At 71.0% G+C, this 56,614-nt stretch carries 48 protein-coding genes and 10 pseudogenes (1 of these 58 cut by a window edge); 25 read left to right on the top strand and 33 right to left on the bottom strand.

Features of this window, described 5'->3' with window-relative positions:
- From OIE51_RS00270 to OIE51_RS00260, 3 genes are all read right to left on the bottom strand, one after another.
- Positions 1 to 316: the 5' portion of a cupin domain-containing protein gene (locus OIE51_RS00270; protein ID WP_326594575.1), read on the bottom strand. It extends 179 nt beyond the left edge of the window; 316 of the gene's 495 nt are visible here — the first part of the coding sequence; its start codon is at positions 314 to 316; the stop codon falls past the left edge of the window.
- A gap of 77 nt (positions 317 to 393) precedes the next feature.
- The gene (locus OIE51_RS00265) at positions 394 to 1,206 is read right to left on the bottom strand and encodes an MFS transporter (RefSeq protein ID WP_326594573.1); all 813 of its coding nucleotides are present in this window, start codon (positions 1,204 to 1,206) and stop codon (positions 394 to 396) included.
- Between the two features lie 146 nt (positions 1,207 to 1,352).
- Positions 1,353 to 1,823, bottom strand: a complete 471-nt coding sequence (locus OIE51_RS00260) for a carboxymuconolactone decarboxylase family protein (RefSeq protein ID WP_326594570.1) — start codon at positions 1,821 to 1,823, stop codon at positions 1,353 to 1,355.
- A gap of 151 nt (positions 1,824 to 1,974) precedes the next feature.
- On the opposite strand from OIE51_RS00260, the pseudogene OIE51_RS00255 reads away from it, so the two are divergent.
- Positions 1,975 to 2,808 (top strand): annotated as a pseudogene (locus OIE51_RS00255) (DUF427 domain-containing protein).
- On the opposite strand, the pseudogene OIE51_RS00250 reads toward OIE51_RS00255, so the two are convergent.
- A pseudogene (locus tag OIE51_RS00250) lies at positions 2,773 to 2,898 on the bottom strand (IS630 family transposase); the annotation flags it as partial. The pseudogenes OIE51_RS00255 and OIE51_RS00250 overlap by 36 nt on opposite strands.
- 251 nt (positions 2,899 to 3,149) lie before the next feature.
- A complete protein-coding gene (locus OIE51_RS00245) occupies positions 3,150 to 4,076 on the bottom strand; it encodes an SDR family oxidoreductase (protein WP_326594568.1) in 927 nt (308 codons plus the stop codon).
- Between the two features lie 129 nt (positions 4,077 to 4,205).
- Here OIE51_RS00245 and OIE51_RS00240 point away from each other — a divergent pair, with 129 nt between their 5' ends.
- Positions 4,206 to 4,772 (top strand): TetR family transcriptional regulator, encoded by a 567-nt coding sequence (locus tag OIE51_RS00240; RefSeq protein WP_326594566.1) that lies wholly within the window; start codon positions 4,206 to 4,208, stop codon positions 4,770 to 4,772.
- Positions 4,773 to 4,875: 103 nt separating this feature from the next.
- Here the strand turns inward: OIE51_RS00240 and OIE51_RS00235 are convergent, their stop codons facing one another.
- The 5 genes from OIE51_RS00235 to OIE51_RS00215 form a co-directional block, all read right to left on the bottom strand.
- Positions 4,876 to 6,093: an NADP-dependent isocitrate dehydrogenase gene (locus OIE51_RS00235; protein WP_326594563.1), complete on the bottom strand. Its 1,218-nt coding sequence runs from the start codon at positions 6,091 to 6,093 to the stop codon at positions 4,876 to 4,878.
- Positions 6,094 to 6,227: 134 nt separating this feature from the next.
- Complete coding sequence (locus OIE51_RS00230) at positions 6,228 to 7,496, bottom strand: citrate/2-methylcitrate synthase (RefSeq protein WP_326594562.1); 1,269 nt, start codon at positions 7,494 to 7,496, stop codon at positions 6,228 to 6,230.
- Between the two features lie 74 nt (positions 7,497 to 7,570).
- Positions 7,571 to 8,695, bottom strand: coding sequence for an ABC transporter substrate-binding protein (locus OIE51_RS00225; RefSeq protein ID WP_326594560.1), 1,125 nt, complete (start codon positions 8,693 to 8,695; stop codon positions 7,571 to 7,573).
- On the bottom strand, positions 8,692 to 10,419 hold the full coding sequence (locus OIE51_RS00220) for an ABC transporter permease (RefSeq protein WP_326594559.1): 1,728 nt from the start codon (positions 10,417 to 10,419) through the stop codon (positions 8,692 to 8,694). The genes OIE51_RS00225 and OIE51_RS00220 overlap by 4 nt, the downstream gene beginning before the upstream one ends.
- On the bottom strand, positions 10,416 to 11,555 hold the full coding sequence (locus OIE51_RS00215; RefSeq protein WP_326594557.1) for an ABC transporter ATP-binding protein: 1,140 nt from the start codon (positions 11,553 to 11,555) through the stop codon (positions 10,416 to 10,418). Before OIE51_RS00215 ends, OIE51_RS00220 begins: the two co-directional genes overlap by 4 nt.
- A gap of 234 nt (positions 11,556 to 11,789) precedes the next feature.
- On the opposite strand from OIE51_RS00215, the gene OIE51_RS00210 reads away from it, so the two are divergent.
- Positions 11,790 to 12,839 (top strand): Ldh family oxidoreductase, encoded by a 1,050-nt coding sequence (locus OIE51_RS00210; protein ID WP_326594556.1) that lies wholly within the window; start codon positions 11,790 to 11,792, stop codon positions 12,837 to 12,839.
- A gap of 29 nt (positions 12,840 to 12,868) precedes the next feature.
- On the opposite strand, the pseudogene OIE51_RS00205 reads toward OIE51_RS00210, so the two are convergent.
- The 3 genes and pseudogenes from OIE51_RS00205 to OIE51_RS00195 form a co-directional block, all read right to left on the bottom strand.
- Positions 12,869 to 15,453 (bottom strand): annotated as a pseudogene (locus OIE51_RS00205) (SpoIIE family protein phosphatase).
- A gap of 585 nt (positions 15,454 to 16,038) precedes the next feature.
- Entirely contained in the window at positions 16,039 to 16,248 is a 210-nt protein-coding gene (locus OIE51_RS00200; RefSeq protein WP_326594554.1) for a hypothetical protein, read from the bottom strand.
- 72 nt (positions 16,249 to 16,320) lie between these two features.
- A complete protein-coding gene (locus OIE51_RS00195; protein WP_326594552.1) occupies positions 16,321 to 16,710 on the bottom strand; it encodes an ArsR/SmtB family transcription factor in 390 nt (129 codons plus the stop codon).
- A gap of 132 nt (positions 16,711 to 16,842) precedes the next feature.
- On the opposite strand from OIE51_RS00195, the gene OIE51_RS00190 reads away from it, so the two are divergent.
- Complete coding sequence (locus OIE51_RS00190) at positions 16,843 to 17,250, top strand: (2Fe-2S) ferredoxin domain-containing protein (RefSeq protein WP_326594550.1); 408 nt, start codon at positions 16,843 to 16,845, stop codon at positions 17,248 to 17,250.
- Positions 17,251 to 17,466: 216 nt separating this feature from the next.
- Here OIE51_RS00190 and OIE51_RS00185 read toward each other — a convergent pair whose 3' ends face one another.
- Together OIE51_RS00185 and OIE51_RS00180 are read right to left on the bottom strand one after the other, a co-directional pair.
- Positions 17,467 to 17,700 carry a hypothetical protein gene (locus OIE51_RS00185; protein ID WP_326594548.1) on the bottom strand — a complete coding sequence of 78 codons (234 nt, stop codon included), beginning with the start codon at positions 17,698 to 17,700 and terminating at the stop codon, positions 17,467 to 17,469.
- A 286-nt stretch (positions 17,701 to 17,986) separates the two neighbouring features.
- Entirely contained in the window at positions 17,987 to 18,151 is a 165-nt protein-coding gene (locus OIE51_RS00180; RefSeq protein WP_326594547.1) for a hypothetical protein, read from the bottom strand.
- Between the two features lie 230 nt (positions 18,152 to 18,381).
- Between OIE51_RS00180 and OIE51_RS00175 the strand changes: the two genes are divergently transcribed.
- The 4 genes from OIE51_RS00175 to OIE51_RS00160 all read left to right on the top strand — a co-directional run bounded on the left by OIE51_RS00175 (position 18,382) and on the right by OIE51_RS00160 (position 21,668).
- Positions 18,382 to 19,005, top strand: a complete 624-nt coding sequence (locus tag OIE51_RS00175) for a hypothetical protein (RefSeq protein WP_326594545.1) — start codon at positions 18,382 to 18,384, stop codon at positions 19,003 to 19,005.
- 183 nt (positions 19,006 to 19,188) lie between these two features.
- Positions 19,189 to 20,391, top strand: a complete 1,203-nt coding sequence (locus OIE51_RS00170) for an IS110 family transposase (RefSeq protein WP_326594512.1) — start codon at positions 19,189 to 19,191, stop codon at positions 20,389 to 20,391.
- A gap of 87 nt (positions 20,392 to 20,478) precedes the next feature.
- On the top strand, positions 20,479 to 21,117 hold the full coding sequence (locus OIE51_RS00165) for a hypothetical protein (RefSeq protein WP_326594544.1): 639 nt from the start codon (positions 20,479 to 20,481) through the stop codon (positions 21,115 to 21,117).
- Positions 21,118 to 21,230: 113 nt separating this feature from the next.
- A complete protein-coding gene (locus OIE51_RS00160; RefSeq protein WP_326594543.1) occupies positions 21,231 to 21,668 on the top strand; it encodes a hypothetical protein in 438 nt (145 codons plus the stop codon).
- Positions 21,669 to 22,007: 339 nt separating this feature from the next.
- Here OIE51_RS00160 and OIE51_RS00155 read toward each other — a convergent pair whose 3' ends face one another.
- The 3 genes and pseudogenes from OIE51_RS00155 to OIE51_RS26755 all read right to left on the bottom strand — a co-directional run.
- Positions 22,008 to 22,472: an NUDIX hydrolase gene (locus OIE51_RS00155; protein WP_326594542.1), complete on the bottom strand. Its 465-nt coding sequence runs from the start codon at positions 22,470 to 22,472 to the stop codon at positions 22,008 to 22,010.
- Positions 22,473 to 22,596: 124 nt separating this feature from the next.
- The gene (locus OIE51_RS26760; protein ID WP_442812027.1) at positions 22,597 to 22,785 is read right to left on the bottom strand and encodes a DUF6545 domain-containing protein; all 189 of its coding nucleotides are present in this window, start codon (positions 22,783 to 22,785) and stop codon (positions 22,597 to 22,599) included.
- A 17-nt stretch (positions 22,786 to 22,802) separates the two neighbouring features.
- Positions 22,803 to 23,336, bottom strand: a pseudogene (locus OIE51_RS26755) (MAB_1171c family putative transporter); the annotation flags it as partial.
- A 560-nt stretch (positions 23,337 to 23,896) separates the two neighbouring features.
- Between OIE51_RS26755 and OIE51_RS00150 the strand changes: the two are divergent.
- The 6 genes and pseudogenes from OIE51_RS00150 (at position 23,897) to OIE51_RS00125 (ending at position 29,774) form a co-directional block, all read left to right on the top strand.
- On the top strand, positions 23,897 to 24,115 hold the full coding sequence (locus OIE51_RS00150; protein WP_326594540.1) for a hypothetical protein: 219 nt from the start codon (positions 23,897 to 23,899) through the stop codon (positions 24,113 to 24,115).
- Between the two features lie 536 nt (positions 24,116 to 24,651).
- A pseudogene (locus OIE51_RS00145) lies at positions 24,652 to 24,831 on the top strand (M55 family metallopeptidase); the annotation flags it as partial.
- A 417-nt stretch (positions 24,832 to 25,248) separates the two neighbouring features.
- Entirely contained in the window at positions 25,249 to 26,847 is a 1,599-nt protein-coding gene (gene istA / locus OIE51_RS00140) for an IS21 family transposase (protein WP_326594539.1), read from the top strand.
- Positions 26,844 to 27,617, top strand: coding sequence for an IS21-like element helper ATPase IstB (gene istB, locus OIE51_RS00135; RefSeq protein WP_326594538.1), 774 nt, complete (start codon positions 26,844 to 26,846; stop codon positions 27,615 to 27,617). The genes istA and istB overlap by 4 nt, the downstream gene beginning before the upstream one ends.
- A 71-nt stretch (positions 27,618 to 27,688) precedes the next feature.
- Positions 27,689 to 28,381, top strand: a pseudogene (locus OIE51_RS00130) (IS5 family transposase); the annotation flags it as partial.
- Positions 28,382 to 28,637: 256 nt separating this feature from the next.
- A complete protein-coding gene (locus OIE51_RS00125) occupies positions 28,638 to 29,774 on the top strand; it encodes a class I SAM-dependent methyltransferase (protein WP_326594537.1) in 1,137 nt (378 codons plus the stop codon).
- A 365-nt stretch (positions 29,775 to 30,139) separates the two neighbouring features.
- On the opposite strand, the gene OIE51_RS00120 is transcribed toward OIE51_RS00125, so the two are convergent.
- The 5 genes from OIE51_RS00120 to OIE51_RS00100 all read right to left on the bottom strand — a co-directional run bounded on the left by OIE51_RS00120 (position 30,140) and on the right by OIE51_RS00100 (position 34,270).
- Positions 30,140 to 31,126: a hypothetical protein gene (locus OIE51_RS00120; protein WP_326594535.1), complete on the bottom strand. Its 987-nt coding sequence runs from the start codon at positions 31,124 to 31,126 to the stop codon at positions 30,140 to 30,142.
- Between the two features lie 100 nt (positions 31,127 to 31,226).
- A complete protein-coding gene (locus OIE51_RS00115) occupies positions 31,227 to 31,709 on the bottom strand; it encodes a hypothetical protein (RefSeq protein ID WP_326594534.1) in 483 nt (160 codons plus the stop codon).
- A 1,025-nt stretch (positions 31,710 to 32,734) separates the two neighbouring features.
- Complete coding sequence (locus OIE51_RS00110) at positions 32,735 to 33,331, bottom strand: hypothetical protein (RefSeq protein WP_326594532.1); 597 nt, start codon at positions 33,329 to 33,331, stop codon at positions 32,735 to 32,737.
- Positions 33,332 to 33,340: 9 nt separating this feature from the next.
- Positions 33,341 to 33,622 carry a hypothetical protein gene (locus OIE51_RS00105; protein WP_326594531.1) on the bottom strand — a complete coding sequence of 94 codons (282 nt, stop codon included), beginning with the start codon at positions 33,620 to 33,622 and terminating at the stop codon, positions 33,341 to 33,343.
- Positions 33,623 to 33,688: 66 nt separating this feature from the next.
- Positions 33,689 to 34,270: a hypothetical protein gene (locus OIE51_RS00100; RefSeq protein ID WP_326594530.1), complete on the bottom strand. Its 582-nt coding sequence runs from the start codon at positions 34,268 to 34,270 to the stop codon at positions 33,689 to 33,691.
- 291 nt (positions 34,271 to 34,561) lie between these two features.
- Between OIE51_RS00100 and OIE51_RS00095 the strand changes: the two genes are divergently transcribed.
- Positions 34,562 to 35,173, top strand: a complete 612-nt coding sequence (locus OIE51_RS00095; RefSeq protein WP_326594528.1) for a hypothetical protein — start codon at positions 34,562 to 34,564, stop codon at positions 35,171 to 35,173.
- 35 nt (positions 35,174 to 35,208) lie between these two features.
- Here OIE51_RS00095 and OIE51_RS00090 read toward each other — a convergent pair whose 3' ends face one another.
- Complete coding sequence (locus tag OIE51_RS00090) at positions 35,209 to 35,631, bottom strand: hypothetical protein (protein WP_326594526.1); 423 nt, start codon at positions 35,629 to 35,631, stop codon at positions 35,209 to 35,211.
- 210 nt (positions 35,632 to 35,841) lie between these two features.
- Between OIE51_RS00090 and OIE51_RS00085 the strand changes: the two genes are divergently transcribed.
- Genes OIE51_RS00085 through tpg form a run of 3 tightly spaced genes read left to right on the top strand, consistent with a single transcriptional unit; the run spans position 35,842 to position 38,874 of the window.
- Positions 35,842 to 36,162 (top strand): helix-turn-helix domain-containing protein, encoded by a 321-nt coding sequence (locus tag OIE51_RS00085; RefSeq protein ID WP_326594524.1) that lies wholly within the window; start codon positions 35,842 to 35,844, stop codon positions 36,160 to 36,162.
- Complete coding sequence (gene tap / locus OIE51_RS00080) at positions 36,155 to 38,314, top strand: telomere-associated protein Tap (protein WP_326594522.1); 2,160 nt, start codon at positions 36,155 to 36,157, stop codon at positions 38,312 to 38,314. Before OIE51_RS00085 ends, tap begins: the two co-directional genes overlap by 8 nt.
- A 2-nt stretch (positions 38,315 to 38,316) precedes the next feature.
- Entirely contained in the window at positions 38,317 to 38,874 is a 558-nt protein-coding gene (tpg, locus tag OIE51_RS00075; protein WP_326594520.1) for a telomere-protecting terminal protein Tpg, read from the top strand.
- 299 nt (positions 38,875 to 39,173) lie between these two features.
- On the opposite strand, the gene OIE51_RS00070 is transcribed toward tpg, so the two are convergent.
- A complete protein-coding gene (locus OIE51_RS00070; protein WP_326594518.1) occupies positions 39,174 to 39,365 on the bottom strand; it encodes a hypothetical protein in 192 nt (63 codons plus the stop codon).
- 164 nt (positions 39,366 to 39,529) lie between these two features.
- On the opposite strand from OIE51_RS00070, the gene OIE51_RS00065 reads away from it, so the two are divergent.
- From OIE51_RS00065 to OIE51_RS00050, 4 genes and pseudogenes are all read left to right on the top strand, one after another.
- A complete protein-coding gene (locus tag OIE51_RS00065) occupies positions 39,530 to 40,087 on the top strand; it encodes a hypothetical protein (protein ID WP_326594517.1) in 558 nt (185 codons plus the stop codon).
- 122 nt (positions 40,088 to 40,209) lie between these two features.
- Positions 40,210 to 40,380: pseudogene (locus OIE51_RS00060) on the top strand (transposase); the annotation flags it as partial.
- Positions 40,381 to 40,732: 352 nt separating this feature from the next.
- Positions 40,733 to 41,182 (top strand): helix-turn-helix domain-containing protein, encoded by a 450-nt coding sequence (locus tag OIE51_RS00055; RefSeq protein ID WP_326594515.1) that lies wholly within the window; start codon positions 40,733 to 40,735, stop codon positions 41,180 to 41,182.
- A 377-nt stretch (positions 41,183 to 41,559) separates the two neighbouring features.
- A complete protein-coding gene (locus OIE51_RS00050) occupies positions 41,560 to 42,480 on the top strand; it encodes an aminoglycoside phosphotransferase family protein (protein ID WP_326594514.1) in 921 nt (306 codons plus the stop codon).
- A gap of 554 nt (positions 42,481 to 43,034) precedes the next feature.
- Here the strand turns inward: OIE51_RS00050 and OIE51_RS26750 are convergent.
- Entirely contained in the window at positions 43,035 to 43,223 is a 189-nt protein-coding gene (locus OIE51_RS26750; RefSeq protein ID WP_442811832.1) for a pentapeptide repeat-containing protein, read from the bottom strand.
- Positions 43,224 to 43,421: 198 nt separating this feature from the next.
- On the opposite strand from OIE51_RS26750, the pseudogene OIE51_RS00045 reads away from it, so the two are divergent.
- A pseudogene (locus OIE51_RS00045) lies at positions 43,422 to 44,666 on the top strand (IS110 family transposase); the annotation flags it as partial.
- A pseudogene (locus OIE51_RS26745) lies at positions 44,633 to 44,848 on the top strand (hypothetical protein); the annotation flags it as partial. The pseudogenes OIE51_RS00045 and OIE51_RS26745, both read left to right, overlap by 34 nt.
- Here the strand turns inward: OIE51_RS26745 and OIE51_RS26740 are convergent.
- From OIE51_RS26740 to OIE51_RS00025, 4 genes and pseudogenes are all read right to left on the bottom strand, one after another.
- Positions 44,791 to 45,162 (bottom strand): annotated as a pseudogene (locus OIE51_RS26740) (pentapeptide repeat-containing protein); the annotation flags it as partial. The pseudogenes OIE51_RS26745 and OIE51_RS26740 sit on opposite strands and share 58 nt — an antisense overlap.
- A 349-nt stretch (positions 45,163 to 45,511) precedes the next feature.
- Positions 45,512 to 46,363: an IS5 family transposase gene (locus OIE51_RS00035; RefSeq protein WP_326594510.1), complete on the bottom strand. Its 852-nt coding sequence runs from the start codon at positions 46,361 to 46,363 to the stop codon at positions 45,512 to 45,514.
- 16 nt (positions 46,364 to 46,379) lie between these two features.
- Entirely contained in the window at positions 46,380 to 46,802 is a 423-nt protein-coding gene (locus OIE51_RS00030; protein WP_326594509.1) for a RacP protein, read from the bottom strand.
- Between the two features lie 2 nt (positions 46,803 to 46,804).
- Positions 46,805 to 47,728, bottom strand: coding sequence for a DUF6192 family protein (locus OIE51_RS00025; RefSeq protein WP_326594508.1), 924 nt, complete (start codon positions 47,726 to 47,728; stop codon positions 46,805 to 46,807).
- Positions 47,729 to 48,459: 731 nt separating this feature from the next.
- Between OIE51_RS00025 and mobF the strand changes: the two genes are divergently transcribed.
- Positions 48,460 to 50,418, top strand: a complete 1,959-nt coding sequence (gene mobF, locus OIE51_RS00020) for a MobF family relaxase (protein ID WP_326594506.1) — start codon at positions 48,460 to 48,462, stop codon at positions 50,416 to 50,418.
- 575 nt (positions 50,419 to 50,993) lie between these two features.
- On the opposite strand, the gene OIE51_RS00015 is transcribed toward mobF, so the two are convergent.
- The 3 genes from OIE51_RS00015 to OIE51_RS00005 form a co-directional block, all read right to left on the bottom strand.
- On the bottom strand, positions 50,994 to 51,746 hold the full coding sequence (locus tag OIE51_RS00015; RefSeq protein ID WP_326594504.1) for an IPT/TIG domain-containing protein: 753 nt from the start codon (positions 51,744 to 51,746) through the stop codon (positions 50,994 to 50,996).
- Between the two features lie 680 nt (positions 51,747 to 52,426).
- Positions 52,427 to 53,179, bottom strand: a complete 753-nt coding sequence (locus OIE51_RS00010) for a hypothetical protein (protein WP_326594503.1) — start codon at positions 53,177 to 53,179, stop codon at positions 52,427 to 52,429.
- A gap of 386 nt (positions 53,180 to 53,565) precedes the next feature.
- On the bottom strand, positions 53,566 to 56,028 hold the full coding sequence (locus OIE51_RS00005; RefSeq protein ID WP_326600443.1) for a DEAD/DEAH box helicase: 2,463 nt from the start codon (positions 56,026 to 56,028) through the stop codon (positions 53,566 to 53,568).
- Positions 56,029 to 56,614 lie beyond the last annotated feature (586 nt).

Here is a 56,614-nt window from a genome sequence, read left to right as displayed (position 1 = left end):
GCACGTGCAGGAAGTCCCCCTTGCGGGCGTCGACCCACTGCACGCCGTCGAAGACGCGCACGGTGCCGTCCAGGATGTAGAACGACTCTGAGATCCGCTTGTGGAAGTGCGTCTTGGGGCCGCCTGCCCGGGGACTCATCTCCACCCGGTACAGCCCGAACTCGCCCCGGGTGGTGGCGGTCGTCGCCAGATAGTGGGTGGCGTCCTTGCCCGTCCCCCTCTCACCGCGGTCGGGGGGTGTGGTGGCAGGCCGGAAGACGGCACTGACCTCACCGTCCTCGCCCCAGTACTTCTGCTCGGGATACGGATACGACATGACGGGTTCCTCTTCTCTGCGTCTTCTCTTCTCTGCGTCTTGTCTCTGCGTCAGGACTTCTCAAGCCCGGCCGGGGTTCAGTCGATGGTTCGGTGGTGGGTGAAGCGGGACACCAGCGGCGGCTCCGACGACCAGCCGTGGGCCCACCGTTGCGGCCCGTGCGGGGCCGCGGAGGTCTGCCGCAGCATGGCGAAGGCGAGCGCCGCGCCGACGGCCAGCAGACCCGCGCACAGCGGCATGGCCCTGCGGAACGACGTGTCGAAGGCGGCGTCCGACCGGTAGGTGTCCGGCCCCGTCCCGACCAGCAGCGGCAGCGCCGCCACCGCGACCAGCCCGGCCGTTCGCGCCGCGGCGTTGTTGATGCCGCTGGCCAGTCCGGCGTTCGAGGCGTCCACCGAGGACAGCAGGGTCACGGTCAGCGGAGCGACCAGGACGACCATGCCGGTGCCCATCACCAGCAGCGCGGGCAGGGCGTCGGCCGGGTAGGACGCGCCCGGCCCAACCCGCAGCGTCATCAGCATGCCCGCGCCGCACACCAGCGTGTCGGCGTTCGGGGCGAGGCCGCGCAGCAGGGACGCCACCGCGAACCACACGACGCCCACGACGAAGACCCGCCGCCGCCCGAGCCGGTCGCCCAGGGAACCGCCCAGCAGGATCAGCCCCGCCAGGGTCAGCATGTAGGCGTTGACCGTCGACTGGAGCACGTCGAGACCGGCGCCGAAGTCCCGGCCGATGTGCGGCAGCGCGACGTTGGTGACGGTGGAGGCGAGCAGGACGACACTCGACCCCAGCACCGTGGCCAGCAGGGTCCACCGGCCGCGCGCGGTGGCGATTCGGAGGAAGGCGACGGGAACGGGGGCGGCGCCGTCCCTGGTGTGAGCGCGCTTCATGGCGTGTCCTGGCTCGGGGCGAGCGGATACCGGGGCTGGGGGCCAAGGGCCGGGTGGCCGGGTCCGGGTGGTGGGGTCCGCCGCCCGGCCGATGGTCGGGAGGCCGGGTTACGGACCCGCGCGTCCGGCCAGGCCGAGCGGTCGGCTCAGCCGAACATGCCGGGCTTGTAGCCGCCGGCGGGCTGCTGGTTGATGACGTTGATGCGGTTGTAGGCGTTGATGACCGCGATCAGCGAGATCAGCGCCGCGAGCTGGTCCCCGTCGTAGTGCTTCGTGGCGTTCGCCCAGGCCTCGTCCGACACCCCGGCCGAGCCGTCCGCGATGCGCGTGCCCTGCTCGGTCAGTTCCAGGGCCGCGCGCTCGGCCTCGGTGAACACCGTCGCCTCGCGCCACACGCCCACCAGGTTCAGCCGCTGCTGCTCCTCGCCCGCGGCGGTGGCGTCCTTGGTGTGCATGTCGGTACAGAAGCCGCAGCCGTTGATCTGGCTGGCACGGATCTTCACCAGCTCCTGGGTGGCGACCGGAAGGGTCGAGTGCACCGCCGCCCCGGCCGAGTTCAAGTGCTTCATGACCTTGCCGGCGAGAGCGTTGCCGAAGTAGTTGATACGAGCTTCCACGGGGGGATCTCCTCAGGTGCGGAACAGTTACGGTCCACTGACCGGGCACCTGCCGGTTCTGTGACACCGAGGGTCACCGATCCGGTGAGGTGCCCGTGGGACATCGTGTGAAGATGTTGGCAACACCCTCAGTGAATGCAAGGTGATCACCCTGGCAACCGAAAGTGTTCTGCATCCCAGCCTCATCGTCCCGATCGGGCATGTCGAACCCGTCCCGCGCCGCATCCGGGGGACGGTCGCGGGCCGGGTTGTCTTCGACACCCGCCGCGCCCTGTACGTGTGGGAATGGCAGGCCTACCCTCAATTCAGCATCCCCGTGAGCGACTTGGTCGACGGCGTGCTCAGCGACGACGGACACATGGAGCAGCTCGGTGCCGGACCGGCGCACCGTCACACTCTTCAGGTCGGACAGGAGGTCCGCGAGGGGGCGGCGTGGGTCTGGGGCGAGGGAGCGCCGGGTCCGCTGCATGACACCGTGCGTTTCGAGTGGGGGGGCACTGGATTCCTGGCTCGAAGAGGACGAGCCGGTCTTCGTGCACCCCGCAGCCCCTACTCCCGTGTCGACGCCCTGCGTTCGAACAGCAGGGTCCGAGTCGAGCTGGACGGAGTTGTCCTCGCCGAGGCCGACAATTGCGTCAAGCTCTTCGAGACCGGCCTGCCGACCCGTTACTACCTCGACCCCGCGACCATCGACTGGACCCGGCTGCGGCACTCGGACACGGTTACACGCTGCCCGTACAAGGGCACGACGAGCGGGTACTGGTCCTTCGACAGTGACGCCGCCTCCCATGAGGACATCGCCTGGACCTACGACTTCCCGACCGTCCAGGCGCACCGCATCGCGGGGCTGACCGCGTTCTACAACGAGCACGTCGACCTGTACCTCGACGGCTTTCTGCTGCCGAAGCCCGCAGATTCCGGCCGGACTATGGGCCGACCTAGTGCCGCATCAGGCAACGTTCGCCCTGTCGACCACGGCTCGTAGCCGCTGATCGTCAGCGTGACGGTTTCGCCGGATGATGTAGCGGCGGATCATGCTGCCCTGCTCCTTGTGGCTGGCGTGGTCGGTGCCGTCTGGAACGCTGGCACATCGAGGAGGCGGCCGTCGACGCGCCGGAAGTCAACCTGGGCAGCTGACCACGCGGACCGGCACTCCCGCTCGCGTCGGGCCGGTGCCGACCGCCTGCGGCGCGTGCCCAGGAGACCCATCCTCAGCACGTCTTCGAGCCCTCGCCGTCAACCCCGTCGAACGCCCGCATGCCCGTGGTGTGCGGCTGCCCGCCCGCCGCCTCGCGCGCCGGGTCGCCGCCCCGAGGGCGGGGCCGGTCAGGCGGGTGGGGTGCGGAAGTAGTGGCCCTTGTCGAGGTCGTCGAGGAGTCCCGGCTGCACCGGCTCCCAGCCGATCTGTTCGCGGGTCAGCGCGCTGGAGGCCGGCTGGTCGATCGCGAGGACGCCGGCCAGCCAGCCGAAGTGCCCGCGCGCGTCCTCGTCGGGGACGGAGACCACCGGGAGGTGCAGGTGGCGGCCGATGACCTCGGCGATGGCGCGCAGGGGCACGCCCTCGTCCGCGACGCCGTGCAGCGTCGATCCCGCGGGGGCCTTCTCCAGCGCGAGGCGGAACAGGTGGGCGGAGTCGAGGCGATGAACGGCGGGCCAGCGGTTCGTCCCGTCGCCGATGTGGCCGGAGACGTTTGTGGCGCGGGCGGTCTGGACCAGGGTCGCGATGAAGCCGGCGTCCCCCTCGCCGTGGTTGGTCCGCGGGAGCCGCACCACGCTGGAGCGCACGCCCCGGGAGGCCAGGGAGAGCGCCAGCTCGGCGGTGACGGCCCGGGCGTCCGGGCCGCCGCCCTGTGCGGCCGGTACGGGGCTGTGCCCGTCGCGTTCGGTTGCCACGTGCCCGGGCAGCGCTGGGGTCCCGGAGGTGATGACGAACGGCCGGCCGGAGCCCGCGAGCGTCTCGCCGATCACCTCGACGGCGCGGCGGTCCGCGTCGGCGGCGCCCTGGAAGTCTCCCGTGAAGGCGATGTCGTGCTTGAACGCCAGGTGGATCACGCCCTCCGACGCGGCGGCGGAGCTCCGCAGCGTGTCGAGGTCGTCGAGAGTGCCGCGGACCGGCTCGGCCCCGGCGGCGGCGAGAGCGGCGGCGGAGGCGTCCGACCGGGCGAGTCCGGTGACCTGGTGACCTGCGTTGATGAGCTGCGGGACGACTGCGGAGCCGATCCAGCCGGAGGCGCCGGTGACGAAGACGCGCATGGGAAGTACCTCCACGTGAGCGGGCCGCGTCCCGGCGGGCCGGGGCGTGGCGACCAGACTGATGTCAGTTGATGACATCCACGATACCCCTAGCGATGACAGTTGCTGTCATCGCGTAGAGTCTGGGGCATGGGGCGATGGGAGCCGGACGCGCGGGGGCGGCTGGAGCAGGCGGCGCTGGATCTCTTCGGCGAGCGGGGGTTCGAGCAGACCACCGTGAAGGAGATCGCCGCGCGGGCGGGGCTCACGGAGCGGACGTTCTTCCGGCACTTCGCCGATAAGCGCGAGGTCCTCTTCCCCCAGGGCAATCCCCTGCGGGAGGTCCTCGTCACGGCCCTCGCCGCGAGCCCCGCGACCGCCGCGCCGTTCGAGGCGGTGTCCGCGGCCCTCCAGTCCGCCTCCGCCCTGGTGGGGGAACGCGGCGAAGCGGCCCGGAAGCGCCAGGCCGTCATCGCAGCCAGCCCCGAGCTGCGGGAACGCGAGCTGATCAAGCTCGCCTCCCTCGCCGCCGCGCTCGCCGACGCGCTGCGCCGGCGCGGTGTCGCGGACCCGGCCGCGAGCCTGGCGGCCGAGACGGGAGTGGCCGTGTTCCGGATCGCCTTCGGACGCTGGGCCACGGAGGGCGACGGGCGCGACCTGCCGCACCTCGTCCGGGACACGCTCGACGAGCTCAGGGCCATGATCGCCGGCGACTGACCGTCGGCGACTGACCGCTGACGCCTGACCACCGGCGCGGCCCGGCGGAGGCCGTCGCCACGCGGCGCTCGGCCTGGCCGCGGCATCGCCGCGCGGGAGGGCGTTACTCCGCGCGGGCGGATCGAAGGGTCTCGGCGACCGAGGCCAGGAACTCCCGGGTGCTCAGGTGCGGTGTGCCCTCGCCCGTGAGGCGGGCGAGGTCCTGGGTCATGCGGCCGGCCCGGACGGTGCGGAGCACGCAGTCCTCCAGCAGGGCGGCGAACCCGGTCAGCTGCGGCACGCCGTCGAGCGTGCCGCGGTGGGCCAGGGCCCGGGACCACGCGTGGACCAGGGCGATCGGATTGGTGGAGGTCGCCTCGCCGCGCTGGTGACGGCGGTAGTGCCGGGTGACGGTGCCGTGCGCGGCCTCGGTCAGCACGGTCCTGCCGTCGGGGGTCATCAGGACCGAGGTCATCAGCCCCGGGGAGCCGAAGCCCTGGGCGACGGCGTCGGACTGGACGTCGCCGTCGTAGTTCTTGCAGGCCCAGACGTAGCCTCCCGCCCCGCGCAGGGAGGAGGCGACCATGTCGTCGATCAGCCGGTGCTCGTAGGTCAGGCCCGCGGCCTCGAACCCGGCCCGGAACTCGGAGGCGAAGACCTCGGCGAACAGGTCCCGGAAGCGTCCGTCGTAGGTGCCCAGGATCGTGTCCTTGGTGGACAGGTACACCGGGTACCCGCGGCCGAGCGCGTAGGAGAACGAGGCGCGCGCGAAGTCCCGTATCGAGGCGTCGAGGTTGTACATGGCCATCGCGACGCCCGGCCCCGGCGAGCGGAAGACCACGTGCTCGGCCGGCTCCGTGCCGTCGTCGGGGGTGAAGGCCAGCGTGAGCGTGCCCGGTCCGGGCAACGGGATGTCGGTGGCCCGGTACTGGTCGCCGTAGGCGTGGCGGCCGATGACGATCGGTCTGGTCCACCCGGGGACCGGGCGGGGCACCTCGGGGATCACCACGGGCTCGCGGAAGAGCACGCCGCCCAGGTGGTTGCGGATCGTGCCGTTGGGCGAGCGCCACCTCCGCCTGAGGCCGAACTCCCGCACCCGCGCCTCGTCCGGGGTGATGGTGGCGCACTTGACGCCGACGCCGTGGCGCCGGACGGCCTCGGCGGCTGCGAGGGTGACCCGGTCCTCCGAGGCGTCCCGGGACCGGATGCCCAGGTCGTGGTAGTCGATGGGGACGTCGACGTTCGGCAGGATCAGCAGGTCTTTGACCCACCGCCAGATCACCCGGGTCATCTCGTCCCCGTCGATCTCGACGAGCGTGCCCGTGGTCCTGATTTTCGGCATGGCGGACTCCGGCTCCGGTGAAGGGTTGCTGAGGTGTGTCGAGGGTGGTGCCGGACCCCGGGGTGGGGGCCGGTGCGGGGTCGGGCGGGGTCTGGGCGGGGTCCGGGCCGGGGAGCGCCCCGGCGCGGGCCGGCTCAGCCGCGGGTGAGGGGGGAGCCCGCGCCGGGGGCCGCCTCGTACTCGTCGAGCGCGTGGGCGATCCAGCCGGCAGAGCGGGCGATGACGAAGACGGCCTCGCCCGCGCCGCGGGGCATCCGGTGCACGAAGCACATGGCGCCGAGGGCGAATTCGGCGTTCGGGGCCAGGTCGCGCCGGCTGCGCACGAGCTCGACCACCTCGTGGACGATGCGCTGCCGGTCCTCGTCCCCGCCGCTTCCGGCGAGCAGCGTCATCATCATCGCGGCGCGCGGGTCCGGGCCGGGGTAGCGGGGCTGGCCGAACCCGGACACGCGGTCGCCGCGCACCAGCCGGTCCGCCAGGACCCGGGGCACCGCGGCGACCGAGTCGATCTCCTCCAGCAGCGCCTGGACCGCGAGCGAGGAGCCCCCGCCCAGCAGCAGGCCGCTGGCCACGGTGGCCCCGGCCAGGACGACCGAGTAGGGGTCGGCCGCGCTGCCGGCCGCCATCCTGGCCGCCTTGGTGGAGGGGCCCCGGCCGTGCTCGGCGAGCAGGATCAGCGCGCCGGAGAGCAACGCGAGCTGCGCGGGGGACGGTTCGGCGTCGGACAGCTTCGACCACAGCCGCGCGGCCAGGCCGTCACCCCCGTGCTGCCCGTCCGGCGCCCCCGCCGCCCGGGTGGGCAGCGCCTCCACGAACGCCGGGGCGAGGGTGCGGGCGATGGAGACGACCGCCGGGCGCGAGAGGTCGTAGCGGAAGGGGTCGGCCGAACCGAGCAGCACGGCCGCCGCCTTGAGCCGGTCCAGGGGAAGGCCGGCGGCCGGCATCGTCTCCCGCAGCCGGCTCAGGAGGTCCAGCACCGGCCGCTCGGGCAACCGGAGCCGGCTGGGGCCCGCTTCCCCCGTCCACAGCAGCTCGGCCACGCCGCCGTAGGAGCCGGACGCCACCAGGCTGGTGGCGTCCCGGCCGCGGTAGAGCAGCCGGTGGCCGACGATCCCGCCGACCTCGCTGCCCGCCTCGGTGCCGGTGGCGGGCGCGGCCGGCCGGGGCGGACCGGCCGGCTCCCCGGCGTTCGAGGACCCGGCGACCGGACGCGCCCTGCGACGGCGGGCGAACACCTCGACCTCGGCCCGGGAGAGCCAGCTGCGCCGGTCCTCGGGCAGGCGCGTGCTGGCCAGCAGCCCCCGGCTGATGTAGGCGTAGACGGTCGCCGGCTTGACCCCGAGCACGCCGGCCGCCTCCGACACCGACATCACGTCGTCACGACGCTCCGCGGCGAGGGACATCGGGCCTCATCCTCCCTGTATCACTCAATGTTGATCCGACAAGGGTAAACGCCCCGTGCGGGGCCTCGGCCGCCCTACTCGTTGTAGCCGAACAGGTCGTTCCACACCGCCTGGTCGTCCGAGGCGGCCTCCCTGGCCTCCGCGGGGCGCGCGCGGAAGACCAGCGGCGAGTCCAGCTCCGGCAGGGTCACGCCCATGACGGTGGGCGGCGGCAGGTCCGAGCGCACCGCGTACTCGCCCAGGTCGGTCATCACCTCCTGACCGCGCCGGGACAGCGACCAGTTGAGGAACACGGAGGCCGCGGCCTCGTTGCGCGCCGACTCGGCCATGCCCGTGTAGAAGTCGTAGATCGCGAACCCCTCCTCCGGAACGACGAAGCGGATCGGCGCGTTGCTCGCCCGCGCGACGTTGGTGCCGCTGACCGCCACCGTGCCGACGCTGACCTCGCCCCGGGCGAGCCCGTCCAGCTCGGCCCCGATCGAGTCGAAGATGCGCACGTCGTTGCCCGCGTACGCCCGCAGGAACTCGTCGCCCAGCTCGTCGCGCTGGAACCGGGTGAGCGCGAGCGCGCTTCCTCCCGCTCCGACCTGGGCGATCCCGAGCCTGCCTCGCCAGCGGTCGGTGGTGAGGTCCCGCCAGGAGCGGGGCGCCTCGTCCTCGTCCACCAAAGCGGTGTTGTAGCCGAAGGTGTAGACGGGGTTGAACGTCCGGTAGTAGCGGCCGTCGTCGAACTCCACGTCGGGCAGCAGGTGGGTGGCCGTCGGGGGCCGGTAGGGCTGGAAGACGCCCTGCTCGTTCAGGTCCCCGACGAACCCGGGATCGGAGATGCGCACGACGTCCGCCTGGAGGCGGCCCGCGCCGTGCTCGGCGGAGATCCGCTCGAACATGCGGTTGGCGGTGAGCCTCACGAGGTCGACGCCGATGCCGGTGTCCTCGGTGAACTGCTCGATCACCGCCTCCTCGCTGTTGGCCGAGTAGGCGCTGTAGAGGGTGAACGACCCCTCGGAGCGGGCGGCCTCGTAGGTCTCCGCGTCGGCGATCGTCTCCCCGTCGATGACCAGGCCCGCGTCCCGCTCGATCCGGTCGGCCGGCCGGGTCAGCTGCGGCGGGGGCGGCGGCTCGGCGCACGCGCCGAGGAGCAGGGCCAGGGCCGTCAGGACCGCCGCCAGGGGAAGGGTGGTCAGAGCGCGGCGGTTCATGCGGCCTCCTTGGCGCCGAGCCGGCGGGTGACGGCGGCGAGCACGCCGATCACGGCGCAGTACAGCAGGCTGAGCAGGGCGGCGTCGTGGAGCGAGCCGTTGTCGTAGACGTCGAAGATGGCGATGGAGAGCACGCGGGTGTCCGTCGTGTACAGGAAGAGAACGGCCGTCAGCTCGCGCATGGCCAGCATGAGCAGGAGGAGGAAGGTCGAGGACAGCCCGACCCGCAGCAGTGGCACGGTGACCGTGGCGATGGCCCGTGCGCGCGCGGCGCCGAGCATGACGGCGCTGTCCTCCAGGTCCCGGTCCAGCTGCAGGATCGAGGAGGACACTCCCCGGAACCCCTGGGGCAGGAAGACCGCGACGCAGGCGATGATCAGGACCAGCAGCGTTCCGAACACCGGCAGCGGGATGGCCAGCCAGGTCCACAGCAGGCCCAGGCCCAGAACGATCGCCGGCACCGCCAGCGGCAGCATCGCCACGTACTCCAGCAGGCCGCGGCCCGGGGAGGCGGTGCGGTGCCGGGTGTAGGAGAGCGCGAAGCACAGCGCGGTACCGGCCACCGCCGCCCCGACGCCGACGATGACGCTGTTGCGCAGCACCGCGTGGAAGTCCTCGCTGCCGATGACGTCGAGGGCCGGCAGCACCGACAGGGCGCCCGGTTCGCCGAGCTGGCTCAGGTCCCCCAGGTAGGGCGAGGTCTGCAAGGCCGCGACCGTGAGGGCCGCGACGGGCAGGACCATGGACAGGAAGAAGTAGAGAACGGCCGCGGCCAGCGCCGGGAGCCGCCAGCGGCCCAGCGGGATGCGGCGGGCCCGGACTCCCTTGCCGGTGAGCGTGGTGAACCGCGTGCGCGCGACCATGCGGTGCTGGCCCGCGACGGCGAGCATCAGCAGCACGGTGAGGAACACGGCCACGGCCGCCGCCTCGCCGGACCGCGCGGGCGAGGCGTTCATCAGCCGGTAGATCAGCGTCGGCAGGGTGTCGATCTGCCCGGGTACGCCGATGACCTGCGCCACGGGGAAGTTCTCGACCGTCAGCGCGAAGATCAGCACGGCCGACCCCAGCACCGCGGGCGTGACCAGCGGGAAGGAGACCGTGCGCAGCATCGCGCCGGTGCCCGCGCCGTGCAGGTTGGCCGCGTCCTCCAGGTCGGGGTTCATCAGCGACAGCGCCGCGTGGACCAGCATGAAGGCGTACGGCGCGTAGTACAGGCCGAGGACGAACACGACCCCGCCGTAGCTGTAGATGTCGACCATCCGCGGCAGCCCCGCCTCGGAGAGGACGAGGTTGATCAGCCCCGACGCCGGGCTGCCCAGGACCGCCCAGGCGAGCGCGCCGACGAAGGCCGGCAGGAACAGGGGCAGGATGCCGAAGAAGTAGATCAGCCTCCGGCCGGGAACGTCGGTCCGCGCTGCCAGGAACGCCAGCCCGCACCCGAACAGCAGGGCCAGGGCGGTCGAACCCAGCCCGACGAGGGCCGAGTTGAGCATGGCGCCGCTCATGGTCGAGGTGAACAGCACGTCGAAGTTGTCCAGCGTCCACGCGCCGCCACCCCCGGACTCGGTGGTGAGGGCGGAGCGGAGGACGAAGCCCGCGGGGAGGACGACGAGGAGGACCAGCAGGGCGAGGAGCACCACCGTGGGCAGCCCGCGCCGGATGGACCGCCGGCGGGCGGGCGGCGCGGGGGCGGCGTCCCGGGCGGGCGAGTGGGTGGCGGTCACGCCGCCACCCCCGCCCCGAGCCCGGCCGCGGCGGCCACGGTCCCGCCGTGGGCGGGGGCGTCGTCGAGCAGGATCTGCGCGGCCTCGGCGGGACAGATGACGGTCACGGGATCTCCGGCGCGCAGGGCCGGCCCGGCGCGGCGGGTGGCCACGGCGTCGACGGTCGGGCCGGCGTCGAGGGCGACCCGGTAGCGGATCGAGGCGCCCTGGAAGCTGGAGACGACGATGTGCCCGGACCAGGAGTTCGGCCCGTGGGCCCCGTCCGCCCGGGGCACGACGGTCAGGTCCTCCGGCCGCACGCACACGCTGGTCGCGCCGGAGGGCGTTCCGGGGGAGGAGGCCAGCTCGACGGTCAGACCGGAGTCGGCGACGCGTGCGGCGCGCCCCTCGACGGTGCAGGCGAGGATGTTGCCGACGCCGAGGAAGCGGGCCAGCGAGGTCGTGGCGGGGCGGGCGTAGATCTCCTCGGGGCTGCCGAGCTGCCGGATCTTCCCGTCCTGCATGAGCGCGATCCGGTCGGCCAGGGCGAAGGCCTCGACCTGGTCGTGCGTCACGTACACGGTGGTGAGCCCGAGCTGGAGCTGCAGCTCGCGCAGCTCCAGCCGCAGCCGCTCGCGCAGGCGCGCGTCCAGGTTGGACAGCGGCTCGTCGAGTAGGAGCACGCTGGGCTGCATCACGAGGCTGCGGGCGAGCGCGACGCGCTGCATCTGGCCGCCGGAGAGCAGGCTGGCGCCGCGGTCGGCCATCTCGGGCAGCCCCACCAGGTCGAGCACCCGGCCCACGCGCTCCCGCAGCGGGCCGGCCCCGACCCGCTGCCGGCGCAGCGAGAACGCGACGTTCTCGAACACCGTCTTGTGCGGCCACACCGCGTAGGACTGGAAGACCATCCCGACGTTGCGCCGGTGCGGGGAGACGTTGATCCCGCCGGCGGCGCTGAAGACCGTGCGGTCCCCGATCGTGATCGACCCGGCGCTGGGCTCCTCCAGCCCGGCGACGCAGCGCATTGTGCTGGTCTTGCCGCAGCCCGAGGGCCCCAGCAGGACCAGCGACTCGCCGTCGGCGATGTCCAGGCTCAGCCCGCTGAAGACGGTGGTGTCCCCGTATCTCAGGCTCAGATTGTCTATGGATACCTGCATGACCCGCCCTTCCGTCATCAATACAATCATCATTGAAGGTTGATGAATGCTGGGGACCCTACGAACGGGTCCGGCCGCTGTCAAGCGTTTGTGCGGCTCATTTGTGCTGGATTGGGGGTGGAGTCGGCGCTCTCGTCGCGTTGACAGGGGTGATTTCTGCTTCTAGGTTTCCTCTTGCGTCAAGTCTAATGTTGATTATATTGATCGCCGATCCGAGCACCCCGAGGAGCCGCAGTGCCTCACACCCCGTCCCAGACCACCGTGCTGCCCGCCGACGAGTTGCACGCGCTCGCGGTGAGGGCCCTGCTCAACGCGGGGGCGCCGCTCGCCGACGCCGAGGCGATCGGCCGGGTGCTCGTCCAGGCGGACCTGTTCGGCATCCACACCCACGGCATCGTCCGCATCCCGCAGTACCTGGAGCGGGGCCGGCTCGGCGGCCTCGACCCCGCCGCCCGGGTGCACGTCGAGCAGGTCGCCCCGGCCCTGGCCCGGGTCGACGGGGCCAACGGCATCGGCCCGCTGGTCGGTGCCCGCGCCCTGGAGGCGGCGGCCGAAGGCGCCCGCCGGGCCGGGATCGGCGCCGCGTTCGCCCGGCACAGCAACCACTTCGGGCCGGTCATGCCCTACCTGTTCCAGGCGGCCGAGCAGGGCTTCGCCGCCATCATCGCCAGCAACGCCACCACCACCATCACGCCGTGGGGCGGCCGGGAGGCCCGGCTCGGCAACAACCCGCTCGGGATCGGCGTCCCCTCCCCGGGCGGGGACCCGGTCATGCTCGACATCGCCCTGAGCGTCGTCGCGCGCGCCAAGATCCGCCGGGCCGCCGCCGCCGGGGACGCGATACCCGACACCTGGGCGACCGACGCCGAGGGCCACCCGACCACCGATCCGGACGCGGCCCTCGCCGGCTTCCTGCAGCCGATCGGCGGGCACAAGGGATACGGGCTCTCGCTGATGATCGACCTGTTCACGGGCCTGCTCTCCGAGGCGGCCTACCTGACCCACGTGAGCTCGTGGAACGTCGCCCCCGAGCGCGCCCAGGACCTCGGCCACGTCTTCATCCTGGTCGACACCTCACGCCTGATGAACGCCCACGTGCTGGCCGCGCGGATGGCGGACTTCGCCGGCATCCTGCACGCGACCCCGCCCGCAGACCCCGCCCAGCCGGTCCGTCTCCCGGGCGAGAGCGAACTCGCCACCCACCGGCGCCAGTCCGCACACGGCGTCGAGGTCACCTCCGCGGACGTGGCCGCGCTGCGGGAGCTGGCCGCGAGCCCCGTGTGAGAACGCCCGGGCCGGGCCGTCCGATCGCGCTAGAGGGCGCACTCGGCCCAGATGGTCTTGCCCCGGGTGGTGTAGCGGGTGCCCCAGCGCTCCGTGAGCTGGGCGACGAGGAACAGGCCGCGCCCGCCTTCGTCCGTGACGGCCGCGTGGCGCAGGTGGGGAGAGGTGCTGCTCGCGTCGGACACCTCGCAGATGAGGGTGCGCTGGCGCAGGACGCGGGCCCGGATGGGGGGCCGGCTGTAGCGGATGGCGTTGGTGATCAGTTCGCTGAGGACCAGCTCGGCGGCGAACGCGGCCTCGCCCAGTCCCCACCCCGCGACGCGCTCGGTGATGGCCTCGCGCACGGGGGCGACGGCCGCGGGGTCGGGCGGGATGTCCCAGGTGGCGACGTCCCGTTCGTCCAGTCCCCGGGTGCGGGCGACGAGGAGGGCGATGTCGTCCCGGGAACCGGCGTCGCGGACCGCGCCGAGGACGCTCTCGCAGGCGTCCTCGGGGGTGGGGCCGGTGTGCGCGAGAGCGTCGCGCAGGCGCCGCGTGCCGGCCTCCAGGTCGTGTTCGCGGTTGTCGATGAGGCCGTTGGAGTACAGGACGAGGCGGCTGCCTTCGGGGACGTCGAGTTCGAGGACCGGGAAGGGGTGGCCGCCGATGCCCAGCGGCGGCGCCGGCTCGACCGGGAGGAAGGCGACCGTGCCGTCGGGGCGCAGGAGGGCGGGGGCGGGGTGGCCCGCGAGGGCCACGGTGCAGCTGCGGGCGACGGGGTCATAGACGGCGTAGAGGCAGGTGGCTCCGGCGATCTCCGCCTCCGTCCCGTCGGCCCGGTCCCCCTCGCGGTCCAGGCGCCCGACCAGGTCGTCGAGGTGGGTGAGGAGTTCGTCGGGAGCCAGGTCGAGGGCGGAGAAGTTGTGGACCGCGGTGCGCAGCCGGCTCATGGTGACGACGGCGCGCAGCCCGTGGCCGACGACATCGCCGACGACCAGGGCGACCCGGGCTCCGGAGAGCGGGATGACGTCGAACCAGTCCCCGCCCACCCCCGCGCGCGAGGGCAGGTACCGGTGGGTGGCCTCGACGGCGTTCTGCTGCGGCAGTCCGCGCGGGAGCAGGCTGCGTTGCAGGGAGACGGCCATGGTGTGGTCGCGGGTGTAGCGGCGGGCGTTGTCGATGGCGACCGCGGCGCGGCCCACGATCTCCTCGCTGATGGACAGGTCCTCCTCGTCGAAGGGCTCGGGGCGGTGCGAGCGGTAGAAGCTGGCCACGCCCAGGACGGTGCCGCGGGCCAGCACGGGCACGACGATCAGGGAGTGGATGCCCCTCGGCGAGGATCTTCTCGGTGCGGGCGGGCTCCTGGGCCCGCCACCCGGTCGTCCGGGCCAGCTCCGGGGCGAGGACGGACCGTCCGCCGATGAGGGCCCTGGCCTGCGGGGTGGCGGGGTGGAAGTGCACCAGCTCCCCCTCCGCGTAGAGGGAGACGGCCGTGCCGTCACCGCCCTGGCCACCCGGCGCAGGTCGGTCCCGCCCTCGGCCGGCTCCTTCCCCGCAGGACCGGGTCGCACAGGTCCACGGCGACGAAGTCGGCCAGGCGCGGGACGGTGACCCGCGCCAGCTCCTCGGCCGTGCGCGTCACGTCCAGCGTGGTGCCCACCCCGACGCCCGCGTCGTAGAGCAGTCGCAGGCGTTCGCGCGCCAGCCCGACCTCGTCGGCCAGCGCGCGCAACTCGGTGGTGTCCCGGAGGGTGACGACCGTGCCCAGGGTGCGGCCGTCGCGGCGGGTGGGCCGCTGGTTGACGGCGAGGAGGAATTCCCCCGAGGGGTGCACCTCGTCCACGGCCAGGCGGCCCGAGGCCAGCAGTTCCGCGATCGGCGTGCCCGGCCCCAGGTCCCCGACGGGACGGCCCTCGGCGTCGGGCGGCAGGCCGAGCAGGCGGCGCGCCTCGTCGTTCGTCAGCAGCAGGTGCCCGTCCGGGGCGACGATCAGCAGGCCCTCGCGGACCGAGTGCAGCACCGCCTCGTGATGCTCGTACAGCCGGGTGAGCTCGGCCGGCTCAAGTCCGTGCGTCTGCCGCCGCAGCCGCCTGCCGACGAGGGCCACGCAGCCGGTGCCCAGGGCGAGCCCGGCGGCGGCGCCGCCGAGCAGGACCGGCAGCTGACGCCGGACCGCGCCCGTCACGTCCTCGACCTCGACTCCCGAGGCGACCAGGCCGACCACCGTGCCGTCGGGGCCGGTGACGGGGACCACCGCGCGGATCGACCGGGCCGTGGGCCCGGTGTGCGTCTCGGTGAACGCCCGCCCCTCCGCGGCCGGGCCGATGGTGCCGGAGAAGCGCTGCCCGATCTTGTCCGGGTCCCGGTGGGTGAAGCGGATGCCCTCCGGGCTCATGACCACGATGAAGTCGACATCCGCACGGTGCCGGGCCGCCTCGGTCAGGGGCTGCAGCACCGCGCTCGGATCGGCGGACGCCAGCGCGTCCCTCACCCCGGGGGCGTGCGCGAAGGTCTCCGCGACGGCGAGCGAGCGCCGGCGCGCCTCCTGCCCGGCGTCGTGCCGCGCCTGAACGATCAGCGCCACGCCCGCCGCGGCCACGAGCAGTGCCACGATCCCCGCCATCAGGGTGAACATCTGGCCGGCCAGACTGCGCAGCCCGCGGGCCGCGCGCGAGGACCGTCCCGCGTCCTCCCCGAGCCGGTCGCGCCCCGCCCGCCTCACGAACGGGCCCGGCCGGCTCCGGGACCAACCAAAAATACGACCCATGAACGTATGGGGGCATATCGGGCGATATTGGTTTTGCCGGAGACGAGATGGCCGGACGGCCGGTGACAGCCGCGCACCTGGCGGTTACGGCGCGCGGGCCGCGCCGCAGCACGGACGGCCAGAAGGAGAGGAAGGAGGGATGACCGACCGCATCGCCATCGGCGTCACCGTGGACGCCCTTGGACTTCACCACGGAGCGAGGCCGAAACGGGCGCGCCCCGCACCCGCTGACGGTGTTGCTGGTCCATGGCCGGGGCGGCCGGTTCGGCGTGAGCCGGGGAACGTGACCCCGAGGCCGGTCGGTCACGCGACCAACGCATGACCAACAGCGGGCGGGAGAAGACGGAAAGCCCTGATGACGGGCAGGGAGCCCGACTCCGGAAAATGGCCCTCAGAGGGGCGTTTTCGCAGGTCAGAGGCCGAAAATCTGGTGTCCGAGGAGGGACATGACCGCTACGCCCGCGCTCTGAGCAGGCGGATACGGTTCGCCGTGGGGTGTTTGGTGATGCGGGACGGAAGGCGAGACCTCGGGCCGATGACGAGAGGGCCCGGGCAGGCGGCGCCGCGCGCGGCGGTGAGGGTGCTCTTGCCGGCGCCGGGGGCGCCGGCGATGCCGAGGACGGCGTGGCCGGGCCGGTCCATCGGGAGCGGGGCGCGTTCCATAGGGCGGACAGCTCTGTTTCGATGGGGAGTTCGGCGGCGGGGTTGTGCACTTTGGGTCTCGCGCGACTGCCCTCACTGCTGGGCCGGGGTTCGCGCGGCCTCGTGCGCGGGGGCGTCGTGCAGGCCGAGCCGCAGGTGCTCGACGTGGAAGAGGGCCTGATCGAGGAGTTCGGCGACGTGGTGGTCGTAGAGGGTGTACACGATCGAGCGGCCCCGTCGTTCACCGGCCACCAGGCCGAGGTTGCGCAGCAGGCGGAGCTGGTGGGAGCAGGCGGAGGGCTCCATGCCGACGGCCTCGGCGAGTTCTCCCACCGCGCAGGGGCCTTCCTGGAGACGGGCGAGGATCCGCAGCCGGGAAGGTGTGGCCAGGGCCTGAAGCGTCGCGGCGACGTCGGCGGCCCCCACCGCGTCCAGGCGTTCGCGGGGGGTGGCGGTGTACTGGTCGTCGGCTCCGTGACCCATGGCCCCATCCTATCGCTTACACATGAAGATCTGTTCAGATGTTCCTGTATGGTGGGTGCGCTGCCGTCTTCCAGCCGCGAAGGGTTGTGTGGTCATGTCTTCTGTCCTGGTCCAGCGTTCCGGGGCCGTCAAGTGAGCCGCCGGAGCCAGAAGGCCGCCTCCACCCGCAAGCCGGCCAGCCCCACCGTCGCCGTCTGCCGCGGCTGCTGCTGCGGTACCACCAGAATGGTCCCCCGCCTGGACCACGCCGCCCAACTCGTCGACCTGCGCACCGCACTGGCCGGTGTGGCGACGGTGCGCAGTACCGACTGCCTGGGCGTCTGTGAGCGCGCCAACGTCATCGTCATCCAGCCCTCCGCCGAGGGCCGCGAGGCCGGAGGCCGCCCGGTCTGGCTCGGGCAGGTCAACGATCCGGATGCCGTGGCCGACATCACCGCGTGGGTGAACGACGGCGGCCCCGGCCTGGCCGAGGCACCCGAGGTCCTCGACCTCTACGCCTTCGCCCCGTCCCGCCGCATCCGGCACGAACTCGAGGAGTGACCACCGGGCGGACTCGCGCTCCAGTGGCGCACCTCGTTGCGGACGAACGCCGACTTCTCCGCGCTGGTGCGCCACTCCACCGTGCCGGATCCCGAGCTCCGGGCAACGACGCGCGGTGCGCTTTTCCCTTGTCCGGTGGGGAAGCTGAGGATGCCCGAGGGCACCCCTCGCACGTCTCCCCGGGCCACGGCTGACTCGGCGCCGGCGTTCAGCCACTCACCGATCCCGGGCGCTGCGCTCGCCGGTGGCGACCGTGTAGCGGGTGGCGACCTGGTGGTCGTACGTGATGTGGGTAAGGAAGAAGTCCCGGACGTCCTCGGCGAGCAGCTCCGGCACCTCCATCGCGGCGAAGTGGCCACCGCGGTCGAATCCCGACCAGTGCCGGATGTCGTACAGCCGCTCGGCCGGCGGTCGCACCGACTGCGTGATGTCGTGTGCGAACACCGCCACGCCGAGTGGCACCCGGCACGGCTGTGGGTCCCCGCGGGGTGTCGTGGTGGAACCGGCCCGAGGAGACCGCGGTCGCGGTCAGCCAGTACAGCGAGATGTCGGTGAGCATCCGATCGTCGCTGACCGGCGTGGCGGGGTGGGTCCACTGCGCGAACCGCGGCGAGGGTCTGTCCAATGGGTGGCCCTGTCCCGTAATCGACTCTGCCCCGAACGCGCTCCGTTACCACCGATTACGGGACAGAGCCACTCGTTTTACAGTCCCGACCAACGCCCGGCCGTTCTTGTGTCAGTCCGGCCAGCGCTGGGTGAGCGCGGGTTCGCCCAGGACGTAGGTCTGTTTGACGGCGCGGTCGTCGCCGAGGGTGACGAGGGCGAACAGGCGTTCGTGGAAGTCGCGGGCCGCTTCGGTGCGGCGCTTGAGGAGTGGGGTGGCGGCCCAGGCGAGGACCACGAAGTCGGCCTATCCTGTGAATTTCTCGAATTCCCTTCCTCTGGTCGGAAATGTATCCTGCGGCTCATCGTTCGCTTCGGCGGTGCGTAATTGCGAAGGACTCGATCCGTGAATGGCCGCTATGGGATGGGCGATCGCCTGACCGTAGGATTTGCTCTGTCCTGGCCGGACTTGGATTGCGCTCAATGCTCGACTGGTATCCGGAGTATTGATATGGGGGGAGATTCACCATGCCCAGCCCCACCCTGTGGAATGTCGTGCTCGACGCGAGAGATGACAGCGGTATCGTCCTCGCCGCCGATTTCCCGGTGACCGGTCGAAACGAGGGCGGATTCACTGATCTCGCCCCCGGCCTGAATCTGGACTGCGCCCTGTGGCAGACGGTCGCCCCGCGCCGCACCCCCGAGACGGACGCACTCGACGCCACGTACCTGGACTCCTGGCTGAGGGAGATCGAGGCGAGCGGGCGGACCGTCCGAGCGGTGCTCGGCCACTGCGCCGGCTCCGTGTTCGCCGGAGCGCTTGCCGAGGAGATCGCCGCGCGGCAGCAAAGCGCTCCCCAGGTGGTCGTCTTCGACCCCGAGTTGGTCGATGTGCCCACCGTCCACCTTCAGTTCGGCCGGGTCGTTGGCAACATGACCACCGTACTGACGGCCGAGGAGACTGGCGAGCTGTCCGGCGCGGCGGAGCGCCTCGCGCGCACGCCTGGCGTCACGCCCGCCGCGTTCGCGGCCGGCCTCTACGCGGCCTTTCGGCCGGTCGGCACTCAACCCCCGTTATGTTCTTCGCGGTCCTGCAAGAGGACCGCTGGCCTCCGGGCCCGGCATGACTGTTCCCCTCTGTCGAACGCATGACCTGGGGGGTGGTGTCACCGGGCCCGTGGGGTGCCGTTGGAGACGCTGATGAGAGGTCCGACCACCGCCCGGCCTGGCGCAATGCCCGGCCGCTTGCGGGCGGCAGGTCTGCATAACGTGGATGCGCACGTACGGCGCCATCGCCCTGGCCAGCACCGCACGAGCCCTGTTCGGGAGGACGGGTTGTACGACATCGACGACGTGGGCGTCTTCCTCGGCCTGGACGTCGGCAAGAGCACCCATCACGGGCACGGGCTGACTCCGGCCGGCAAGAAGGTCTTCGACAAGCAGCTGCCCAACAGCGAGCCGAAGCTGCGGGCCGTGTTCGACAAGCTCGCGGCGAAGTTCGGAACCGTGCTGGTGATCGTCGACCAGCCCGCCTCCATCGGAGCCCTCCCGCTCACGGTCGCCCGCGACGCGGGCTGCAAGGTCGCCTACCTGCCGGGCCTGGCCATGCGAAGGATCGCCGACCTGTACCCGGGCGAGGCGAAGACCGACGCGAAGGACGCCGCGGTGATCGCGGACGCCGCCCGCACCATGCCGCACACCCTGCGCTCGCTGGAACTCACCGACGAGATCACCGCCGAGCTGACCGTGCTGGTCGGCTTCGACCAGGACCTCGCGGCCGAGGCCACCCGCACCTCCAACCGGATACGCGGCCTGCTCACCCAGTTCCACCCCTCGCTGGAACGCGTGCTCGGGCCGCGCCTGGACCACCAGGCCGTGACCTGGCTGCTGGAACGCTACGGTTCCCCGTCCGCGTTGCGAAAGGCCGGTCGGCGCAGGCTCGTTGAGGTGATCCGGCCCAAGGCCCCGCGCATGGCCCAGCGGCTGATCGACGAGGTCTTCGACGCGCTCGACGAACAGACCGTCGTCGTTCCCGGGACCGGCACTCTCGACGTCGTCATCCCGTCCCTGGCCCGCTCCCTGGCCGCCGTCCACGAACAGCGCCGCGCTCTGGAAGCCCAGATCAAAGCCCTGCTGGAGGAGCACCCTCTTTCCAAGGTCCTGACCTCGATGCCGGGGGTCGCGGTCAGGACCGCCGCCGTCCTGCTGGTCACCGTCGGCGACGGCACCAGCTTCCCCAGCGCCGCCCACCTCGCCTCCTACGCCGGACTCGCCCCCACGACCAAGTCGTCCGGGACCTCGATCCACGGCGAACACGCACCCAGAAGCGGAAACCGGCAACTCAAACGGGCCATGTTCCTCTCCGCGTTCGCCGCCCTCCACGATCCCGCCTCCCGCACCTACTACGACAAATGCCGGGACCGGGGGAAGACCCACACCCAAGCCCTCCTCCGCCTCGCCCGCCACCGCATCAGCGTCCTCTTCGCCATGCTCCGCGACGGCACCTTCTACGAACCCAGAACCCCACGCCTCCCTTGACGAAAAACATAGAGGCACCCCCGGCCCCAGGCAGCCACGGTACGAGCCACCAGCCCCGCAACCGCACGAGGAAGAAGACCCGAAGCGATGCCGAACGTCCCGGTGTTCACCTGCCCCACCGACGAATGGCTACCGCTGGACGTTCACGACCCCCACGGACCCCGCCAGACCGCCCAGAGCGTCGCCGACCGCGGCGGCCGCCGCGCGAAGCGTTACGCCAAAGACCTGCTGCCCGAACTCCTCGAACTCTGGGAATCCGCCCAGCCCCGCCGGATCGGCCCCTACGCCGTCCACGTACCGCACCAGCGGCCCAAGGGCCGCCTGGACGTGCCCACCGTCTACAGCGAATGGCACCGGGCACCGCATGGCGGTCCCACCATGGACGCGGTCATCGCCTCCGTCAGCGAGTCCACCAAGGACGCCAGCAGGCCCGGCCGGGACATCACCACGGTCCAGCTCCCCGCCGGCCCCGCCTGCCGGGTCTATTACGAACTCATTGTCCACTACAACCCCAGGCTGACGGCACACGCCGCCTTCCTCACCTACTACCTGCTCCCCGAGAACGGCGTCGCGCCCCTGCTCGCCCTCCACGCCTCCTGGAACGCCGCCACAGCCACCCCCGGCCTGCAGCAAGCGGTCGACCACATCGCCGCGACCCTCACCCTCCAACCACGCACCCCCGACCTGCTCTACGGGCAGTCCCGGCCAGCAGCCGAGCCCCTCTGACATGGCCGTCCCAACGGCGGACAGCCGTGCCGTATCCGGGAGCATGGCAGCTCGCAGCACTACCGTCCGGGCTGCCCCCGCTCACTCCTGGGAACAGGCCGACCACGGACGTCTTGACTCCGCTGTCGGACGTAGTGGGCGGTCAGCAGCGCGGCGGTGACGGCAGTGCCGGGCTACTGGGCCCAGCGGCGGTTACGCGTCGAAGGACCCGGCCCGACCCAGAACCCGGCCGCCCCGCCGACGCCGCCGTCAGCACCTACGCCTACGCCTACGCCGGGAACGAACCCGCCACTCTCACCGACCCCTCCGGCCGATGTCCCTGGTACATCAGCGTCGGCGTCGGCGCCCTCGTCGAAGGCGGAGCCTACGCCCTCACCACAGACGACTTCTCCTGGGCAGAACTCGCCCAGGCCACCGGCCAAGGCGCGGCCATCGGCCCTGCCGCCGGCGAACTCATGCCCGGAGCCGGCAACGCCGCGGCCCGCATCCTCTGCACGGCTGAGCACCGTGCACTGGCCTGGTTACAGATGACCCTGCCTACCCAAGACTGAAGCTCACCCGGCCGCGCCAGACAGTACCGGTCCACCTGAACGCCGCCGCTGCTCCGTCCTGTGCCCCGCATCAGCGGGTGGTAGCCCGCCGCGTCTGCAGGCCGGTCTGACGGAGCAGCAGCCGGGATGGCGGCGGGAGACGGCCGGACGGCGAGGGCTCCGCAGCCGACACGCCGACTGACTTGAGCGAGCGCCGATCTGGCCGGATGTACCGAATCGGCGAGCTGCTCGTCGTGGCGATGGCGCGGCTCCCGCTGCGCCCGGATCGTGCCGGCCGTGGCCGGGAACCAGATCAGTGGAAACCCTCCGCCCGCAGAATGCACCCTCGGTGCGCCTTTGTCAGTTCCCGATCTCAATATAGGAAGTCTTTTTCTCGGATCGCGCTCGAAGCGTAACCCTGAGGATGTCTGCAAGGTGCGGGGGAACAACTGAAGCGTCAATCTCCTGCGGCGGATAAAAAGCGAATTCACTGAGCTCGCTCTCCTGAAGAGTGATCGCAGCCTGCTCTGCGGGGCTCAACTCCCCTCCCTCGAAGACGAAGTAGATCCTGTCTTCCTGGCCGGCGCGGCCGGTCCAGGAAACGGTGAGCAGAAGACCGATTTCCGGTTCAATTCCCAGTTCTTCGCGGACTTCGCGGGAGCAGGCATTGCGAGGGCTTTCTCCGCAGTCGACCTGGCCTCCAGGTAGGTTCCAGTATGGCTTGTAGGTCGGGTTTACCAAGAGTATGTCCCCCTGATGGTTGAAAAAAACAGCGCCGGCCGACGCGCGGAGCCTCGTAGGGGGGGAAACCTGCTTATCGTTCATGGCTATTCCCTCATGTGCAGCATGTACCAGCGAGCCAGATCGTTTGACCGTAGGAGAGCCGAGAGCTTGGCTGATGGCGCCGAGCCTGGCCATTTCCTCGGTCGGATTTCGACCGAAATTATTCTCAATCAACCGCTACCCGTGGATAATTGTGCCCGCATTCCTTGGCGCGTAATCCATGATTGATCCGGATCGCTTCGGCCGTAGCAGCGAGTTCTTTCCCGCTATACCCTGCCGATCGGCCAAGTGACATGGCGATGTCTGTGAATTCCGGGCCCAAGTGGGGCCGGAGAGCTCGGCAGCCGTCTTGGATTTCATAGTGCGCCGGTACAGACGATAGTGAATGTCATGCGGAGAGAGCTCTTTCCACCTCGATTGGGAGGAGGGCGGATGAAGAGCTATCTCGGGGGAAGAGCGATAGAGAGCTTGCCATAGCGGGTACAGGCGGCGATGGTCACGATAGGCGCACAGCCAGCCGCGCACACGGCTCGCGTGGCGTCCCCAGCTCGGCATGGTGAGGCCGGCAACAAAGATGATGTTCCCGAAGGCAGCGCATAGCTGGGATACATACACGAGCCAGGAGAATTCTGAGCCCGCGGCGACCCCAAGGAGGTAGCCCCCGCGCAGCAGGCAATATCCGAAAAACACAGCGGAGCCAACTGCTGTGGTCCGCAGCCCGCGTTCGAGCCACGGGATGCTCTGCACCTCGCGCGCGTAGCGCCAGGCATGCCGGGTGACACATGCCCGACAACGCCGTTCTTCAGGCCGACCGCGACGGCTGCTGCAGCCGGCCCGGGCCGTTGTGTCCTGACCGGCCGGCGCCCCAGGGCCGAACCAACCGCCGCTTGCCCGCGTTTGTAGCAGCCCGGGGGAAGAGGCACTGCCGCCGGTCCCCGTACCGGCGGTGCGGCCCTGGAGGCGGCGTCAGGGGGATGACCGGTCGACGCCGCGGGCGAGCGTGGCAGCAGCGCCGCGCCGGTGGTGCCGGCCCGGGGAACGGGGCCGTGCGCGTGCCGGGCCTGCTGTTCGTCGACCAGTGCCCCTGGCAGGTCAGGCCCGGGCGGCAGAATCCGCAGCTTCCCCGCGAACATTCCCGGCATTCGCCGCATGTTCGAACAGCTGATATCCAGCCACCTGATGAAGTCTCGTTCTCATCGCCTACCGGGAAAAGTCCGGTCGATTGCAGCGCAACCCTTGACGCAGCTGGAGATCGCTGTGACTTCGCAGGCATCCCCGCCACTCAAAGTGCGCCCGGAGGGCTATTCGAACAAGCCGTGACTGTCACGTCGCGTGCGGCCCGATCCAGTTCCGGGGACCGCTGTTGTTCTTCTGCTGGCCGGGATGTGTCGGTGCCGGTTGCTACACCGATACCCCAGGGCAGAGCCGCGGCCGGCGGCCCTGCTGCCGAAGGGAAGGGGAACAATATGCCGCAGGGAAAGCAGGTGCCGGAGGGGTTCGTTCGCGTCAGGTCGCACATCCGGCGGAAGCCGACCGTAGGCGGCGGCAGGAGGCTCAGCGGCTGGACGATCGCCGCCCTGGTCGCGGGGGCGTGGCTGTGGGGGCAGGTCTTCGGGTTCGGCGGCTCCGAGGAGGAGAAGCCGGCGTCGTCGGAGACGTCGGTCTCCGAGCCAGCGGACCGCTGAGGGCGACACCTCGCCTGCGCCTGCGCAGGCCCCGCGGTAGCGGTGAGGGGACTGGCAGCCGGTGTGGTGGCCGCGGCGGTCCTGGTGGCGGCGGTCCAACTGACAGAGGCCCGCCGCCCGCTCCCTGGTGCGCGGATGGCCGGTGCTGGTCACCGCGGCCTCCGCGACCCCGGTGTACGGGGTGTGGCGGGCGCGGCGTGCGGCCCGGGCGCAGCGGGTGCGCGCGGAGATGCTCTCCCGGCTGCGGATACGGCTCGCGGATCTCGATGCCATGGGGGACAAGGCCTTCGAGTTCGCGCTGCGGGACCTGCTGATCAGGGACGGCTGGACGGCACGCGTTGTCGGAAGGAAGGGAGACTGGCTTCGTTCACTTTCAGCAGCAGCGTTTGTTTGCTGGTTTGAACAGCAGTTGGTGATCTTGCGGCCTGTAGATGTTCACGAGAAACGGCGTCAGTGCGGGATGGTCTGGCCGAGCAGGTCAGGAGTCCTGTTGTGCACTGTCGGCCGGCGCGCACAGCGCATAGGCTCCCTGCCTTATGAAAGTGCTGATCTCTGTTGACATGGAGGGCATCTCGGGGATCGCGCATCCCGCCGAGACGAATCCGGATCGCTATGACTACGAGCGAGGCCGCGCGTTGATGACGGCCGAGGCGAACGCCGTGATCGCAGGTGTCCTGGACTCCGAGCCCACGGCTGCGGTGTGGGTCGCCGACGCTCAGTAGGTGTTTTTGATCCCTGGCCGTGAGATGTGTTCGGCTGGATGATCTGGCGTGTGGGGGCTGGCGGGACGGCTCGGCGGTACTGCCGAGAGTGTGGTGATCCGCTGTCGCAGACGATGGCGGCAGAGGCGGTGTTCTGTTCGGGTCGGTGCAGGTCACGGCGGTGGCGGAGACGACAGCAGACCTGTGAACGGGTTATAGCGATGCAGCGGGGTGAGTGTGGGCGTTCAAGTTTTTCCCCACTTGGGGTGGTTTGAGCGTCACGTAATTCTCCATGCTGAATTCTCCTAATTGTCCATGGGTACGGCGGTGTTCGGGAACGAGGGACCTGGTCATCGCGGAGGTGGCGGAGGGACCTCGACCTTTGGGTCGGTAGGCCGATGGGCAGCCCGGATGGCAAGGAGAACGTTCGTCGTGGTCGACATCACCGAGATCTACGTCCACTGGTACGCGGGCCGCTCGAAGAGCGCGGTGGCCGCGTCGCTGGGGGTGGATCGCAAGACCGTCAGGAAGTACCTGGCGCCGGCGGAGGCGTCCGGGATCATCCCGGGTGGGCCGCCGATGAGCGAGGCCGACTGGGCCGGGCTGATCGAGGGCTGGTTTCCCGGTCTCGCTGACAGAAGGCTGCGGCAGGTCACCTGGCCGGAGATCGATGCACACCGTGACTACATCAAGGAGTTGCTGGGGACGGTGACGGTCTCCACGATCCACCAGCGCCTGCGTGACGAGCACAAACTGAAGGTGTCGATCTCCTCATTCCGCCGCTGGGTGCACGCCACGCTGCCCGACGAGATGAACGCCTCGCGGGTCACCGTCCTGCGCGACGAGGTCGAGCCTGGTGAGGAGGCCCAGATCGACTACGGCTTCCTGGGGCAGTGGAGCGACCCTCGCACGGGCAGACGCCACCGGGTCTGGGCCTTCGTGATGGTGCTGCCCTGCTCGCGGCACATGTTCGTCCGCCCGGTGCTCCACCTGGATCAGCACGCGTGGACCGAAGCGCATGTCGCAGCCTTCCGCTACTTCGACGGCGTCCCGCGCCGCCTGGTGCCCGACAACCTGAAGACCGGCGTCGACAAGCCCGACCTCTACGACCCGAAGATCAACAAGGCGTATGCCGAACTCGCCACCCATTACGGGGCACTGGTGGATCCGGCCCGCGCGGGCCGGCCGAAGGACAAGCCGCGGGTCGAGCGGCCGATGCCCTACGTCCGGGACTCGTTCTGGCGCGGGCGGGAGTTCACCTCCGTCGAACACATGCAGACCGAGGCCATCATCTGGGGCCAGCAGGTCGCCGGGCAGCGGAAGTGCCGGCCGCTGGGCGGGGCCGCCCCTATGGCGGTGTTCGGCGCCGTCGAGGCCACCGCCCTGCTGCCGCTGCCGCCCACCCCGTTCGTGCTAGCCCGCTGGTCGACAGCCACGGTCGGCCCGGACATCCACGTCAAGGTCGGCCGCACCCTCTACTCGGTGCCCTGGAAACTGATCGGCCGCCGGGTCGACGTCCGCTCCACCGCCACGATGGTGCAGGTCTTCCTCGACGGCGGCCTGGTCAAGACCCATGCCGCCCTTGAGCAGGGAAAACGCACAGACAAGAGTGACTACCCGCCGGAGAAGATCGCCTTCCAGATGAAGACGCCGGTCTGGTGCCGCACCCAGGCATCCGAGATCGGTGATGCCTGCCGCGAGGTCGTCGACCAGTTGCTGGAGGTCAACGCGCTCTACCGGCTCCGTGCCGCCCAGGGGGTTCTCGGGCTGAGGAAGAAGTACGGCGAGACGCGGCTGGAGGCCGCCTGCGCGAGGGCGATCGCGGTCGGCGATCCGTCTTACCGCACGATCAAGGGCATCCTGGTCGCCGGCACCGAGAGCGATCCCGAGCCCGAAACCAGCGGGGACGCGGGCGCCGCGGCCTTCCTCCATGGCCCGCAGGGACTGTTCGCCTCCGCCGCACCACCCGGCATCACGGACGAGCACCCCGACGACCAGGTCCACGGCGAAACCGAGGTGGGAACCCGATGAGCGTGATGGACACCGCCCTGCGTGAGTCCCTGAAGTCGCTGCGGCTGTCGGGCATGCTGGAGACCCTCGACGCCCGCCTCGCCCAGGCACACGGCGGCGAACTCGGGCACCTGGACTTCCTCCAGATCCTCTGCCAGGACGAGATCACGCGCCGCGAGACCGTCGCCTTCCAACGCAGGCTCCACCGCGCGAAGTTCGAGCAGCAGGTCACCCTGGAGGAGTTCGACTTCACCGCCTCCTCCAAGCTGCCCGCCGCCCAGATCCGCGACCTGGGAGCCCTGCGCTGGCTGCACGCCGGCGAGTCCGTCATCCTGTTCGGCCCGGTCGGGGTCGGCAAGACCCACATCGCCCAAGCCCTCGGACACCTCGCCGTCCGCCAGGGCGCCCACGTCCGCTTCGCCAAGACAAGCCGCGTCCTCGCTGAACTCGCCGGCGGCCACGCGGACCGCACCTGGGAGAAACGGATCCGTGAACTGGTACGGCCCGACGTGCTCATCCTCGACGACTTCGCCATGCGCCAGCTCTCCGCGGCCCACGCCGACGACCTCTACGAACTCGTCTCCGAGCGGCAGGGACGGTCCCTGATCATCACCAGCAACCGGGCGCCCAGCGACTGGTATCCCCTCTTCCCCAACCCGGTCGTCGCCGAGTCGTTGCTCGACCGGCTGATCAACACCAGCCACCAGGTCATCATGAACGGTCCCAGCTACCGACCCAACAAGCGCCCCAAGAATCCCACCGACAAGCCCGCCAAGCCGACGGTCAAGTAGACGCCCTCAGGCCCGGGGCTGGGGAATTACGTGAACCCAGCCCCGGGGAAAACCGAGAACTTCCACAGCCCCGCTACATCGTCGACAACGGCGCGAAGTGGCGGGCCCTGCCTGCGGATTTCCCCCCGTGGGAGACGGTTTACGGGTTTTTCTGGAGGTGGAACCGGGCCGGGGTCGTCACCTACATTCGTGACCAGCTCCGCCGGAGGATCCGTACCAGCAAGGGCCGCTGCCCCCACCCGGTGACACTGATCGTCGACTCCCAGTCGGTCAAGGGCGCCTCCACCGTCGGCAAGGACAGCCGCGGCTACGACGCCGCCAAGAAAATCAACGGCCGCAAGCGACATATCACCGTGGACACGCTCGGCCTGCCCGTGATGATCACGGTGACGCCTGCCGACATCCAAGACCGCGACGCCGCCCGCGACGTCTTCTGGCGCCTGCGCCTCACCCAGCCACAGATCACCCAGGTCTGGGCCGACCGCGGCTACGCCGGCGACCTCGTGGACTGGGCCCGCGACCGACTCTGGCTCACCCTGCGCATCGTCTCCCGGCCCAAGGGCACCAAGGGCTTCGTCGTCCTGCCCCGCCGCTGGAAAGTCGAGCGCACGATCGGCTGGTGCATGAACGCCCGCCGCAACGCACGCGACTACGAACGCCTCCCGCAGCACTCCGAAGCACACCTGAACTGGGCACTCATCGCCACGATGACCAGGCGCCTCACCCGCAAGAACCCGCGAACCAGCCAGTGGACGAAGAAGCCAGACCGTTGACCTGGCCTGACTGGTGCTTTTGGCAGCCGAACAGCACCTGTGCGAGCCTTCTGCCACTCCTCCGAAAGGGCTGACCCTGATGCTCGGCATGGTTGTCTGGGACGTCCGCTCTCGCGCTTCGACGCGAGAGCGGTAACGGCCACCTGCCTCAACGCACACGCCCGTCCCATAGACAGGCGTGTGTTCAGCCTGCTCCTCGTCGAAGTGCTCTTCGTGCCCCTGCACGTTCGACCACGAGGAGTACGTGGTGTCCACCATCCACTGGACCGAAAACCTCACCCACCAGTCCGCCCGCTGGCATTCCGAGAACGCCGCCCCTCTTCCCCAGCGAACCGTCGTCGCCGACGACCGGATGAAGGCCAACGACGCCTACCGCCAGGCGTGCGAAGGAACGGCCCTGCTCTGGCGAGGCGACTTCCACAACGCCCGGCACCTCCTGCAGGCGATGGGCCGCCGCATCGGCCGCAAGCCGCCCAGGCCCAGCACGTCCCCGAGCGAGAACTTCCACCTGCACCGACGCAGTAGCAGTCACCGCGCCCGTGTCCTCGGAAAGCTCCTGGTGCTGTTGGACGACGACTACACCTTGACGTTGCGCCGGGCGCCCGACGTCCGCCAGGCGTGTCTGGAAGCTTATGGCCCCTCAAAGGGGCCCATGGCGGTCTCTCTGCGGGAACTGTTGGGAGTGATCGGCGCTCATCAGTGGCGCCTGAAAGGGATCGACGTGCCAGCGCTCGGGACTCGCATCCACCCCCACTACGGCGTGTTCGCACCCGTCAGAGGTGAGTACGTTGACCTGGTCGCTCACACGCCACTGCCGCCGGCGACCCGGCACAGTCCCGCCAGCAGTACGGCATTCGACCTCGGCACGGGAACGGGCGTCCTCGCTGCGGTCCTGGCCCACCGCGGAATCCAGCACGTCGTGGCCACCGACATCAGCCCACGTGCCCTGGCCTGCGCCAAGGAGAACGTTCACCGGCTAACGTTGACCGACCGTATCCAAGTGTCGGGCCCCGGCCTGTTCCCCGAAGGCCGCGCCGACCTCATCGTCTGCAACCCGCCCTGGCTCCCCGCCCGTCCGACCGGCCCCATCGAACAAGGCGTCTACGACCCGGACAGCACCATGCTCCACAGCTTCCTCGCCGGACTGCCCGCCCACCTCCGACCAGGCGGGGAGGGCTGGCTCATCTTGTCCGACCTGGCAGAGCACCTGGGCCTCCGGACACGTCAGCAGCTGCTCGACGCTATCCAGGCAGCACAACTTCGCGTTGCGGACAAGGTCGATACCAAACCCGGGCACCCACGCTCCAAGGACGCTGCCGACCCACTCCACACAGCGCGAAGGGCCGAGACCACGTCCCTCTGGCGTCTGATCCCGGCACCATGACCGGCACCCGGAGCAGCAACGGCATCCAGCCTCCCGGTTCACCAGGTGAGCACATCCCGTGGGTGACTTCGCCGCGCTCACGGGATGACCAGCCGGCGGATCAAAAACACCTACTCAGCGCGGGCTGAGGCGGGCACGCGGGTGGCGACGTCGTTGTCCGCGGTTCCGGTAGGCACCACCGCCGGAGCGGTCAACCTCGGGATTGACGCCGGGCCGGGTGCGCTGACCCGACGTCAAGCCCGTGGCACCCTGGGAGACGGGACCGCGCCGCCTGGCCGGGCGGTGCCCGGGTGCTGGTGCCGCTCCGGGCGTACCCCGGCCGCCGTGATGGCCGGGGCCGTGTGGTGCGCCGGTCATCGCCGCTGTTAGCGCTGTTTGCCGCCGCTTGCTTCGAGGAGGTGGAGGAGCTGGTCGGCCGCGCTGTGGCCTTTCATCAGGTCGGTGGGGAGGGTGAAGGCTTTGGGGTAACTGCCGCGGCCGGGGGCGGCGTTGTAGGTGGTGCCGTTGATCTCCAGGCCGACGGCGGTGTTCAGGGAGGCCCGGATCGGCCAGGCGGTGACCTCGCTCACCGGCGCGCTGGCGATCACCTGCTGGTCGCTGCCGAGCAGGGAGAGTACGCCCTGGTCGCGGTCGATGGTGACGAAGCCGTGCTGTGCCAGCGGGCGCAGTCCCTTGCCGATCTGTACCTCGTCGAAGACGATCCGCGCCCCGGGTGTGGCCAGTACCGGCCGTGGGGCTTCCTCCGAGCCTCGGGGCTTGAGCGTCAGCGTGGCGGCGATCCGGTCGGCCAGTTCCGTCATGCCCTCACCGGCGGTACCGCTGATCCAGGTGGCGCTGAGCAGGATGACCGCCTCGGGATACGCATCTGACAGCACGTAGTGCTGTACGTGCTCCGTCGCCAGTTGCTCTCCGCGGTAGCCGGTGTCGGCAAGGAGCGCCCTGTGGACCCGGCAGGCCGGGCCCGCGGGCAGCTCCACGACCGTGGTCTGAGGCTCGCGGGCGTACGTCAGCGCGGGATCGGGCAGCGGCAGCCGGGCGTACTCCGCGATCGCCTCCATGGACCGCTCGAAGTCGGGGGCACATGGCACGGCGTGGACGCTGGCGGGCGAGAGGGGCTCGGTATTGCGCCGTACCTGCGGCACGTATACCACCACGGGCTCGGCCCCCTCTTCTCGCAGATCCTGCCAGGCGTCCTTCAGCTCCGGATATACGGCCTTGGCGTACCGCTTGTTCTGCCGCCCGCCCCGGTCGGCGACTTGCTGCGCGGCGCGCTCGGCGCCGTCGGGGACGTTTACGTCCACCAGCAGCCATTCCTCGGCGGGATAGTCGAACGTGGGTACCCACTCGGTCATCACTCAGCTCCCTCTGTCGGTTCCCTCGCCGCACCGTGGCCGGTTCCGGCCGGATACTTTTCCCGTTGCCCGGCGGCGAACCCCGTCCGCCCGGTGCCGGTCACGCACCGCTCTTCTCTATCCGCAGCGAGGCGGCCATGACGTCGGCCGCGCCGGTCATCTCCGGGCCGATGGCCAGGCTGGACCAGGTGACGGAGAGCTTGCACATGGCGTCGGGGCACTCCGGCGGCAGAACGAAGTAGTCGACGTGCTCGATCAGGAAACGCCTGCCGTCATCGCCCACTTCGTCGGCCAGTACCTCGTGCAGCCGGCAGGCCGGCCCTGCGGGCAGCCTGATGGCCGTGACGTCCGCCTCCCCGAACCGGTCGGGCGTCGGCGGGCTGACCAGCGCGGTGATCGCCTCCACCGAGCGTTCCTCCGGCGGGCACTTCCATGCCTGGACGTACACGCTGACCGGCACGAGGGGCCGGACCGCCAGCGGGACGGGCGGCACGTACACCACCACAGGCCCGGCCCGCCGCTCCCGCATCTGCTCCCAGATCGCTTTGAGCTCCGGGTACACCGCCTCGGCGTACTCCCGCATGCCCTTGCCTTCCCGGTCGGCGATCTCCCGCGCCGCCCGCTCGGCGCCGTCCGGGGCACGCGTCGCCAGTTCCAGCCACCCCGCGGCTGCGGGGTAGTCCAGCTGAGAGACCCACTCGGTCGCCGGACGTGTGCCTCGCTCTCCCGGTAGGAGAATTCGCCCACCCCGGCCGCGTCGTCCGGCCACGGGCTTGTCAGGGAGTCGGAGACTCCCGGCAGCTCGGCATACAGGTCCGGCACGTCGCTGAACGGGTTCTCGGGATGGACGGGGAAGCCGTCGCTGTCGAAGCCGATCGGGGCGTTGGGCTGGAAACCTTCCTCCGGATCGTGTGTGACCAGGCCCGACGCGGCGCCCCCGCCTATGCCCACCGCCTCGATGACGGCGCCCCGGCCGGCAGCCCGGGCGGCGTCTCCGGCGAGGCTGGAGGTGGCGGCGCCCATGTCGGTCAGGCCGAACATCTGCCTGGGGTTGAAGGTGACCGACCAGTTCCCGGCGCTGAAGGGTGCCCGCAGGCTGCTGAGGAGATCCGGCCCGGCGCCGCGGAAGGCGTGCCGGCCCCAGCCCAGCGCCCGGGGGTTGAACGAGCGGCCGAAGGCGTTGATCGGCGCTTGCGCCACCTCGGTGATTGCGCGCGACTGGCGGATACTGCTCAGCACCTCTCCCGGGCGTATCCCCATCTCTCTCAACTGGCTAAGCCGCTGGGCGGAGTTGCGGGTCGAACCGACGGCTGCCCGGCTGGCCCGGTAAGCCACCCGAGCCGCCGGGCCGCGAGCCGCCCGGGCCATGGCCCCCGCAGCCCGGCCCACGCCGAAGGTGAGCAGCGCGATGGAGTCCAGCAGCACCCCGTGCCAGTCCCCGTTGACGAGGTTCGCCAGCAGGGAGACGGCGGTGGCGATCGTCGTGATGGCGGCGAGCGCCTGACCGAGGACCGGGACCCAGCACAGCAGCAACGACGGCACTCCCGCGATCATGGCGATCTGCCCGGCGATCTCCCCGATGAACGCCATCGCGTCCTGGAACGCGTCTCACGCGGCACCCATACGGTCCCAGAAGCCGTCGGTCAGCCCGTCGCCGCCGATGAACTCCCCGATCGCGTCCGCCGCCCGCTGAGCCGCGACGTCCTTGTCCTCGATCAACTGGGCCAGCCGGTCCCGCAGCCGGTTCAGCTCGCTCTGCACACTCTCCACCTGGCCCTGCAGGCCGGCGAGCTGATCGTGGGTGCCGGCGTCCTCGTCCTCGGCCGCCTCCACCCTGGGCCCCAGGCGGTCCAGTTCCTCCTGCGCCTGCTGGGCCCGCCGCCGCAGTTCCAGGCTCTCCTCCTGCACGTCCTGCAGGTGGGGCCAGTAGTAGGCCAGCGCGTCGGCCGCGGCGTCGTAGCGGCCGTAGGCCTGCCAGACGTCGTCCGACACCTCGGTGGCCTGCTCCCGGAAGGCTTCGCCCGCGTCCGACTGCCAGCCGTCCCGGCTGTCCGTCACCTCCCGCAGGAGTTCCCGTGCGGTCCGGATGGAGTCGGCGGTGCGCCGGTAGCGGGCCGCCGCCTCCTGCACCAGCTCCCAGTCGCCCGGAAAGGGGTCGCGGCCGTCCTCGGTCAGCGGATGCCAGTCGCCGGGCCTTCCACTCATCGCGCGGACCTACCCTTCCAGAGCGTTGACCAGCTCGGTCTCGATGCCGTCGTAGCCCTCCGCGGCCGCCTGGGCGAGCTCGGCAAGCTTGGTCAGGCCCTCCATCAGCTTGCCGCGGTGAATCCGCCAGTTCTCCGCGAACTGCTCCAGCTCATGTGCCAGATCGCCGTGGCAGACCTCCTCGGCATAGTCCGAAACGATGTCCTGGGCCCCCTCGAACTCACCGGCGACAAAACGTAACTTCTCACCCAGCAGTGCGACGTCCTCAACCGAGACGACGAGATCGGACAAGTGCTTTTCCCTTTCTCGGGCTGCCGGGCCGTTCCGGCGCCCTGACGGACCCGGCGGACCTGGCGGTCACGACGAGTAGGACCACCGGAAGGTCGACGCGATCGCATCGAACAACTCAACCTGCGCGTCGGCCAGTTCGGGGACCGGGGTACTGAATGACAGCAGCAGCCAGGCAGTCGACTCCGGACGCGGCAGGTACAGGTCGAGCACCGTGGTGGGACGGTCCGCGGGCTGTCCCAGCTCTACGGCATCGTCCCCCATTTCCTGACGACGGCAGCGCACCGCCGGGCCGCAAGGCAGCTCCACCGTTGAGACGTGCGCCCTCTCCCCGTACGTGGCGCGAAGCCCATCCGCCAGCAGTCCCACCGGCGGCTGCGACGGCCACGCGGAATCCCCCGGCTCGACGAGCACCAGCAGACTGGCCGGGACGGGCACGCCCAAGGCGGCATGGGTGGACAGGTACAGCTCGATCCCGTCGCGGTCGGCGGCCCTGTCCACCATGGTGGACAGCATCTCCCGGAGCTCGTGCCGCCGTGCGGCGTGCTCGTCGCGGCTCGGGTAGGTCAGGTCCACCAGCGCTCGCACGGACCGCTCCCGCTTGGCCTGCGAACGCAGGGGGATGCGGAACCACTCCGGCGGCGTGATCACGCGATAGCCCGACGGGGGCCGTAACCGACGCTCGCTCGCCGCCTTCCGTTCCGTTCGACCTGCCAACTGCCCCACCGCTTCCCCCTTTTGAGCCTAGGAACCGGAGAACACCCAGTGCGCCAGTCGCCCGCACGTCGAGGGTCTCCTCCGCAGGAGGCTGGCTGCCGTGCGGTTCTCGACCAGCGCTCGGCGCTCCGAACGAGTGCGCAGCAAACGCCACCATTCGATGGGCTGCCACCGCCGCGCTGGAAGCGGGTGTCTCCTGGGGACACCGGCCGCAGACCGATGTCGGTGCTGGAACCCGGCCAGGGCGCCCGGTCTGCCGGAGCAGCGCGGGCCCGGGCCCGGGAGCAGCACGACCGCCTCGCACAGGGGCTGTGCCCGCACCATGGCACCGCCCCCGGCCAGCACGGCCGGGGCATCGACTGCGTGGACTGCGAGCTCGAGGCGGCGTGCGGCGCCGCTCAGTCCGAGGTCCTGCCCGCCCCGCCGGACAAGCCGGTGCGGCCGAAGCGGATGGCGGCGCCGCGCTGGTGGGAGTGCGCGGTCTGCCGCCTGCCGCACCGGGGCGAGGCGCCGGCGGACGGGATGTGCCCGCGCTGCCCGGCCACCGCGGCCGCCGAAGAGGGTGCCTGGCGCGGCGCGGCCGTCCGGGCCTGGGACCAGCACCAGGCACTCGTTGACGAGGCGTACGCCGAACACGCCCGCCGCGAACGGGAGAAGGCTGAACGCCGCGAGCGCCAGGAGCAGGCCGCCCGCCGCGCCCACGAGCAGCAGGCGAAGGAACGAGCGGAGACGCAGGCCCTGCGCGCCCGGCTGGCCCGGGAGTTCCCGGAGCTGGCCGCTGTCAGCCCCTCGGTGGCCGGGCCGCTGGTGACGGTTCCGGGTGGTGAGGCACAATGACGGGCACCGTGCTGCCGGCCGGAGGGGTCACGCCATCAGGCGTTGCAGAAGACGAGGACTGCGTTGTAGGCGTCGTTAGCGTCGCTGCTGGCGCGGTTGGTGCTCTCGCTGTTTCCCTCGGTCTCGGCGAGGCGCCGAGCGTCCGCCTCGAGGTGATAGGCGTCTGCGGCGCGGTTGAGGGCCTGCGTAAGTCCGTCGTCGTTCGCGTGGTCGGCTGCCTCTTCGAACACGTCCGCAGCGGTGTCGATGCCATCGCCGTAGGTGCCGGCGGACACGCTGAGGTCGTTGATGGCCTCGGCGAACATCTCGCAGGCCTCCTCGTCCGCGATCCCCGGGTCCAGCCTGCGGCCCAGTTCATCGAAGTTCGTGATGCCGAAGAACGCCAGGACCGCAAGGGACGCCCCCACGACGCCGACCCATAACCCGATGACCTCCCGGCCGTTCGTGCTGTCGCTCACGCCTTCCCTCTCTCTCCGGTGTCCAGGTTGCCACCCGCAAGGGCTCAGAAGTCGCCGGGCCCGTACCCATCAACTCTGCGCCGGGATAGCCCTGTTACGGGGCTCTCTGCGGAGACAGAAGGCCGCGCGTCTGCCGAGCCTCAGGAGGCCCGAGCTGATCGGCCCACCAGCCGCTATGATAGTGACGCATCGTTCATGCGGAATGGGTATATGTCCAGTACAGAGCGTGATCTGAGAGTGACTGTGGCGGCGTTGATGTTCGCGACGGGGGAGACGCAGACCGACCTGGGGGCGGCCATCGGGCTGGCCCAGGCGCAGGTCTCCCGCCGTCAGGCCGGGACCACCCCCTGGACCCTGGCGGACGTCGACCGGCTCGCCGCGCACTACGGCATCCCCGTGCCCGACCTGCTGGCCGGCGCCGACCACGCGGTGCGCCGTCTTCCCGCCCACCGTCGCGCCGCCACCCTCGGCGGCACCCAGACCGTCATCGGCACCACCAGCACCGACGAGGAAGGAGGGGGCCGTGAGTGACGACCTGTTCGCGGCGGTGGACGCGCTGCTGGAGCAGGCCGCGCCGCTCCCGGAACCCGCGGAGCGGGAGCGGCTGCGCACCGCCGCCGGGCTGACCCGGGCCGCGGTCGGCCGCGCCCTGGGCGTGGGCAGCAGCACGGTGACCGGGTGGGAGGCCGGACGGTCCGAGCCCTCCGGCGAGCGCCGCGCCGCCTACGCCCGCCTCCTCCAGGGCCTCGCGCAGCGCTACCCCGCGCCCGCTGTGCCGCAGGCCAGGACGCCGGAGCCGCGCGGCCGTGGGAGCTCGCCGCAGGCCTCGCCCGAGGCGCCGCCCGACCCGGCCGCACCGGCCGGCGACGACGTCCAGGAGCAGGAGCTCCCGCCCGCCCCGCCCGCCCCGCCCGCCCCGGCCGCCCCGGCGGCCGCGGTGCCGGCCCCGGCATCGAGCGCCAGGCCGCCGTCGTCGCGGCGCCCGGGCCGCCCGCGCGCCGCGACGGCCTCGTCGACCGCCGCCGCGGCGGCTGCGGCCGCGGACTCGCGGTTCCCGTCCGGGCCGTTGGCCGTGCTGGACGGCGCTGGCGCCGCGCACCTGACCGGCGGTCGCACGCTGGAGTGCCCGGCCGTGACGGTCGCGCAGCTGGTGGAGTGGGCGCTGGCCGCAGGCCTGGGGCAGGCCCGTCTGCACCGCGCCGGGCGGGACGCCGACCCCCTCGTCGTCCTCACCGCGGCCGCCGCCGAACGCCTTGGGCTGCCCGCCCAGCTGACCGACCGGCGGGGCCTGCGTCTGCCGGAGGACCACCCGGTCGTCCGTGACCTCATCAGCGCCGGGTGGCAGCTGACGAAGCGCGGGTTCGGGCCGTGGGCGCGGGTCTACCGCTCCGTCGATGCCGGCGGGCGGCGGCAGTGCGTGCAGCTCGCCGTGCTGCCGTGGGATGCGCTGGACGCCCGCGCCTGGCCCGGCGCCGACCAGCTCCCGCCCGGCGAACTCGCCCGTGTGCTCGGCACCTACGCGGCCCGGGTCCTTACCCCGCGCGGGTCCACGGCCGTGAACGGCCTGGAGCTGATGACCGCGCTGCGCCCGCCGACCCAGGCGGTGCGGGACGGTGCCGGCGGCTGGACGTCAGGGCCGGTGCCTGGTTCCCTCACCGTCGCCGTGGACCCGGCGCCGCCGGAAGCTCCCGCCGAGCACCCGGTCGCGGTCGGCAGGCCGGAGGACCAGGTCCTCGATGAGGAGGCGTACGAGTGGGTCCGCTCGCCGGAGCTGCTGAGCGACGTGGAGTGCGCGCTGCCGTGGGCGGTCGGGCTCGATGTGAACATGGCGTTCGCCGCGGCCGCCAACCGCCTGACGGTGGGCCTGGGCGAGGCGTTGCATACGGACGGGCCGCGGTTCGACAAGCGCCTGCCGGGCGCCTGGCACGTCGACCTCTCCGGCATCAAGCTGGACCCGCGCCTCCCATCCCCGTTCACCCCGCACGGGGGCCGGCCGACCGGCCCCGCCTGGTACGCCACCCCGACCGTCGCCTACGCCCAGGAGCTCGGTGCCGACGTCCGGCCGCTGGAGGCGTGGCTGCGTCCGGAGTCCGGCCCGTACCTGGACCCCTGGTACGAGCGGCTGCGCGACGCCTACCTCGCGACGATGGCCGACCTCGGCGTCACGAAGGACCTCACCGAGGAGCAGTTCCTCGAGGCGATGGAGCGGCACAAGCAGGCCGACCCGGCCCTGGCGGCCGTGCTGTCGGCGATCAAGGCGACCGTGAAGGGCGGGATCGGGAAGCTCCGCGAACGGCCCCAAGGAGCGAGGCACCGGGCGGGTGAACGCTGGCCCGCCCTGGAACGGCCCACCTGGCGCCCCGACATCCGCGCCGCCGTCATCGCGGCCGCCCGGGTCAACATGCACCGCAAGATGGCCCGCATGGCGGCCGCCGGCCACTACCCGCTCGCAGTGCTGTCCGACTGCGTTGTCTACCCCAGCCCCGGCCCGTCGCCGCTCGATCTGCTGCCCCGCGACCCCGGCACCGGGAAGCCTGCGCCCGGGGTTTTCCGGCTCGGTGTCTCGCCCGGCATGGTGAAATGCGAGGGTGCCCGCGAATTCTGGTGGGCAGTGGAACTGATGGAACAGAAAGCCAACCCCGCCCGCCATATCAAGGGTGACAATTTCCCGGGGGGTGAATAACGGTGGGGACCATCGGCGACAGCATCGAGGCGGCGTTGCAGGCTGCGCAGACCCGCCCGCTGCCGAAGTCGGCGGCGGCCCGGATGCGGGTCATCCTGCGCGCCGAGCGAGGTTCCACGCGGGCCGTCGCGGCCCGGCTGGGCATCTCCGTGCGCACCGTCCAGCGCTATCTGGCCGGGCAGATCAAGAGCCCCACCCCGCGCCTGGCCGCCGTGCTCGAACGTGAGGCGCGCCGCTCCTGGCAGCCCGGCGTCCGCGCCCGCGCGATCCGCCAGGCCGCCCGCGCCGGGATCACCGTGGAGACCCGCGCCCGGTTCGGGTTCTCCGCCGCCGGCGGCTCCACGGACGACCCGCGGCTGCGGCGGATCACCGAGCAGCTCGCCCCCGCCGACACCGCCCAGCTGCTGGCCGCGCACCAGGCCGGCGCCGACGAGGACATCCTCCAGGCCCTGCTCGGTGACGCGCTCGGGTTCGCGTACTTCCGTGACCGCGGCAACCGCGCCCAGGGCCTGGACGTGGCGCTCACCGATGTCGACTACCTCGACGTCGAGCTCAGCTGACCAGCCGTCGGCGAAGCGGCCGGGTGGGTACGCGATCCGGGGCTTCGGGACCGTCTGCCTCATCCCCCGGGGACACGACTCCCGGAGTTCGGCGCCATGGTGGTCTGACGCTGCGGTGGTGACCCGCTGTCCCTCACGCCCGACGATGCCAGCCGTACCCCGGCGCCGTCCTGGAAGGAGCTGACCACACCGCCCCGCACGCGCACCCGCGCGAGCCCGAGGACACCGGGGTTCCACCCGCGCGGGGGACTGCTGGAGGGCGGCTCGTTGACGGCGGCCCGGACCAGACAGGGCAACAGCTAGTCGGTGTGGACGATGGTGACCAACGAGACGGTCAGCACACCGGAGCTGACCCAGTACACCGTCAGGGTGCCGGCCAGCGCGGCCTGCCTCCGGTCCTTGTTGCCGCCCAGTGCCTTGCCGTGGGCGTAGGGATCGGCGGTCACCTCGGCCATCGCGGCGTCGTACCGCCTGCGCCGCTCGCGGTTCATCGTCTTCAGCGCGTCACGAGCCTCGTTGGAGTACTGGAGGCGGTAGCGGCGGCTTACTCGGCCAGATCCTCGGCCGCGACCATCCCGGTGAAGTCGCCCGCCTCCAGGCGCCGGAACGTCTCCTCCGGGGCCGCACGCAGGTCCGGCCGGGTTTCCTGCGCCCAGTGCCCCAGCAGCAGGAACAGCTCCCCGGCCGCCGCGGCCCCGACCTCCTGGTCGAACTCCGCCCGCCGCTCGGGCGGCAGCGCGGCCCGGATCCCATCGATGCTCGCGGGCAGCTCGATCTCCTCACCGTCCAGCCAGGTCCGCCATACCGGACCGCACCGCCCCGCACCCTGTCACCGGCCCCGGGCGTGGGTGTTTGGCTGGAGGGTGTGTTGAGTCTCGGGAAGGTTGTGGCGGGGTCGGGATGGCGCTATTACACCCGCGATGTCGTCACCGCCACGCCCGGCGTGGGCCACGGCCAGGAGCATGGCCGGGTGCCGGGTCGCGGTGCGGGTGTGCTGCCGGGTGTGTGGACCGGTTCGGGGCTGCCGGCGCTCGGCCTGGCGGAAGGCGCGGCCGTGACCGTGCGGGAGGCGGAGCTGCTGTTCGGCCATGGCCGCCACCCCTGTGCCGACGAGCTCGCCGACGGGCTGCTCGCCGCCGGCCGCACTCCGCGTGAGGCGGGAGCGTGCGACGCGGCTGGGCCGCGCGTTCCCCCGGGCCAGCGGGGACCGTGAGCCAGTGGCGGCGTGGGATGAGGCGTTCCGCCCGCCCTCGAGCGTCCACGTGCTGTGGGCCCTGGGCGACGACACGGTCCGCCGTGCGGTGGAGGCCGGGCACGACACGGTTCCTGGAGTTCAGCGAGGCGTGGGGCACGAAGTACCCGGCGATCGCGCGGCTGTGGGAGAACGCCTGGGCCGAGTTCGTGCCCTTCCTCGCGTTCGACGTGGAGATTCGCAAGGTCATCTGTTCAGCGAACGCCATCGAGTCCGTCAACGCGCGGATCCGCAAGGCCGTCCGGGCACGGGGCTGGGCACGGGGCTGGGCCGCTACGAGCACACCGTGGGCCCCCGGACCGGGCGTCGGCGTGCTGCTGCTGTACACCGACGGACTGGTGGAGCACCGCCACGAGGACATCGACGTCTCGCTGGACCGACTCCTCCGGCTCCGCCTGTCCGCCACCGACCCGCTCGACACCCTCCCCGACACGGTCCTCGACCGGCTGGCGAGCGTATCCGAGGACGGCATCGCCTCCTCGCCGCCCAGGTCCGGACCTGCTGAGCACGGGCCGGCCGAACACCTGGGCGGACTGTGCGAGCCCCTGGTTCTCGGTGACCGCAAAACGGTGATCCAGCTCTGCCCGGTCCGGGATACTGAATGGTATGACCTATCAGCGAAGGAGTGAGCCCGCAGGCCGGCCGTCCATCTCCGGGGCGGGAGAGGCCATCGCGGGGGAGAGGCCGGACGCCAGCGCCCTGGTGGGTGCGGCGGTGCGGGCGGCGCGGCTGCGGGCGGGTTTGTCCACGCGGGAGTTGGCGGCGCTGGCCGGGATCAGCCAGCCGTTCCTCAGTCAGGTGGAGCGGGGGCAGAGCGCCCCGTCGGTGAACACCGTCTACCGGCTGGCGGAGGCTCTCGGCCTGTCACCGGCAGCGCTGATGCCGACGGCCCCGGCCCCGGACATCCATGTGGTGCGCGCGGCGCGCCGCGAGGTCAGCCCGCTCAACGAACGCCCGGACACCGCGTACGCGAGGACCGCGCGCCACACGGGGGCGATTGCCGAGATCATCGACTACGCCGTGGAGCCGGGGCAGGACATCGAGGGCTGGTTCTAGCGGGAGCAGGACGAGGCCCTGCTGGTGGTGGAGGGGCGGCTGCGCGTCGACTTCGAGGGCCGGGGGTCCGTGGAGCTGGGGCCGGGCGACTGCCTGTTCCATCCAGGCTCGGTCCGGCACGGCTGGCAGCGCCTGGACGATCTGCTGTTCGACGGAGGTGAAGCGGGCGTAGCGTTCACCGTGCGATCTCGCGGTTTGGTGTCAGCGGTCGTGAGAGTCGGTGATGCTGCCAGGGCTTATGGCTTTGGGTGCGGCTCTTTTGAAGTGAAGATCGCGGTTCAGGTCTCGGTACGCGGCAGGCATAGAGCCCGGGGGAGTCCGGGGCGATCGGAAATCGGCTTGCCGTGACCGATGGGGCGTCATACGGTCGGCCTCCGATGAACGAGACGCCCGAGGTCCTGCCGTTGCCGGACCGGAAGCCGGTCGACGCCGCGGTGGCGGGCAGGTTGATCGCCGCGCAGTTCCCGCAGTGGTCCGGCCTTGAGGTCCGGCCGGTCGATGCACAGGGTTGGGACAACTGCACCTTTCGTCTCGGTGACGAGATGTTGGTGCGGCTGCCGACGGCCGAGGAGTACGCGCTGGCGGTGGAGAAGGAACACCGGTGGCTGCCGGTTCTCGCACCCGCGTTGCCGTTGGAGGTCCCGGTTCCGCTGGCCAGAGGCGTACCCGATGAGGGCTTTCCGCACGACTGGTCGGTGTATCGGTGGCTCGGTGGCGAGCCCGCGGACCGTGCTGTCGTGGAGGACATGACCGCGTTCGCCATCGATCTCGCGGAGTTCCTCGTGTCCCTGCAGCGGGTCGACCCGACAGGCGGACCGGGCCCGGGACTGCACAATTGGTTCCGAGGCGGACCACTGACGACCTATGACGGGTGGGTCCGGGCCGCTCTGGAGACCTTGGACGGCCTGATCCGGACCGAGGCCGCCGGGGAGGTCTGGGAACGGGCGTTGCGAGCCTCGTGGGACGGTCGGCCGGTCTGGTTCCACGGTGACATGGCCTCGGGAAACCTTTTGGTGAAGGACGGTGCGCTCGCGGCCGTCATCGACTTCGGCACCTGCGGGGCTGGAGACCCTGCCTGCGATCTGGCGATCGCCTGGACGATGCTGGCCGGCAAGAGCCGGGCCGCGTTCCGCGATCGGCTGGAGGTGGACGAGGCGACCTGGGGGCGTGGACAAGGCTGGGCGCTCTGGAAGGCCCTGGTCGTCTGCGCCGGAGCGGTTCGCGACGGCGACGGTCTGCCAGCGGACGCGTCGTTCGTTCTCAAGGAGATCCTCGCCGCCCACGAGCGGCCTCACTGACCGGTCGGCGCCCGGCTGATGGGGCGTGCCTGTCAAGTTCAGCGTCGCGGTTCAGGCGGTCGGTATGTAGTCGCTCTGGTCGGGGGTGGTGTAGAGGCGTTGGTGTTCGCGGGCGGTGCCACCGTGGTGGAGGACGCGGCCGCGCGGGACGGTATCGAGCTCTACGTCTCCACTCAGGCCGCGCTGGGCATACCGGTGCCGGCCTCTCTCCTTGTCAGTGTCGAGGCCGGGGATCCAGCCCCAGTCGTGCAACTGCCCGTGACGAGGATGGCCGACACGATCAGGGCCAGGTACGCGCAGGAGGCCGACACCTCCGTGGTCAGCCTGCCGGCCGCTGAGGCGGTGCGCTGCCGCCGCCAGGAGACTTCCCGCGACGCCCGGGAACTGGGACAGCCCGCTGACCGCCCCGGCACGCTGCTCGACTTCTACCTGCCGATCCCCGGCAGCGGGGGCTGGCTGGTGCTGAGTACGTGTTTCCGAACCCTAAGCTCGCAGGGTTGGCAATGCGGCCTCAGACGGCCGCCGGGCCGACTGCCGCGGCGACCAACTCGTGCCTACTCCGCTTCGACTTCCGTGATCCGTGCGCGCACGGCAGGGTCGTCGGAAAGGTTCGCCGGCAACCTCGTGGATGAGTCGATGACTGCGGAAACGATCTGTTCCACAGTGACCGCCGCGCCGTTTAGGTCCGCGCCTCTCAGGTCCGCCCCGCTCAAGTCCGCATCGGGCAGTTCCGTCCCGCCCAACGGGGGGCCGTGACCCGAATCGATCAGGTACGCGTAGCTGAGATCCGCCCCGCTCAGGTCCGCCCCCCCCCGTTATGTTCTTCGCGGTCCTGCAAGAGGACCGCTGGCCTCCGGGCCCGGCATGACTGTTCCCCTCTGTCGAACGCATGACCTGGGGGGTGGTGTCACCGGGCCCGTGGGGTGCCGTTGGAGACGCTGATGAGAGGTCCGACCACCGCCCGGCCTGGCGCAATGCCCGGCCGCTTGCGGGCGGCAGGTCTGCATAACGTGGATGCGCACGTACGGCGCCATCGCCCTGGCCAGCACCGCACGAGCCCTGTTCGGGAGGACGGGTTGTACGACATCGACGACGTGGGCGTCTTCCTCGGCCTGGACGTCGGCAAGAGCACCCATCACGGGCACGGGCTGACTCCGGCCGGCAAGAAGGTCTTCGACAAGCAGCTGCCCAACAGCGAGCCGAAGCTGCGGGCCGTGTTCGACAAGCTCGCGGCGAAGTTCGGAACCGTGCTGGTGATCGTCGACCAGCCCGCCTCCATCGGAGCCCTCCCGCTCACGGTCGCCCGCGACGCGGGCTGCAAGGTCGCCTACCTGCCGGGCCTGGCCATGCGAAGGATCGCCGACCTGTACCCGGGCGAGGCGAAGACCGACGCGAAGGACGCCGCGGTGATCGCGGACGCCGCCCGCACCATGCCGCACACCCTGCGCTCGCTGGAACTCACCGACGAGATCACCGCCGAGCTGACCGTGCTGGTCGGCTTCGACCAGGACCTCGCGGCCGAGGCCACCCGCACCTCCAACCGGATACGCGGCCTGCTCACCCAGTTCCACCCCTCGCTGGAACGCGTGCTCGGGCCGCGCCTGGACCACCAGGCCGTGACCTGGCTGCTGGAACGCTACGGTTCCCCGTCCGCGTTGCGAAAGGCCGGTCGGCGCAGGCTCGTTGAGGTGATCCGGCCCAAGGCCCCGCGCATGGCCCAGCGGCTGATCGACGAGGTCTTCGACGCGCTCGACGAACAGACCGTCGTCGTTCCCGGGACCGGCACTCTCGACGTCGTCATCCCGTCCCTGGCCCGCTCCCTGGCCGCCGTCCACGAACAGCGCCGCGCTCTGGAAGCCCAGATCAAAGCCCTGCTGGAGGAGCACCCTCTTTCCAAGGTCCTGACCTCGATGCCGGGGGTCGCGGTCAGGACCGCCGCCGTCCTGCTGGTCACCGTCGGCGACGGCACCAGCTTCCCCAGCGCCGCCCACCTCGCCTCCTACGCCGGACTCGCCCCCACGACCAAGTCGTCCGGGACCTCGATCCACGGCGAACACGCACCCAGAAGCGGAAACCGGCAACTCAAACGGGCCATGTTCCTCTCCGCGTTCGCCGCCCTCCACGATCCCGCCTCCCGCACCTACTACGACAAATGCCGGGACCGGGGGAAGACCCACACCCAAGCCCTCCTCCGCCTCGCCCGCCACCGCATCAGCGTCCTCTTCGCCATGCTCCGCGACGGCACCTTCTACGAACCCAGAACCCCACGCCTCCCTTGACGAAAAACATAGAGGCACCCCCCCGCAAGTCCGCGCCGTCCAGGAACGCAAGGCTCAGGTCCGTGTCACTCAGGAATGCACGGTTCAGGTCCGCATCCATGAGCAACGCCGAGCTCAGGTCTGCATCGGTCATGAAAACTCCGGACAGGTCCGCGCCCCTCAGGTCCGCTCCCTCCAGGAACGCGTCGGACAGGTCTGCACCGCGCAACTCCGCTGCACTCAGGTTGGGGATGAAGCCGTTGTCGTGGTCGGGGTTACGAGTAACGAGGATGTTGGCGGCGGCGTAAACGTCAGGCTGCTCCGCGGTGTGGTCCTCATCTGCGGCTGAGGGGCGGCTGTGGGTACGGATGTACGTGGCGAGGATGTTGGCGATGGTGGGATGGTCGCGCGGAGAGTCGGTCATGATGCGCTGCAGGGCGTAGATCCCGCCTAGGCGTACGTCCAGGGCATCGTCACCGAGGTTGGTGACGGCTGCGTTGTACCGGTCGGTGATCTGTCCCTCCCGGGTCGCGCGGACTTCCCCTTGGACTTGGATGTTGGAGTACCACAGCCCGGCCACCGCCACGAGGGACGCCAGTACTACAGAGCCCAGCTCGATCCAGCGGGCCCAGTCCATTCCCCGGCGCGACGACACTTCGAGATCTGGCGACGAAGCGGCCTCGGATGCACGCCGGGCGGCTCTCTGTAACTGATGATTGCGCTGAGAGGGCATGCCATTCATTGGACCCCGTCTCCCGGTTCTCCACAGCCCTTCAGGCGGCTTGCGCGAGCTGGAGCGGCGGGTCAGTTGGCCGCGCTGGCCGCCGGCGGGTGATGCGGCGGGCCATAAGGGTGATCGCGGCCCAGGTGATCAGGGTTTCGGAGTGCTGGGGGAGGCGTTCGTAGTCCCGGGCGTGGCGGCGTGCGTGCATGATCCACGCGAGCGATCTCTCGACGACCCATCTGCGGGGCAGGACGATGAAGCCGACGGCGTCCCTGGGGCGGGAGACGGTTTTGATGGTCAGGCCGAGGAAGGTCTTGGCCCAGGTGACGAGGGTGCCGGCGTAGGCGGAGTCGGCCCAGACGATGGTGATCTCCGGGTGCATCAGCCGCAGCCGGAAGAGGACCTCCTTGGCGGCGTCGCGGTCGGTCATGTCGGCCGGGGTGACCATGACAAGCAGCGGCAGCCCCTTGGTGTCCACGACCAGGTGTCTCTTGCGTCCGTTGACCTTCTTCGCCGCGTCGTAGCCGCGGGTGGCCCGGCTGACGGTCTCGGCGGCCCGGATGCTCTGGGAGTCGATGACGGTAGCCACCGCCCGCGGGGCGCGGCCCATGGCGAGGCGGATGCGGCGGCGGAGCTGGTCGCGGATCTGCCCGACGACGCCGGCCGCCGCCCAGCGGGCCATGAACCCGTAGACGGTGCGCCAGGGCGGGAAGTCGCGTGGGAGAGCACGCCACTTGCAGCCGGAATCGACGACATACCGTATGGCGTCGATGATCTCCCGGCGCGGGTGTTTCTCCGGCCGCCCGCCCCGGCTTGTTTCGCAGGCCGGGACGGGCAGCAGCGGTTCGAGCAGGGCCCACTCGGCGGCCGTGGTGTCCGAGGGGTAACGGCGCCGGCGCACCCGTTCGCTCCTCTCCTTATCGTTCGGCGAGCATCACGTCGAGGGTGGATTCGATGGAGTTGAGCTGGGCGACGAGGTGGCGCACCCACCGGTCGCCGGGGTGAAGGGCGGCGTGCGGGGCCACCGTTCCGGTGATCAGACGGCGGATCTGGGTGAGCTTCTCCCGGATCACGGCCCGCTCGTACTCCTCCAGCTCTGTCTTGTCCCCGGTGAAGCGGTAGCCGTCGGCCCGCGTGTGTACCAGCGGCGGCCAGCCGCGCTCGGCGATGACATCCCGCAGGCAGGCCAGCCCGGAGCGGACCTGGCTGGGGGTGAGTTCAGTGGCCCGGACCAGCTGCGGGAAGGTCAGCCCGGCCGGGCGGGCCTCGAAGAGCACAAACCGCACGGTGTCGGCGTGCCGTCGCGCCGCCTCGCCCCTGCGGCGGGAGGCGCGGGGCATGGCTACTCGCCCCGCAGCAGGCGGGCGAGCTCGGCGTCCACGTCGACCCGGCCGGTGTCCACCGCGGTCTCGATCCAGTCGCAGGTCGCGCGCACCCTGGCCACCCGCTCGTGGACCAGGACCTGTTCGTCCTCCCCGAGCTGCCGGTCCCGAAGGCCCGGGACGATCCGGCCGGCGGCGGCCACGAACGCGTGGCAGGCCGTGACCAGGTCCAGGAACTCGACCGTCCGCTCGACCTGCCGGACGGCCGGGGCGACAGGGCTGGTGTCCTCGAAGTCTTCGCGGGCCTGGCGGCCCCGCTCGGCCTGGGCGTGGTTGACCATGTGCCGGGCGGTGTCGTCCGACATGGCCCGGAAGGCGACCTCGGGCCGGTGCAACATGTCCGTGGTCACCTTGGCCGCCACCTCCTCATCCCGGACCAGGGTGTGGACGGCCGTGATCTTCTCCTGCGGGGTGACGGGCTTGGCCACCCGCTGGCCGACCCGCCGGTTGGCCTCGTCCGGCGTCCAGCACGGTCGGCCCGGCGGCGGGTCGGCGATCGCCGCGAACCTCTCTTCGTCATCCGCGATGCTGGCCAGGATGCGGTGAACGGTGAAGGACACCCCCGGCTGCCGCTTCTCCCGAGGCCAGCGCGAGGCCGTCCACCGCTGGCGCTCGACCGTGTTGTAGGACAGGCCGATGTCCTCCGCGAGCCGGAACAGCGACTCGCGCACCGTGAACAGCTCCTGCCCCGGAGCCGCCTCGTGCCGGCCTCCGTGAGGGCGCATCGGCTCGATCTCCAGGGCCCGGTCCCCGATCAGGAACTGCCCCTGCGACTGCTGCTCAACGACATCCCGCAGCTCGGCGACGATCTGCTCGTAGCGCTGCCGGCTGACGCTGCCGACCTTTTCGGACTCGGACGTGGACTCGGTGCCGGACTGGGACATGGCATCCACCGCCTTCGCGGGCCGGGCACGGCGCCGAAGACCGTGTCGGGGGGCGGCCCGCCTCCACCCAGCGTCAATCCGCAAATACGTTGATCACAACGAAATGACCGCAAGTGACTGTGATTGGGCAGAATTTGAGCGACCTACCCGTTCGCACTGCCGTTACTGTGGCCGTTCCCCGAACGCATCCGATCGGCGCCGCCAGGCTCTCACCTTGCACCGCGGCGAGCAGTACACCGCGGTCGAGCGCCGGTCCACCCCGGCCACCCACCGCACCCCACACACCGGACACACCGCCAAGCCCTGGCCGACCCGCTCAGCCGCCACCCGCCGGCGCAGCCGACGATCCTTACGCCACTGCCTGGCCCGACACGCCGCCGAGCAGTACACGGCATCCCGCCGCACCCCCGGCGCCAGCCGTTCATCACAGCCACGACACCGACGCTCACCAGCCCGGCCAACATCCCCGGCCATCCCGTCAGCGTAGATCCCCAGGCTATCCGGAACCGGGGATCAAAAACACGTACTCAGTGGTGCTGGATGGTGTGGTCCGGGCCGTGGTGTGAGAGCTGCCGGAGAGCTGCCGGAGAGCGATGACATTCGCGTCGGGCCGGGCGCCGTTTCCCGCCCGGCGGGACGCCGGGAAGAAAGTTCGGCCGCCGCTCCCGCCTGGCGGGACGTACCGCTGATCGGCCTTTTCTTGCAAGTCACAGCGGTGTGGTGTGGTCTGCGTGACGGTGGATATCAGGGTGATCCGGGCCGGTCAGATGTACCGTTACTACCTGCGCCAGACTGTCGTCGGTGATGGCCGCCGCCCGGCCCGCACGCCGCTGCGCGCCGCCCAGGAGCAAGCCGGGGTCCCGGCCGGGCGATGGATGGGCCGGGGACTTGCCGCGCTCGGACTGGCGCCGGGTGAGGAGGTCACCGAGGCGCAGCTGCGGAACCTGTTCGGCGGGCGGGGCCGCCATCCGTACGCGGACCGGATCGAGGCCGGCCGGCTCGCCAGGGGCGACTCCCCGCAGGGGGCGTTCAGGGCCGGCGCCCTGGGACGGCGCGTGACGGTGACCGGCGTTGACCTGATGTTCCGGCCGCAGCCGACGATCTACCTCCTGTGGGCGCTGGGGGATGAGGAGACCCGGCGGGTGATCGAGGCCGCACACGAGCGCGCGATCGTACGGGTGCTGGAGTGGATCGAGGACGAGGTGGCGGTGATCCGCTACGGCAGGGACGGCATCTACCGGGTCCGGCCGCCCGGCGGTCTGGTCGCCGCCCGCTTCCGCCACTACGAGGCACGGTCGGGGATGCCGTTGCTCCATGACCATCTGCTGCTGTCGGTGAAGGGGCAGCGCCTGGACGGGAAGTGGGGCTCGATCCACACCACGGCCCTGCACGAGAACACCGTGGCGGCCTCCGCGCTCTACAACGAGATCGTGGCCGTGGAGGTCTGCGAGGCGCTGGGGCTGGCGACTGAGCCGCGCACCGTCACCCCCGGACGCCGGCCGGTGATGGAGATTGCCGGGGTGCCGCACGAGCTGATCCGCTGGACCTCCCGGCGCAGCGACCAGATCGCCGCCTGCCTGACCGAGCTGGAGCACGAGTACGTCACCGCCGTCGACGACGATGGCGAGCCGCGGTTCCTGCCCGTGGTCTCCGAATGGGCCCGCGCCAGGCTGAACCAGATGGCCGCCCGCAAGACCCGCCCGCCCAAGCAGACGGCCCGGCCGCTCGCGCAGCTGCGCGAGCGGTGGAAGGCGAGCGCGATCCTCACCTCCGGGGTGGCCGTCGGCGTCATCAACTCCCTCCTCGAGTACGCCCGTGCCGCGGCCGCGGCGATCCGGGCCCGGATCGCCGCCGTGATCGACGTCGCCTTGGCGGCCGTCGACGTCACCGCCACGGTGTTCGTGATGAACGGCGGCGGGCGCTTCCACCGCCGGCACCTGCTCGCCGAAGCCCGCCGCCACCTCGCCCTCGTCCTGCGTGGCCGCCGCCGCGACCCCGGCCTGGACAACAGAATCGTGGCCGCCGCCATCTCCACGCACTGCCTGGACATCAGCGAGCCGAAGACCGTACGCGGCCTAGAGGCTGGCTACCGCCTCTACACCGCCCGGTGGGACCTGTCCGGCCTCCCCGCCCGGCGCCGCCCGCCCACCCCCGCGCCCGGCCCGGACCCCCCGGCCGGTCCCGGCGAGCCGGCCGCGCTCCACCCCCCGGGCCAGGACGCGGGGGAGTGGGAGATACCCCGCATCCCGCTTCAGTACGAGCGGGCCGTCCTCGCCGGTGCGGTGGTGCGGGAGAAGCTGCGCACCACCACCACCACCGTCGCCGCCGTGCGGGGCCGGGCGTACGACGTCGTCGCCCACCAGCAGGCAGCGATGCCCGAGCAGCCGCTCGCGCCCCCGGCCGCCGACCCCGAGCACGACGACCAGGAGCCGGAAGCCGGACACCAGGAGGCGATCGACATGACGGCCCTGCGGGCCCTGCGGGAGTCCCGCACGGACGTGGAAGCCCTCGATCTCACGGCCGACCGACTGCGCCGCCTCCAGGACGCGTTCACCAAGGCGGCCGACGACTCCCGCGTCCGCGCGGACCGCCACGACGCCGACGTAGTGCGCCCGGTGCGCCAGGACGACCAACAGGCGCACCGCCCGCAGGAGCCCGGACCGCACCGCGGCCGCGAAGTCGGCCACTGAGTGATGGTCTGCGTGCCGACGAATCCGAGGCCCTCCTGCAGCCCGATCTCGTCCAGGGCGACCTGCTGCTCGACGCTGAGCCGATCTCGCCGCGCTCCTGGGCGTCGAGGCCGGCGGTCCGCAGTGTCTCGAACAAGAATCAAACGGTAGCGCTTGAATTCAAGCGCTACCGTTCGAAGAAACTCGAACAACGCTCGGGCAGTTCGGCAGGAAGGTCGCGGGTCACCGCTCCAGTAGCCGCACCACCACCCGCGAGGACGGGCGAAATCCCGCGCGCACCAGGCCCGGCGGGGCGGATGGCCCCTGTGATGACGGTTCTCTCCCCTTCCAGCGGGCTCCGTTTGCGGTCTGCTCGCCCGCCGGCTGCGCCCTGCCCGCCACCCACGGCGGGTACGTCGGCTGCCCCTTCACCCAGCGGCCCGCCACGATCGCCGAGATGCGGGAGGAACTGCGCAAGCACCGCGGGCGGCTGACGGGCGCCCCCCGCTAATCCGGCCTCCTCACAACCCGGGCCTGAGCAGGCGGTCATGTGCCCGGCCGCCGGGCTAAGGGTGTCGGCGGCGCCGGGCCGGGGGTCAGATTCCGGGAGTGGCGAGGTAGGTGAAACCGGCAGCGGCCAGGGCGACGCCACCGGTGGTCGTCACCCTCACGTCGGAAGGTCCGGGAGCGCCGTCGGGGGTGGGCGGGGTGACGACGGACAAGGTGGTGTCGTTGACGATCGTCAACGGTGCGGGGGTGGCGCCGAAGGTGACCGACTGGGTCGTGCTGAAACCGGTGCCGGAGATGGTCACCACGGTCCCGCCGGAAGCCGGACCGGAGTTGGGCGCGAGCGTTCCGATGGTGGGCGTGTCGACGTAGGTGTACGACAGGCCGTTGTTGGTGCCGCCCGCCGTGGTCACGGTCACGCCCACCGGGCTGGCCGCGGCACCCGCCGGGACAGTGACGGTCAGCTGACCGTCGCTGACTACGGTCGGCGTCGCGGCGTTGGCACCGAAGTTCACCGCGGTCGCGGTGGACAGCCCTGTGCCGTTGATGGTGACGGTGTTGCCGCCGGCGGTGACACCAGCGGCAGGGCTGAGCGTGGACTTGAACGGTGCGCCGACGTAGAAGAACGGCAGCGGGTTGCTGGTGCCGCCGGGAGTGGTCACGGTCACGGGGACCGTTCCGCTGCCGGACGGGGTGGTCACCGTGACCGAGGTGGCCGTGTTGGCGGTGATGGCGGCCGGCTTGGACCCGAAGTGGACGGCGGTGGCGCCGGACAGGTTGGTGCCGGTGATCGCGACGGTCTGACCGCCGCCGGAGGATCCCTGGTTCGGGGAGACAGGCATGACTTTCCCTTCATGGCCTGTACGAGGCCGGGCCAGCGCAGTGCCATGGACGACGAATCGGACGGACAGGTGCAGACAAGCGGCACCATGCCCGACGGGGCTGCGCGGACACCGCCCAGCCGCTGCCGGCCACCAGCACGCACTTGCCGGTCCGCATCCCGGCCGAAGGAGTCCCGGCGCGGCGCTACGGCCGTGCCTGTGCCTGGCCGGCTACGCGCCAGGCCAGTCGGTGGGCAGGCCGACCGTCACTCCCCCGGGAGGAGGGCTGCCCACCGGATTGAACACCACCAGTAACCCATCGGAGTGACGACACCGGCAATAGCCGTGACCCCAATCTCACCCGCATGGCGCAGCGCACCAAAGGTCCCAATCACCCACGTACCACCCAGCTCTCTATGACAGATCGCGCGACCGCCTTGACCGCTGGTTACGTGCTCCCCGGCGCCCAGGCAGAGCTCCGCTGCGATCTCTCGGGTTGGTGTCGGTGGTGGTGAGAGTCGGTGGTGGGGGCCTGGTCGGGTGGGTTATGGGGCTGGTCAGTGGGTGTTTCTGGGGCGGGGCGTTGCTGTCGTGGGGGTGAGAGATGGCTGTGTGGGGTCGCTGTCGTGGGGCTTTATCTCATGGTGGGTGATGCTGTCCCGGGTTTGAGAGTTCTTAATGGGGCGCCGTGAACCTCGCGCTCAGAGACCCTCGACGCTGACCAGTTCGTGCCGTTCGCTGCCGCCCTTGGTCTGCTGCTCCAGCACGACCCCTACGCCCCTGCTGTAGAACTTGTGTTCCTCGGTGTCGGGTTCGAGGGGGGTGGTCTCCCTGGTCTCCAGAACGTGGTCGTACGCGCCGGTGGGCACGTCGACGGTCTCGTTCAGGCTGATCACCTCGGCTCTGTCCTCAGCCACATCGGGGGCGTCCTCCTGCTGGTACCGAGCGCCCTCCTCAGGGTCGGCCAGCATGATGATGCCCGGCTTGGCCCCCTTCTTGCCCGCCTCCCACGCGCCCTCGGTGCTGACGACCTTGCCGTTCTTGAACTCCTTGGTGTCCTCACCGAAATACCAGACGTTGCCGGCCCGGTCCTGGGCGAACCAGTCGAAGGTGTCCTCGATGACCTCCCCGTCCAGGGAGACGGTGTCACGCACGACGGTGATGTGAACGCCGAGGATCTCCTTCTCCCGGTCGGTCACCTCGACCACCGTGACCTCCTTGCCCTGGTCGGTGGTGCCCTCATAGCGCCAGCGGGCGCCGGGCTTGAGCGGCAGGTACGGGTTGTCGACGCGGTCGACGAAGTCCTCGGGGTTCACGCTGGCACCGGGTGACGGCGAGCCGGAGACGGTCGCCTCGTTGCTCTGTGCGATGCCTGTCGTCGGCTCCCGCTCCCCGCTGCCCTCGTCGCCGCAGGCCGCCATCGTCAGCGTGAGCGGAGCCATCGCGATGAGCATCAGGGTCTTCCCTCGGCTGGTTGCGAGCACTGTTCCTCCACGGGATCTCGCTGTCGGGAAGGCCATGATCATTCGCCGACCGCCAGGGAGAACGGACCGCCGGGCGGCGGCGGGCACGTCACCGGGAGCTGCCACTCGGACGGCTCAGCCGAGGGCTTGTGCGACGGCGGCGGCCAGGAGCGCGCCGAGGACTTCGATCCGCCGCAGCCGGTCCGGCCGCGGTAATTGATCTGCGATCCGCAGTTGACTGTGGACCGTAGTTGAACCTCGAACCCTGCAATGACCTGGGCAAACGCGAGACCCCACCTCAACGGGGGTGGCGGCTCTGCGGCCGGGCGCCCCGCCCGGTTTGATCCGCGACCGGGCCCGAGGCGCCCGGCACCGGGTCAGAGCCCGATGTCGTCGAGGGCGGCCTGCTGTTGGGGGGTGAGCTTGTCGCGGCGGGCGCGCATGTTGCTGCGCCATACCCCGAGCCGCACGGCCACAGTCTCGGGCTGCTCCTGGCGCTCGCCGCCGTCGGTGCCGTCCTCGATGACGAGGTGTTCGACGTGTCCGCGGGGGACGGTGAGGTGGCCTTCGCGGGTGAGGTATTGGCGTGCGGCTGCGAGGCCGCGCTCGAACGTCCCGTTGCGGCCCGCCGGGTGCTTTCTGGCGGCCGGTACGGGCGCGGCGCCCGCGTTCCCCGTGGCAGCCTCTGCGGGGGCCGCTGAGGGCGTCTGGAGCGGGGTGACGCCCAAGCCCTCGAGGAGTTCGCGCTGCCCGTCGGACAGGCGCTTCCAGGCCTGCCTCTGCCGCTTGAGCCACGTCCCGACATCAACGCCTGCGAAGGTCACCCCCGGGAGGATGTCCTCCGGCTCGGCGCCGCCGTCGATGCAGGCCTGGACGCCGGCGAAGGTGCGCTGCCACTCGATCGGCCAGGCCGGGTTCCAGTACGGGTCGATGCCGGCGAGCTGCTCGGCACGCCGCGCCGCCCGGGCCGGGTCCTTGCCGAGCCCGCCGTCCCGGCGGAGGTTGGCCAGCATCATGCCCACCGGGCGGTCCAGGACCGTGGCCGACCTCGGCGCCGCCAGCGTGCCGTACTCCTGGTAGTAGGCCCGCAGCACGGCCAGCGTCTCCTCCCACGCCAGCTCGCGTTCGTCCCACACCATGCCGAGCTTCTCCAGCCGGTCGGCGCGCCGGGAGGGCATCGCCCCGGCATTGAAGGTCTTGCGCTGGTCGGCCGTCCACTGCCCCAGCGGATACGCGCTTTCGACGTGTGAGAAGGGGACCCGGGCGTGGCCCTCGCGCTTGGCGTAGGTGCGTAGCGCGGCCAGGCCGCGTTCCCAGTCCTGGCGTTCGGTGTCGATGACGTTGTACGCGATCCACTCCGCCACGAGCGCCGGGTCCCGCCGCGAGGAGAACCGCAGCAGCATCCGGGATTCGTCCTCGCCGTCCTCGGGCGGCGGGCCGATGTCCGTGCCCGGCGACAGCTCCAGGGCGTTCGTCTGCGGAATGGCGAGCAATTCCAGGGCCTGTTCGTCATGCGCACGCAGCCCCTGGAGTACCTTGGTGAGCGGCTTGTACGAGGCCGAAGTGAACATGTCCTGCGGCTGCTCACCCGGTGCGAGAAAGACGGGCACGATCAGGGACGCCAGCTTTCCCTCGCCCGGCTTCTGCCGCAACGCCCGCCCGATCGCCTGCACGATATCCACGGGCGATCCCTTCGGGTCCAGAAAAGCAACCGAGTCCACCGCTCTAATATCGACGCCTTCCCCGAGGACCTTGCAATTACAGAGAATGGCAAGCCCCGCCCGGGTGCCGAATTCTCCCAGGACTTCGCGGCGGTGTGCGGAGTCGTGGTCGCCCTTCAGCCACCCCGTCCAGACTCTCGCGGGGTACCGCTCGGGGTCGGCCTGATGGAGCCGTTCGGCGACCGCCGGCAGACCGGCCGCGAACGCCTGCGCCTCCACCGTGCGGTGATGGAACGTGATCATCGTCTTCAGATCGTGCTCGCGGGCGGTCTTCAGCATCGCCGCCTGGAGCGCGCCCAGGCGCAGGCCGCGGATCTCCTCCTCACGCCGCTCAGGGCCGTACAGGCGGCCGGGAGGCAGCTGCGGGTCGGCCAGCTCGACCACGATGATCTGATACCGCGCAAGTAAACCGCGGGCCACACCCATCGCCAGCGACATCCGGTAGACCACCGGCCCGAAGATCGCCGGATCGTCCATGCTCGCGGCCAGCTCCTCCGGCAGCGGATCCCGGACGCCCTCCCGCACCTCCCACGACGGCCGCTCCTGCCAGACCCGCGGCGTCGCCGTCAGGTACAACCTCCGCAGCGACGGCAGCAGCCCGTTGTTGTGCACATCCGCCCACGCCTTCCCCTGCGACCCGGAAGTTCTGTGCGCCTCATCCACCACCACCAGGTCGAACGGCGCCATCGGAAGGCCGTAGGAGCCCTCGAACGCCGACGTCAGCACCGGCAGCGAGGAGTAGGTGGCGTAGACCGTCACCGGCCCCGAGCCGTGCCACAACGCCAGTTGCGGCGCGCTCGTCGTCACCCGCACCTTCGCCGCCCACAGCGCCGGATCGTCGGTGAGCGAACACACCGCGACCGCCGGCCCCTTGTGCCCCGCCGCCTGCCACGCCAACACCGTCTGCGTCAGCAGATCCAAAGTGGGCACCAAAACCAGCACCCGCCCATTCCGCGCCACCCGCCGCGCCGTATCAGCGGCAACCAGCGTCTTTCCCGAACCGCACGGCATCACCACCGTCGCCCGCAATCCACCGGCCGGGATACGCTTTCCCGGCGGGATATCCAAAGCGCGCGCCGCTGCCTCAGTGGCCTCAATCTGATGGTCCCGGCGCTTCATCGGTGCCGTCATTCCGTTCCTCCTGACGGGAATTCAAAAAGACATGAGAAGGGCGGAGGTTTCCCGCCGTGTGATCAGGGGGCCGTTCCACGTTCCCGTAACTACACAGATGCATCAGACCGGGCATGGCGCACCGAGGGGGAACAATGATGCACGCAACCCTACCACACCGGCCGCTGCGCAGGGCACACTGCCCGGGGTATGACGGGATCGACGCAGGCCATCCGGGTGGCCCGACAGGGAAGCTGACGAAGTATCGACCGGCACCCGCCCGCCCCGGTCCCGCTCGGGACGCTGCTCCTGGTCCCCGGCGTTCCGGGGGCCGACCCCCTCCGGTTCTGCCCCAATGGGGGGCCACTGGCCTGGTATTCCTGTGTCTACACAGCCTGCCGTGTGATGCACCCGCCTCCCCTCACCCCATGCTCCCCCTAGCCAGCCGCTTTTCCGCCGGAGCGGAGCGGAGGCGGGGAATTCGCGCGGAGCGCGAATTCCACTGCTTCCGTAATTCCCGCGAAGCGGTATTACGGTCCGGCGCAACGCGCCGGATTCCCAGGCGCGAAGCGCCCAGGCCTGCAAGCGCGCGCAG

Source organism: Streptomyces sp. NBC_01803 (assembly GCF_035917415.1).
In the GTDB taxonomy this organism is placed as follows: domain Bacteria; phylum Actinomycetota; class Actinomycetes; order Streptomycetales; family Streptomycetaceae; genus Streptomyces.
The sequence above is the reverse complement of the archived record's forward strand: the minus strand, read 5'-3'. Positions and strand labels throughout refer to the sequence as shown.

What these genes read in the sequence shown, in the direction of transcription:
- OIE51_RS00265 (WP_326594573.1), bottom strand. Translation starts at nt 1,206, where the DNA reads ATGAAGCGCGCTCACACCAGGGACGGCGCCGCCCCCGTTCCCGTCGCC.
- OIE51_RS00245 (WP_326594568.1), bottom strand. Translation starts at nt 4,076, where the DNA reads ATGCGCGTCTTCGTCACCGGCGCCTCCGGCTGGATCGGCTCCGCAGTC.
- OIE51_RS00240 (WP_326594566.1), top strand. Translation starts at nt 4,206, where the DNA reads ATGGGGCGATGGGAGCCGGACGCGCGGGGGCGGCTGGAGCAGGCGGCG.
- OIE51_RS00235 (WP_326594563.1), bottom strand. Translation starts at nt 6,093, where the DNA reads ATGCCGAAAATCAGGACCACGGGCACGCTCGTCGAGATCGACGGGGAC.
- OIE51_RS00230 (WP_326594562.1), bottom strand. Translation starts at nt 7,496, where the DNA reads ATGTCCCTCGCCGCGGAGCGTCGTGACGACGTGATGTCGGTGTCGGAG.
- OIE51_RS00225 (WP_326594560.1), bottom strand. Translation starts at nt 8,695, where the DNA reads ATGAACCGCCGCGCTCTGACCACCCTTCCCCTGGCGGCGGTCCTGACG.
- OIE51_RS00215 (WP_326594557.1), bottom strand. Translation starts at nt 11,555, where the DNA reads ATGCAGGTATCCATAGACAATCTGAGCCTGAGATACGGGGACACCACC.
- OIE51_RS00200 (WP_326594554.1), bottom strand. Translation starts at nt 16,248, where the DNA reads ATGGAACGCGCCCCGCTCCCGATGGACCGGCCCGGCCACGCCGTCCTC.
- OIE51_RS00195 (WP_326594552.1), bottom strand. Translation starts at nt 16,710, where the DNA reads ATGGGTCACGGAGCCGACGACCAGTACACCGCCACCCCCCGCGAACGC.
- OIE51_RS00175 (WP_326594545.1), top strand. Translation starts at nt 18,382, where the DNA reads ATGCCCAGCCCCACCCTGTGGAATGTCGTGCTCGACGCGAGAGATGAC.
- OIE51_RS00165 (WP_326594544.1), top strand. Translation starts at nt 20,479, where the DNA reads ATGCCGAACGTCCCGGTGTTCACCTGCCCCACCGACGAATGGCTACCG.
- OIE51_RS00155 (WP_326594542.1), bottom strand. Translation starts at nt 22,472, where the DNA reads ATGAACGATAAGCAGGTTTCCCCCCCTACGAGGCTCCGCGCGTCGGCC.
- OIE51_RS00150 (WP_326594540.1), top strand. Translation starts at nt 23,897, where the DNA reads ATGCCGCAGGGAAAGCAGGTGCCGGAGGGGTTCGTTCGCGTCAGGTCG.
- istB (WP_326594538.1), top strand. Translation starts at nt 26,844, where the DNA reads ATGAGCGTGATGGACACCGCCCTGCGTGAGTCCCTGAAGTCGCTGCGG.
- OIE51_RS00120 (WP_326594535.1), bottom strand. Translation starts at nt 31,126, where the DNA reads ATGACCGAGTGGGTACCCACGTTCGACTATCCCGCCGAGGAATGGCTG.
- OIE51_RS00115 (WP_326594534.1), bottom strand. Translation starts at nt 31,709, where the DNA reads ATGCGGGAGTACGCCGAGGCGGTGTACCCGGAGCTCAAAGCGATCTGG.
- OIE51_RS00110 (WP_326594532.1), bottom strand. Translation starts at nt 33,331, where the DNA reads ATGAGTGGAAGGCCCGGCGACTGGCATCCGCTGACCGAGGACGGCCGC.
- OIE51_RS00085 (WP_326594524.1), top strand. Translation starts at nt 35,842, where the DNA reads ATGTCCAGTACAGAGCGTGATCTGAGAGTGACTGTGGCGGCGTTGATG.
- OIE51_RS00070 (WP_326594518.1), bottom strand. Translation starts at nt 39,365, where the DNA reads ATGAACCGCGAGCGGCGCAGGCGGTACGACGCCGCGATGGCCGAGGTG.
- OIE51_RS00055 (WP_326594515.1), top strand. Translation starts at nt 40,733, where the DNA reads ATGACCTATCAGCGAAGGAGTGAGCCCGCAGGCCGGCCGTCCATCTCC.
- OIE51_RS00050 (WP_326594514.1), top strand. Translation starts at nt 41,560, where the DNA reads ATGAACGAGACGCCCGAGGTCCTGCCGTTGCCGGACCGGAAGCCGGTC.
- OIE51_RS00030 (WP_326594509.1), bottom strand. Translation starts at nt 46,802, where the DNA reads ATGCCCCGCGCCTCCCGCCGCAGGGGCGAGGCGGCGCGACGGCACGCC.
- OIE51_RS00025 (WP_326594508.1), bottom strand. Translation starts at nt 47,728, where the DNA reads ATGTCCCAGTCCGGCACCGAGTCCACGTCCGAGTCCGAAAAGGTCGGC.
- OIE51_RS00015 (WP_326594504.1), bottom strand. Translation starts at nt 51,746, where the DNA reads ATGCCTGTCTCCCCGAACCAGGGATCCTCCGGCGGCGGTCAGACCGTC.
- OIE51_RS00010 (WP_326594503.1), bottom strand. Translation starts at nt 53,179, where the DNA reads ATGCTCATCGCGATGGCTCCGCTCACGCTGACGATGGCGGCCTGCGGC.
- OIE51_RS00005 (WP_326600443.1), bottom strand. Translation starts at nt 56,028, where the DNA reads ATGAAGCGCCGGGACCATCAGATTGAGGCCACTGAGGCAGCGGCGCGC.